Source organism: Halorussus sp. AFM4, assembly GCF_051194995.1.
In the GTDB taxonomy this organism is placed as follows: Archaea; Halobacteriota; Halobacteria; order Halobacteriales; family Haladaptataceae; genus Halorussus.
Map to the genome: position 1 here is coordinate 286,164 of NZ_JBNTJT010000006.1, position 56,411 is coordinate 342,574.

47 protein-coding genes and 2 pseudogenes (1 of these 49 only partly in view) are annotated in these 56,411 nt (G+C 71.3%); 30 read left to right on the top strand and 19 right to left on the bottom strand.

Going from position 1 to position 56,411, the window contains the following annotated elements:
- Positions 1-219 precede the first annotated feature (219 nt).
- Both ACQUQF_RS23920 and ACQUQF_RS23925 read left to right on the top strand, forming a co-directional pair.
- Positions 220-696, top strand: coding sequence for a DUF456 family protein (locus ACQUQF_RS23920; protein WP_435181913.1), 477 nt, complete (start codon positions 220-222; stop codon positions 694-696).
- Positions 697-729: 33 nt separating this feature from the next.
- Positions 730-1,305, top strand: a complete 576-nt coding sequence (locus tag ACQUQF_RS23925; protein WP_435181915.1) for a DUF192 domain-containing protein — start codon at positions 730-732, stop codon at positions 1,303-1,305.
- A 700-nt stretch (positions 1,306-2,005) separates the two neighbouring features.
- Here ACQUQF_RS23925 and ACQUQF_RS23930 read toward each other — a convergent pair.
- Positions 2,006-2,569 carry a HalX domain-containing protein gene (locus tag ACQUQF_RS23930; protein ID WP_435181917.1) on the bottom strand — a complete coding sequence of 188 codons (564 nt, stop codon included), beginning with the start codon at positions 2,567-2,569 and terminating at the stop codon, positions 2,006-2,008.
- Between the two features lie 332 nt (positions 2,570-2,901).
- Here ACQUQF_RS23930 and ACQUQF_RS23935 point away from each other — a divergent pair, with 332 nt between their 5' ends.
- Positions 2,902-3,204, top strand: coding sequence for a hypothetical protein (locus ACQUQF_RS23935; protein WP_435181918.1), 303 nt, complete (start codon positions 2,902-2,904; stop codon positions 3,202-3,204).
- Positions 3,205-3,502: 298 nt separating this feature from the next.
- Here the strand turns inward: ACQUQF_RS23935 and ACQUQF_RS23940 are convergent, their stop codons facing one another.
- On the bottom strand, positions 3,503-4,786 hold the full coding sequence (locus ACQUQF_RS23940) for an ABC transporter substrate-binding protein (RefSeq protein WP_435181919.1): 1,284 nt from the start codon (positions 4,784-4,786) through the stop codon (positions 3,503-3,505).
- A 145-nt stretch (positions 4,787-4,931) separates the two neighbouring features.
- Positions 4,932-5,672: a hypothetical protein gene (locus ACQUQF_RS23945; RefSeq protein WP_435181922.1), complete on the bottom strand. Its 741-nt coding sequence runs from the start codon at positions 5,670-5,672 to the stop codon at positions 4,932-4,934.
- A gap of 171 nt (positions 5,673-5,843) precedes the next feature.
- Here ACQUQF_RS23945 and ACQUQF_RS23950 point away from each other — a divergent pair, with 171 nt between their 5' ends.
- Entirely contained in the window at positions 5,844-6,083 is a 240-nt protein-coding gene (locus tag ACQUQF_RS23950) for a hypothetical protein (protein ID WP_435181923.1), read from the top strand.
- A 24-nt stretch (positions 6,084-6,107) separates the two neighbouring features.
- Here ACQUQF_RS23950 and ACQUQF_RS23955 read toward each other — a convergent pair whose 3' ends face one another.
- Positions 6,108-7,796 carry a protein kinase domain-containing protein gene (locus tag ACQUQF_RS23955; protein WP_435181924.1) on the bottom strand — a complete coding sequence of 563 codons (1,689 nt, stop codon included), beginning with the start codon at positions 7,794-7,796 and terminating at the stop codon, positions 6,108-6,110.
- Between the two features lie 141 nt (positions 7,797-7,937).
- On the opposite strand from ACQUQF_RS23955, the gene ACQUQF_RS23960 reads away from it, so the two are divergent.
- Positions 7,938-8,150: a hypothetical protein gene (locus ACQUQF_RS23960; protein WP_435181925.1), complete on the top strand. Its 213-nt coding sequence runs from the start codon at positions 7,938-7,940 to the stop codon at positions 8,148-8,150.
- A 126-nt stretch (positions 8,151-8,276) separates the two neighbouring features.
- On the opposite strand, the gene ACQUQF_RS23965 is transcribed toward ACQUQF_RS23960, so the two are convergent.
- Complete coding sequence (locus tag ACQUQF_RS23965; RefSeq protein WP_435181927.1) at positions 8,277-10,136, bottom strand: MutS-related protein; 1,860 nt, start codon at positions 10,134-10,136, stop codon at positions 8,277-8,279.
- Between the two features lie 207 nt (positions 10,137-10,343).
- On the opposite strand from ACQUQF_RS23965, the gene ACQUQF_RS23970 reads away from it, so the two are divergent.
- Positions 10,344-14,876 (top strand): GAF domain-containing protein, encoded by a 4,533-nt coding sequence (locus ACQUQF_RS23970; RefSeq protein WP_435181928.1) that lies wholly within the window; start codon positions 10,344-10,346, stop codon positions 14,874-14,876.
- A 226-nt stretch (positions 14,877-15,102) separates the two neighbouring features.
- On the opposite strand, the gene ACQUQF_RS23975 is transcribed toward ACQUQF_RS23970, so the two are convergent.
- From ACQUQF_RS23975 to ACQUQF_RS23990, 4 genes are all read right to left on the bottom strand, one after another.
- Positions 15,103-16,236: a hypothetical protein gene (locus tag ACQUQF_RS23975; protein WP_435181929.1), complete on the bottom strand. Its 1,134-nt coding sequence runs from the start codon at positions 16,234-16,236 to the stop codon at positions 15,103-15,105.
- Between the two features lie 163 nt (positions 16,237-16,399).
- Positions 16,400-16,660, bottom strand: coding sequence for a hypothetical protein (locus ACQUQF_RS23980; RefSeq protein ID WP_435181930.1), 261 nt, complete (start codon positions 16,658-16,660; stop codon positions 16,400-16,402).
- Between the two features lie 5 nt (positions 16,661-16,665).
- Positions 16,666-17,826, bottom strand: a complete 1,161-nt coding sequence (locus ACQUQF_RS23985) for a M24 family metallopeptidase (RefSeq protein WP_435181931.1) — start codon at positions 17,824-17,826, stop codon at positions 16,666-16,668.
- A gap of 45 nt (positions 17,827-17,871) precedes the next feature.
- Positions 17,872-20,757 carry an MEDS domain-containing protein gene (locus ACQUQF_RS23990; protein ID WP_435181932.1) on the bottom strand — a complete coding sequence of 962 codons (2,886 nt, stop codon included), beginning with the start codon at positions 20,755-20,757 and terminating at the stop codon, positions 17,872-17,874.
- Between the two features lie 112 nt (positions 20,758-20,869).
- On the opposite strand from ACQUQF_RS23990, the gene pdhA reads away from it, so the two are divergent.
- Positions 20,870-22,015 (top strand): pyruvate dehydrogenase (acetyl-transferring) E1 component subunit alpha, encoded by a 1,146-nt coding sequence (gene pdhA, locus ACQUQF_RS23995; protein ID WP_435181933.1) that lies wholly within the window; start codon positions 20,870-20,872, stop codon positions 22,013-22,015.
- A complete protein-coding gene (locus ACQUQF_RS24000) occupies positions 22,005-22,979 on the top strand; it encodes an alpha-ketoacid dehydrogenase subunit beta (protein WP_435181935.1) in 975 nt (324 codons plus the stop codon). The genes pdhA and ACQUQF_RS24000 overlap by 11 nt, the downstream gene beginning before the upstream one ends.
- Positions 22,980-23,060: 81 nt before the next feature.
- On the opposite strand, the gene ACQUQF_RS24005 is transcribed toward ACQUQF_RS24000, so the two are convergent.
- The 4 genes from ACQUQF_RS24005 to ACQUQF_RS24020 form a co-directional block, all read right to left on the bottom strand.
- A complete protein-coding gene (locus ACQUQF_RS24005) occupies positions 23,061-23,348 on the bottom strand; it encodes a hypothetical protein (protein ID WP_435181937.1) in 288 nt (95 codons plus the stop codon).
- 84 nt (positions 23,349-23,432) lie between these two features.
- A complete protein-coding gene (locus tag ACQUQF_RS24010; protein ID WP_435181938.1) occupies positions 23,433-24,071 on the bottom strand; it encodes a metal-dependent hydrolase in 639 nt (212 codons plus the stop codon).
- Between the two features lie 274 nt (positions 24,072-24,345).
- Complete coding sequence (locus ACQUQF_RS24015) at positions 24,346-24,573, bottom strand: zinc ribbon domain-containing protein (protein ID WP_435181939.1); 228 nt, start codon at positions 24,571-24,573, stop codon at positions 24,346-24,348.
- Between the two features lie 128 nt (positions 24,574-24,701).
- Positions 24,702-25,547, bottom strand: a complete 846-nt coding sequence (locus ACQUQF_RS24020; RefSeq protein WP_435181940.1) for an ArsR/SmtB family transcription factor — start codon at positions 25,545-25,547, stop codon at positions 24,702-24,704.
- A gap of 147 nt (positions 25,548-25,694) precedes the next feature.
- On the opposite strand from ACQUQF_RS24020, the gene ACQUQF_RS24025 reads away from it, so the two are divergent.
- The 3 genes from ACQUQF_RS24025 (at position 25,695) to ACQUQF_RS24035 (ending at position 27,768) form a co-directional block, all read left to right on the top strand.
- Positions 25,695-26,807 (top strand): FecCD family ABC transporter permease, encoded by a 1,113-nt coding sequence (locus ACQUQF_RS24025; protein ID WP_435181941.1) that lies wholly within the window; start codon positions 25,695-25,697, stop codon positions 26,805-26,807.
- 108 nt (positions 26,808-26,915) lie between these two features.
- Entirely contained in the window at positions 26,916-27,353 is a 438-nt protein-coding gene (locus tag ACQUQF_RS24030) for a dCTP deaminase (RefSeq protein ID WP_435181943.1), read from the top strand.
- Positions 27,354-27,360: 7 nt separating this feature from the next.
- Positions 27,361-27,768: a cupin domain-containing protein gene (locus tag ACQUQF_RS24035; protein WP_435181945.1), complete on the top strand. Its 408-nt coding sequence runs from the start codon at positions 27,361-27,363 to the stop codon at positions 27,766-27,768.
- Positions 27,769-27,956: 188 nt separating this feature from the next.
- Here the strand turns inward: ACQUQF_RS24035 and ACQUQF_RS24040 are convergent, their stop codons facing one another.
- Positions 27,957-29,231 carry a M24 family metallopeptidase gene (locus tag ACQUQF_RS24040; RefSeq protein ID WP_435181946.1) on the bottom strand — a complete coding sequence of 425 codons (1,275 nt, stop codon included), beginning with the start codon at positions 29,229-29,231 and terminating at the stop codon, positions 27,957-27,959.
- A 288-nt stretch (positions 29,232-29,519) separates the two neighbouring features.
- Here ACQUQF_RS24040 and ACQUQF_RS24045 point away from each other — a divergent pair, with 288 nt between their 5' ends.
- The gene (locus ACQUQF_RS24045) at positions 29,520-31,298 is read left to right on the top strand and encodes a PAS domain S-box protein (protein WP_435181947.1); all 1,779 of its coding nucleotides are present in this window, start codon (positions 29,520-29,522) and stop codon (positions 31,296-31,298) included.
- Between the two features lie 111 nt (positions 31,299-31,409).
- Here the strand turns inward: ACQUQF_RS24045 and ACQUQF_RS24050 are convergent, their stop codons facing one another.
- Positions 31,410-31,754 carry a hypothetical protein gene (locus tag ACQUQF_RS24050; protein ID WP_435181948.1) on the bottom strand — a complete coding sequence of 115 codons (345 nt, stop codon included), beginning with the start codon at positions 31,752-31,754 and terminating at the stop codon, positions 31,410-31,412.
- Positions 31,755-31,939: 185 nt separating this feature from the next.
- Between ACQUQF_RS24050 and ACQUQF_RS24055 the strand changes: the two genes are divergently transcribed.
- From ACQUQF_RS24055 to ACQUQF_RS24100, 10 genes are all read left to right on the top strand, one after another.
- Entirely contained in the window at positions 31,940-32,110 is a 171-nt protein-coding gene (locus ACQUQF_RS24055) for a hypothetical protein (RefSeq protein ID WP_435181949.1), read from the top strand.
- Positions 32,111-32,178: 68 nt separating this feature from the next.
- Positions 32,179-32,502, top strand: coding sequence for a quaternary ammonium compound efflux SMR transporter SugE (sugE, locus tag ACQUQF_RS24060; RefSeq protein WP_435181950.1), 324 nt, complete (start codon positions 32,179-32,181; stop codon positions 32,500-32,502).
- Positions 32,503-32,645: 143 nt separating this feature from the next.
- Positions 32,646-33,362: an EthD domain-containing protein gene (locus ACQUQF_RS24065; RefSeq protein WP_435181952.1), complete on the top strand. Its 717-nt coding sequence runs from the start codon at positions 32,646-32,648 to the stop codon at positions 33,360-33,362.
- Between the two features lie 96 nt (positions 33,363-33,458).
- The gene (locus ACQUQF_RS24070) at positions 33,459-35,381 is read left to right on the top strand and encodes a S9 family peptidase (RefSeq protein WP_435181953.1); all 1,923 of its coding nucleotides are present in this window, start codon (positions 33,459-33,461) and stop codon (positions 35,379-35,381) included.
- 80 nt (positions 35,382-35,461) lie between these two features.
- The gene (locus ACQUQF_RS24075) at positions 35,462-36,496 is read left to right on the top strand and encodes an LLM class flavin-dependent oxidoreductase (protein WP_435181954.1); all 1,035 of its coding nucleotides are present in this window, start codon (positions 35,462-35,464) and stop codon (positions 36,494-36,496) included.
- Positions 36,497-36,617: 121 nt separating this feature from the next.
- On the top strand, positions 36,618-37,916 hold the full coding sequence (locus tag ACQUQF_RS24080) for an ABC transporter substrate-binding protein (protein ID WP_435181955.1): 1,299 nt from the start codon (positions 36,618-36,620) through the stop codon (positions 37,914-37,916).
- 1 nt (position 37,917) lies between these two features.
- Positions 37,918-39,906, top strand: a complete 1,989-nt coding sequence (locus tag ACQUQF_RS24085) for an ABC transporter permease (RefSeq protein WP_435181956.1) — start codon at positions 37,918-37,920, stop codon at positions 39,904-39,906.
- Positions 39,906-40,712: an ABC transporter ATP-binding protein gene (locus ACQUQF_RS24090; RefSeq protein WP_435181957.1), complete on the top strand. Its 807-nt coding sequence runs from the start codon at positions 39,906-39,908 to the stop codon at positions 40,710-40,712. Before ACQUQF_RS24085 ends, ACQUQF_RS24090 begins: the two co-directional genes overlap by 1 nt.
- The gene (locus ACQUQF_RS24095) at positions 40,709-41,476 is read left to right on the top strand and encodes an ABC transporter ATP-binding protein (RefSeq protein ID WP_435181958.1); all 768 of its coding nucleotides are present in this window, start codon (positions 40,709-40,711) and stop codon (positions 41,474-41,476) included. The genes ACQUQF_RS24090 and ACQUQF_RS24095 overlap by 4 nt, the downstream gene beginning before the upstream one ends.
- A gap of 134 nt (positions 41,477-41,610) precedes the next feature.
- Positions 41,611-41,856 carry a hypothetical protein gene (locus tag ACQUQF_RS24100; protein WP_435181959.1) on the top strand — a complete coding sequence of 82 codons (246 nt, stop codon included), beginning with the start codon at positions 41,611-41,613 and terminating at the stop codon, positions 41,854-41,856.
- A 26-nt stretch (positions 41,857-41,882) separates the two neighbouring features.
- Here the strand turns inward: ACQUQF_RS24100 and ACQUQF_RS24105 are convergent, their stop codons facing one another.
- Together ACQUQF_RS24105 and ACQUQF_RS24110 are read right to left on the bottom strand one after the other, a co-directional pair.
- Positions 41,883-43,253 (bottom strand): hypothetical protein, encoded by a 1,371-nt coding sequence (locus tag ACQUQF_RS24105; protein ID WP_435181961.1) that lies wholly within the window; start codon positions 43,251-43,253, stop codon positions 41,883-41,885.
- On the bottom strand, positions 43,250-44,008 hold the full coding sequence (locus ACQUQF_RS24110; protein ID WP_435181962.1) for a hypothetical protein: 759 nt from the start codon (positions 44,006-44,008) through the stop codon (positions 43,250-43,252). Before ACQUQF_RS24110 ends, ACQUQF_RS24105 begins: the two co-directional genes overlap by 4 nt.
- Positions 44,009-44,079: 71 nt before the next feature.
- Between ACQUQF_RS24110 and ACQUQF_RS24115 the strand changes: the two genes are divergently transcribed.
- The 3 genes from ACQUQF_RS24115 to ACQUQF_RS24125 all read left to right on the top strand — a co-directional run bounded on the left by ACQUQF_RS24115 (position 44,080) and on the right by ACQUQF_RS24125 (position 51,948).
- A complete protein-coding gene (locus tag ACQUQF_RS24115; RefSeq protein WP_435181963.1) occupies positions 44,080-44,274 on the top strand; it encodes a hypothetical protein in 195 nt (64 codons plus the stop codon).
- 158 nt (positions 44,275-44,432) lie between these two features.
- Entirely contained in the window at positions 44,433-46,040 is a 1,608-nt protein-coding gene (locus ACQUQF_RS24120; RefSeq protein ID WP_435181964.1) for a hypothetical protein, read from the top strand.
- 166 nt (positions 46,041-46,206) lie between these two features.
- Positions 46,207-51,948 (top strand): VWA domain-containing protein, encoded by a 5,742-nt coding sequence (locus tag ACQUQF_RS24125; protein ID WP_435181965.1) that lies wholly within the window; start codon positions 46,207-46,209, stop codon positions 51,946-51,948.
- A 123-nt stretch (positions 51,949-52,071) separates the two neighbouring features.
- Here ACQUQF_RS24125 and ACQUQF_RS24130 read toward each other — a convergent pair whose 3' ends face one another.
- Entirely contained in the window at positions 52,072-52,497 is a 426-nt protein-coding gene (locus tag ACQUQF_RS24130) for a helix-turn-helix domain-containing protein (RefSeq protein ID WP_435181966.1), read from the bottom strand.
- 265 nt (positions 52,498-52,762) lie between these two features.
- Between ACQUQF_RS24130 and ACQUQF_RS24135 the strand changes: the two are divergent.
- The 5 genes and pseudogenes from ACQUQF_RS24135 to ACQUQF_RS24155 all read left to right on the top strand — a co-directional run.
- Positions 52,763-52,954, top strand: a pseudogene (locus ACQUQF_RS24135) (galactonate dehydratase); the annotation flags it as partial.
- A 1-nt stretch (position 52,955) separates the two neighbouring features.
- Positions 52,956-53,291 (top strand): hypothetical protein, encoded by a 336-nt coding sequence (locus tag ACQUQF_RS24140; RefSeq protein WP_435181968.1) that lies wholly within the window; start codon positions 52,956-52,958, stop codon positions 53,289-53,291.
- Between the two features lie 74 nt (positions 53,292-53,365).
- Positions 53,366-54,025, top strand: a pseudogene (locus tag ACQUQF_RS24145) (TIGR00266 family protein); the annotation flags it as partial.
- 664 nt (positions 54,026-54,689) lie between these two features.
- Positions 54,690-55,046, top strand: coding sequence for a HalOD1 output domain-containing protein (locus tag ACQUQF_RS24150; RefSeq protein ID WP_435181969.1), 357 nt, complete (start codon positions 54,690-54,692; stop codon positions 55,044-55,046).
- A 144-nt stretch (positions 55,047-55,190) separates the two neighbouring features.
- Positions 55,191-55,442 (top strand): hypothetical protein, encoded by a 252-nt coding sequence (locus ACQUQF_RS24155; protein WP_435181970.1) that lies wholly within the window; start codon positions 55,191-55,193, stop codon positions 55,440-55,442.
- Positions 55,443-55,471: 29 nt separating this feature from the next.
- On the opposite strand, the gene ACQUQF_RS24160 is transcribed toward ACQUQF_RS24155, so the two are convergent.
- Positions 55,472-56,411: the 3' portion of a prolyl oligopeptidase family serine peptidase gene (locus tag ACQUQF_RS24160; protein WP_435181971.1), read on the bottom strand. The gene runs 1,202 nt beyond the window's last position; only the last 940 of its 2,142 coding nucleotides appear in the window; its start codon lies off the right edge, out of view; it ends in the stop codon at positions 55,472-55,474.

Sequence of the window (56,411 nt, forward strand, 5' to 3'; positions counted from 1 at the left end):
CGTCCCTCCCTTGTCGAGGAAGGTACAGGCCCGGATGGAGCGTGCCATTTTCGTTTGCGCAAACGCAAACGACCCATTTAATCCTTCGTCAGACACGTGTCCCGGAAACAACATTTGCGATTGCGTTTGGGATTACGTTTCCGTTTGCGTAAACGAACCCGGCGATCCGGCCGCGGCCGGGCCGGAACCGCTAACCCGCGGGCGGCCCAAGCGGCGGTCATGGACCCGTTCTTCGCGGTCGCGGTGGCGATCCTGCTCGCGGGCGTGGTCGGGAGCGTCGTGCCCCTGGTCCCCGGGGCGGGACTGTCGCTGGTCGGCATCTACCTCTACTGGTGGTCGACCGGCTACGCCACGCCGGGACTACTCGCACTCGCGGCGTTCACGCTCGTCGGCCTCGCGGCCGTCGTCGCCGACCAGTTCGGCGGCGCGCTCGCGGCGAGCGCCGGCGGGGCCTCGGCGAAGACCGTCGCCGTCGCGTCGGTGGTGAGCGTCCCCCTGCTGTTCGTCGCCGGGCCGGCCGCGCTGGTCCTCGGTGTCGCGGCCGTGGTGTTCGCCGCCGAGCTCTACCGGACCCGGAGCGCCGGGCAGGGCGCCCGGGCGGCCGCCTACGCGGCGGTCGGCGTCCTCGGGTCGGCGGTCGTCCAACTGGTCGTCACGCTCTCGCTGCTCGTGGGGTTCGTCGTCGTCGCGCTCTAACATTTTTACCCGGTCGGGGAGTATCTTCGGTGCATGAAATCCTACGCTACGCTGCTGGTGGGGGCGATGGTGCTGCTCGGCGGTTGCGTCGGGGGGCTCGGCGGCGGGACGACCACCGACGCCGGCGGAGAGGCGACCGCGGCGGGGAACGCCGACGGCGAGACGACCCCAGCGCCGCCCACAACCACCGACGTCGAGCGGGTGGTCAACGCGACGTTCGTCGTTCCGGACGGCGAGAACGTCACGGTGCGCCTCGAAGTGGCCGACGAGCCCCAGGAGCGCCGGTCCGGGCTGATGCACCGCGAGTCGCTGGCCAACAACACCGGGATGGTGTTCGTCTACCCGGACGCCCAGCAGGTGTCGTTCTGGATGAAGAACACCCTGATTCCGCTCGACATGATCTTCGTCGGGCCCGACGGCGAGGTGCTCAACGTCCAGCACGCGAGCCCGCAGCCCAACGCCTCGACCAGCGAACTGAAGACCTACCCGAGCGACGGCAAGGCCAAGTACGTCGTCGAGCTCCCCCGCGGGTTCGCCAACCGGACCGGCGTGGGGCCGGGGACCGAACTGGTGTTCAACGGGACGGCGCCGACCGCGGGTCAGTCCTGAACACAAAGCATTTATAGGATCGGTGTCACCCAAGAAGTACCTCGGGTAGGGGTACACGAGGTATATTCTTTCGAGGCTATCGGACAGCGATCAGCCCGGGAGTACCGAACTCGTGTCCGCGATTAGGGAGCGTCGATTGGGGACCCGTACTGCGTTTTCGGATACGTTTCCGGAAACGTAAACGCACACGCAAACGGAAACGCAGATGCAGGATTGCGGGCCTCATTTCCGAAGGCGAACGTGATGTCGTAAACGGAATCGGAAACGCAGACGAAACCGAAAACGTATACGAGGACGTTAGCGTGGCTCCCGCGGAACGGAGAGGAAGCCGATTCGTCCTTCAGCGCCGGTTCGCGTCCGGTCCCACGCCACTCGGACACTGGCACTGTCCCGTTCAGAATCGAACCGGGCCGCCGGCAGCCCGGAGAGGTATGGATCGACTGGCGGAGTACCTTCGGGCGCAGACCGGAGATCGACGACAGTCATTCTCGGGAACGCGGGCGAGCGGCTGAGGGCGTATCCCTACTCACGAAGACAAAATGACGAGCGCGGGTAGTGTCGATAAACCACATTTTGGTTTACAATTAGGTCGTGATGTGGGCGAGTCCGGCGGACTCGACGGTCCAGTCGCTCGTATCGAATCGCTTTCGGTCGATTTCGTTACCGGCCAGTCCGGTCGGAGAAGACCAGAACCACCGGTTCAGAGGTCCTGAAACGCGCCGACGAAGTCGTCGTGACCGTCGAGCCGATCGCGGGCCGTGTCGACTTCCGCCTCCAGGTCCTCGATCTCGGCCTGGAGGCGGTCGTACTCCTCGTTCGATTCGAGCGACTCGGGGTCCTTCTCGGATTCGAGGACGGCCCGCTTCGAGACCAGCGAGAAGTACTCCTGGAGCTGGGTGCCGTAGTCGACCCGGGTGAGCATGCGTTCGACCGCCTCGTGGAGTTCGTCCTTCGAGACCGGCTTGACGAGGTAGTCGTCGAACCCCATCTCGAGGATGTCGAAGTCGGGTTTGACCGCCGTCACCATGACGACGCGGCAGTCGATGTCGCGCTCGCGGATCCGGGCGAGCACCTCGTCGCCCGACCGGCCGGGCATCCGACGGTCGAGGAGGACCACGTCGACCGCGTCGTCGAGAACGGCGAGTGCCTCCTCGCCCTCGTAGGCACTCCGCACGCGATAGTCGCCCTCGAGCCACATCGCGTAGAGGTCCGCAACGTCTCGCTCGTCGTCGACGACGAGCACTGTCGGTTGATCGGGGGACATGATGGTGGGCGCGACGCGAACAGCCTCTGTTTACCGACTGAATCATGCGACAAGATAGACTTATAGCTTGTGGTTGCGGAAGGAAATCGTGGCCGCGGCCCGACGACGGAAACTCGCAGACGGTAGTACGATGGCGCCGCCACGGACGGGGTCGAGCGCAGTCGTCGGGCGCGACGTTTCGTCCGACGAGTCCGCACCGCCAGACCGGGGAATCGACCCCGGCCAGCGCACGCACCGACGCGGCGTACATCGGCGCGGACTCCGGTCGCCCCGCGGACAAGAACGATTAAACGGGTGGCGTCCGTACTCCCACCCGGCTATGCCGAAGACCAGTGATCGTTTTTGCCACGGGCAGTGATCCCGAGACGTCGCCGCAGCGACGGTTCGAGCGACTCGTCGCGCTCCCGCCGAGCGCGAAACTCGTCTACAGGGTTCTCGACGACGCCGACAAACCGCTGACCCAGGGCCAGATCCGGGAGCGGGCGCTCCTGCCGGCGCGGACCACCCGCGACGCCCTGACCAAGCTCGCGGACGACGATCTCGTCGACGAGCGACTGTACGTCCCCGACGCGCGAAAGCGGCTGTACGAGCCGCGCTCGGTCGAACAACCCGCGGACGCGGAGGTGCCGGGGTGAGCGGAGGCACTTAAAGAACGGCCATGGCATGCAGTATTTCTATGAACGTTCGGTCAGTAGCATAGTACGCCTGCAAGGGGTCTCGCGCCCCGGCGTCGCAGGCAAGGGAGTCGCGAACAGCCACTGTGCCTCTGACCGGGGCGGTCCCCGCCGCCCTGATTCCGACCCGGTAGCGACCGCGCTCCGCTGACGCCGAGAGCGGCTCGGCGACGATTTTCGAAGACGCCGTGCTCGGTCATTTCTGACCGCGTCCGTCGGGACGCTCGCACCGAACGCGGACCCCGTCTCCGAAGAGTCTTTACTGGAACGCCCGCTGGAGTTGGCTGAAGGTCCGCTGGACGTTCCACGTCGAGTTGAACGTCGAGATCGCGCCCTCGACGTTGGTCAGCTGCTCGGGCGCGACCGCCAGCCCGTGGGCGGTCGACGGCGGCTGCGCCCGCGAGTTCTGGAAGTCGTCCATCTGGCTCCGGAGGAACGGCCCGAACGCGTCGCGCGGGACGTCGGTCCGGGGCGGGATCGACCCCTTCTTGGGGTTGAACCGGCGCTGGCCGTCGACGCTGCCGACGTACCGCAGGAACTTGGTCGTCGCGTCGGGCGACGGGTTGTTCTTCGGGAACGGGAACGAGTCGATGACCAGCGAGTACATCCCGTCGGTGCCCGGGTAGGTCACCTGGTTCCAGTGCTGCTCGTACTCGAAGCCGTCCTGGCCGCGGTACATCCCGGCGGCCCAGTCGCCCTGGTGGATGAACGCCGCCCCGCCGTTGATGATCTTGGAGTTGGCCTGGGTCCAGTCGACCGAGCCCGCGTCGTCGTTGAAGTACTGGCGGTAGCCCTTGACCGCCTCCAGCGCGTCCTTGACCTGGCTCTCGACCGCCCCGACGTTGCCGTTCACGAACTGGTCGTACGCCTGCTGCCCGTGCCGGGCCAGCAGTTCGGTCTCCCACAGCTGGAGCGTCGACCACGGCGACTGGGTCTGGTGGGCCATCCCCGCGGCGTCGGTGTTGTTCTCGACCTTCCGCATCGCGTTCAACAGGTCGCTGGGCTTGGAGAACGAGGTCGGGTCCACGCCCGCCCGCTCGACGACCTCGACGTTGTAGAAGAGGTTGTTGAGCCGGTGGATGTTGAGCGGCACCGTCACGTAGTTGCCCGCCGGCTGGGCCACCCGCTTGGGCCCCTCGAGGTAGGCCGACTTCATGTTGCCCTGGTTCCACACCGACTGCTCGATGTCCTTGAGCACGCCCGCGTCCGTGTACGGCGTGAGGTTCTGGCCGGGCCAGTCCTGCCAGGTGCTCGGCGGGTTGTTGTTCAGCACCCGCTTCTTGATGACGGTGTGGAGGTTCTGGCCCGCCCCGCCGGCCACGGGGTTCTCGTTGACCTTGATGTCGGGGTACTTCTGCTTGAACCCCTCGAACAGCACGCTGATGGCCCGACCGCCGTCGCCGCCGGTCCACCAGTGCTGTACTTCGAGCGTGTTGCTCTGGGCGTCGAGGTAGCCGGTCAGCCCCCCGAGTCCGACCGCGGCCGCCGCGCCGGTGGTTTTCAGGTACGTGCGCCTCGAAAGCGTGTCGTCGTGTGCTCCCATCGGTAACCCCCGGCGGGAACACTACGGGGGTATACTAATGATTTCCGACGGTTTCGGCGGCTGCGACCGCGGATGAAAGGTCTCGCGCGGCGGTCGTCCCGGCCGCGGTCGCTCGGGGCGAGCGTCGTCGCGTCGGGCGCCGCGGTCAGGCCGACAGCCCCTCGACGTTCTGCTGGAGCCGGATGGTCGCCGTGATGAGGAAGCCCGCGACCAGGACGACGAAGACGTTCTCGACCGCCCCGACGACCACCGGGCTGACGCCCGCGACGCCGCCGAGGTCCGCGAGGCCGATCCCGCCCAGCGACGCCAGCACCGGCATCAGGTGGCGCCGGAGCGTGTCGAGGCTGGTGCCGCGGGCCATCGACTCCAGCTTCTCGGCGAACACCAGCCCGTAGGCCGCGAACGCGAGGCTGCCGACCCCCTTGACGAGCTCGGCGACGGCGGTCTGGTCGATGAGCAGCACCGCGACCCACTCGACCAGGATGACCGCGACGAAGCCGGCCTCGACCCGGCGCAGCGTCGCCAGCGAGAACCGCTGCTCGTCGGGCGGCGGCGCGAGCGCGGAGTTGTAGTACACCTCCCGCATCGAGAACGCCAGGAACACGATGCACAGCAGCAGCGCCCCGTGGCCGAACGCGGTCAGCGCCCGCGACTCCACGACCACCCCGGCGACGCCGAGCAGCCCGAAGGCCCCGGCGGTCGCGCCCACCAGTCCGAGGTAGCGCCAGAACGGCTGCTGGGACTCCAGCCGGTCGAGCCGGCGGTTCCGGACCGCGTAGTAGCCGAACGTCCCCGCCGCGAACGCGAGCAGCACCGACCCGAGGAAGCGGACGACCGCGGCGCTCGGGTCGCCGGCGACCTGGGCGGGGAGCGACGCGAGCACCATCGTACGGACGTGTCGCGTCCGGGATACTTAAATGCGGGCGGAGCGCGGTCGGACCGCCGCCCCAGCGATCGGTCCGTCGCTATCGTCAGCGCAGCGAACCGGTCGGTAACACGCCGCGGCGGACCGCCAGCGCCCGGGGGATTGAAACCGCTCGCTCCCGTCTGTTGTGACGTGCACTCCCACGACCCCGACGAGACGCCCTGCCCGGTCTGTGGCAAAGCCTACGACCAGCGCGTCGTGGTCGAGCGCGGGGACCGCTGGGCCGACGTCTTCGGCGGGCCGCCGTTCTCCGCGCTGACGAAGTACGCCCGGCGGTGCGCGACCCGGTACGACGCCGAGGACGAGCGCGCCCGGAGCGAGAGCGAGCGCGTGGTCTACTTCCACGACGACGGTCCGGCGGGCGGGCGATAGCGCCGGGACGGACCGGGCCGACGGTCACAGGTCGAACGGCAGCGACAGGTCGCGCGCGACGACCTCCAGCTCCCGCCGGAGGTCCTCGGCCGTCTCGAACCGGGCGCGCTTCTCCTTGGCGAGCGCCCGGTCGACCAGCGGGTCGAACGCCTCGGGCACGCCCGAGGTCAGCGCGCTCGGCGGCGCGGGGTCCTCGGTGCGAACTGCCCGGGCTACCTCCTCGGGGTCGCCGACGAACGGGGGCCGCCCGGCGAGCAGCGCGTAGACGACGGCTCCGACCTGGTAGACGTCGGTCGCGGGGTCGGGCGGGCCGAACGCCGCCGGATCGACGTGCTCGGGCGCGGCATAGGCCGGCGGCACCGGCGGGTCCCGGACCGCCGACAGCGGCTCGCCGAACCCCCAGTCGCCGACCTTCGGCACGGGCCACGACCCGAACGTCCGCGACAGGCCGACCGCGCCGGGCCGGAGCGCGCCGTGGACGACCCCGCGGGCGTGGGCGTGGCAGACCGCCGTGACGACGCAGTGGGCGTACCACACCGCCCGCTCGACCCCCACCGACCCGACGGCGTCCCGGAGGCTGCCCCCGTCCATGAACTCGGTGGCGAACCACGGCCGGGGCGCCGACCCGCGCGCCAGGACCGGCGCGACGTGGTCGTGGTCGGCCACCCCGACCCACGCCCGGACCGCCGCCTCGACCGTCTCGGGGTCGACGCCGGCGTCGGGCCGGAGGGTCCGGAGCACGGTCACGAGGTGCTGGCCGCCCTCGCCGGCGGTCCGGACGCGGGCCTTCGCCGCGGTCGTCAGCGGGCCGCCGCCGAGGGCGGCCAGCCGGTCGAACTCGGGCCGGTCGGCGTCGACCGCGGGCACCTCGGGGATCCGGTCCGGCGGGCCGAGCGACGCGGCGCCGGAATCGTCCTCGGGCCCCCGACTGGCGTCGCTCCCGTCGACGCCCGACTCCTCGTCCGCCGACGCGTCGCGGACCCGCACCACAGGGCCGTCCCGGTCGTCCTCGTCGGTCACCTCGACCACGTCGGGGTCGCCCCGCAGGACCTCGGCCACGTCCGGGGTGACCTCGACCGCGCGCGGGAACCCGTCCTCGTCGAGGCGGACGAGGAGCCGCCGGAGGGTCCCGGCCGCCAGCCGGCGGACCCGGCCGTCGTCGGCGGCCGCGAGGGTCGCGAGGTCCCGCAGCGCGGGTTCGACGCTCCGGGGGTACTCCCGGCCCACGCCGGCGACCGCCAGGACCGCGTTCTCCCGGACCAGCGGGTCGCCGTCGGTCAGCCCCTCGGCGACGGCGTCGAGTCCCGGCCGGGCCCGGGCCGGGTGGTCGGCGGCGACCGCCGCCAGCGCCCACGAGGCGCCCCGGCGGATCCACCGGTCGTCGTCGGTCAGCAGCGGCGCGAGGCCGTCCGCGACCGGGAGCCGGCGGGCGCGGTCGGGGTCGGCGGCGGCGAGCTCCGCGAGGGCCCACGCCGCCTCGGCCCGCTCGTCGGGGTCGTCGCTGTCGAGGCCGGCCGCCGCGGCGTCGACGTCGTCGGCGGGCCGGCCCCACCGATCGCGGGCGGTTTCGCGGAGGCGGTCGAGTCGCTCGCGCCGGGCCGCAGCGGCGTCGGCTCCGGCGCCGCGGTCGCGCTCCGGGTCGGCCCCGACACCGTCGCGCTCGGGGTCGGGTGCCGCGTCGCGCCCGGGTCGGTCGGGCTCGCGTCCGTCCATCGGTTCCCGGGACTCGCGCCGAACTGATAAGTGTTCGCGAGCGCTCGTACGGTCCGGCCGCGAGACGACGGATCGTCGGCGTCGACCCGCCGCGGGACGCAAGACCTAAATCGCATGCGTTCATCGGCTGGGCCAACGTCAATGAGTCTCGGTCCCAAGCGATGGCAGTGCAAGGACTGCGGGCGCAAGCACCGCACCGACCGCAAGCAGTGCGTCGAGTGCGGCTACAGCGTGCTCGCGCCGGTCGACGACCAGCGCCGGCTCGACCGGCTCACCACGATCCTGCTGGGACTCCTGCCCGCGATGCTGGCGGTGCTGACGATGGGGCTCATCGCGTGGGCGCTGTTCTTCTGACACGCAGTTCGTCGGCGACCAGCGGCAGGACCGCGCTGTAGAGCGTCGGGGTCGGCAGCGCGAGCGCCGGCCTCGCCGGGGGAGAATGGGTTGAGGTTCGGTCGGCGGGGAGCGGGCAGCGAGGGGTCAGTCGTCCGCGCTGGCCTCGGGCGACCAGTCGTCGAGGGTGCGCTGGACCGCCTCCTCGCCGACCGCGCGGGCCAGCGTCTCGAAGCCCGCGCGCTCGGTCCGGTCGTCGGCGCCCGCCAGCAGCCGCGAGACGATGAACTCCGGCGTGGACTTGCCGACCGTGCCGAACCGGGGCTGGTAGTCGACCTCGAGTTCGAGGTCCTCGTCGAGGCCCTCGGCGAAGATGCCGTCCTTGCGGGCCTTCTCGGGGAGGGGCTTGAGGTCGTCGGCGAGGTGGGTGACGAACACCCCGAGGGCGCCGCGGTCGACCGTGAGCCGCACGAGGCCGTGGAGCAGGTCGGCCGCACTCCCGGGTTCGGTGATGGCCTCGAACTCGTCGACCAGCATCAGGGTGTTCGACCCGTCGGTCAGCGGCGGGACGATGCTCCGGAGGGTAGACTCGAGCACGCCCGCGTTGAAGCTGGCGTGGCGGCGGTGGAACACGATGTCCTCGGAGAGCGACACCTCGGCGCGGTCGGCGGGCACCGGCAGCCCCATCTGGGCCAGCAGCGCGACCTGACACATCGTCTCCAGCAGCGTCGTCTTCCCGCCGGAGTTGGCGCCGGTCAGCACCGACACCCGGTCGCCGTCCGGCGGTGAGCGAACCGACGGTTCGCGATCCTCGTCGGACGCGTCCGACGGCGGCGCGGGGTCGTCCTCGGGGCCCGCGGAGTCGGCGTCCCCGTCGGACGCTCCCGTCGACCCGTCGCCGAGATCGTGCCCGCCGACCGCGTAGGTCACCGGCTGGACCGACTCGCCGCTCGCCGCCAGCGAGACGTTCCGGGCGTTCCGGACCGCGAAGCCGTCGTCGGTGAACGACGGCCGGGTGAGCTCGAAGTCGCGGGCGAACCGGGCGAGCGAGAGGTGGAAGGCGAGGTCCGAGACCGCCGCCCGGGCGTCGTCGATGGCGTCCCGGTTGTCGGCGATGCGGCCCCGGAGCCGCCGGGCGACCGACCGCTCGCGCTCTCCGACCGCCTCCCGGAGGTCGTCGAGCAGGTTCCGGAGCGTGGCGTTGACGAAGTCGGTGGCGTCGACCGCGTCGTCGGGCGCGGCGTCCCGGACGCGCTGGAACCCGGCGTCGGTCTCGCTCGCGACGTAGTCGATCACGACCTCGCCGAACTCCGCGCCGGCGCGGGCCTCCTCGCGGATCTCCTCCATCGCGTCGAGCGAGTCGGCCGAGAGTTCCTCCGCGCCCGCCAGCGCGTCCCGCAGGCCGTCGAGTTCGTCGTCGACCCCGCGGGCCACGTCGCCGCCGTCGAGGTCCGCGAGTGCGGAGGCGGCGGCCTCCAGGTCGGCGCGGTCGATGTCGGCGACGCGGGCGAAGGCGCCTTCGGAGAGGCCGGCGTCCCGGATCGCCAGCACGGTCCGGACCGCGGCCTCGTCCTCGCCGATGCGGTCGTCCTCGGCGAACTCCGCGAACGCCGACAGCACCTCCTCGCGGGTCGAGTCGTCGAGCGCGGCCCACGACTCGGCGGCGTCCGTCACGGCGTCGAGGCGCTCCTCGGCCGCCTCGCGGTCGAGCAGCGGCGTCAGCACCCGGATGCGGTCGGCCGCGTCCTCGGTCACGGCGTAGTCGCTGGCCACGTCGAGCAGTTCCTTGTAGACGGCCCGGGCGTCGCGGGTCGCCAGCACCGACATCCCCTCGCCGCCGTTGGCCCGCCGGAGGATGCGGGTCGCGCGCCCGCGGGGCAGTCCCGCCGAGACGAGCGCCCGGACCTCGCCGGACTCGATGGCCTCCACCGCGCGCTCGGTGCCGAGTTCGGCCTCGAGGCGCTCGCGCGTCTTGGTCCCGACCCCCCAGTACTCCTCCAGTCGCATATCCGAGACGTGCGGCCCCCGACTCTTAATGGTTGCACAAGCGACCCCGCGGGTCGGCGCGCCGCGGCCGGCCGCATTCGTTCTTTACAGAACCGTAAGGAAATGAAACAGTTCCGGGCGCCTACACCGTCTTCCGTCACGGAGAGCCGATTTCGAACCCGTCGCGAGACGAAACGCTAACAACGGCCCGGTGTCTGTCGTGACACGATGCAACGGCCGAAGGGGGAACGCGGCCGACCGCGGCCCGTCGCGCGGCGGGTGCTGTACGTCGGCGCGGAGTCGCGTGGGGCCGCCGTCGCCGAGGAACTGTCCGACACCGAACTGCGCGTCGAGCGCCGCGGCGCCGCAGCGGTCGACCGCGTCGAGAGCCGGGCGGTCGACTGCGTCGTCGCCGAGGCCGACCTCCCGGACGTCGACGGCGCGGAGCTGCTCGACGCCGTCGGCGAGCTCCGACCCGACGCCGCGCGGGTGCTGGTCGGCGAGTCGGTCGCCGGCGCGCCCGGCGAGGTGGCGTTCGTGCCGACCCGGCCGCCGGGGGACCTGCCGGCCCGGACCGCCCGTCAGGTCGAGCGCGCGACCGAGCTCCGGGCGGTCGCCGCCGAGCGCGACCGGCTGGCCGACCGGTTCGACACGCTGGTCGAGGGGTCGCCCGACCCCGCGCTGACGGTCGACGAGGACTGCCGGATCGCGTTCGCCAACCGCGCGGTCGAGCGGGTGTTCGGCCGCGACCCGGAGTCGCTCGTCGGCGAGCCGGTCCGGACGCTGCTCGCCGACGGGGAGGGCGACCGGGTCGCCGAGGTGGTCGCGTCGCTGGCCGCGGAACCCGGGGCGGTCCAGCGCGACTACCTGGAGCTGACCGGCCGCCACCGCGACGGCGGCGAGGTGCCGCTGGCGGTGTCGCTCCGGGCGACAGAGCGCGACGGCGACCGCTACTTCTCGGCGGTGGTCCGGGACGTGACCGAGCGCGAGCGGCTGGCCGACCGGCTCGCGGCCGAGCAGCGCAAGACCCGCGAGCTCCACGAGGTCGCGGTGATGTTAGAGGAGTGCCGCAGCGTCGAGGCCGCCTGCGAGCTCGCCGTCGAGACGGCCGAGCAGCTGCTGGAGTTCGACCTCTGCGCGGTCGACACCGTCGAGGACGGCGAGCTGGTGCCCCAGGCGGTCTCGAAGGGCGTGCCGACCGACGGCTTCTACACCACGACGCCGGTGTCGGCCGACGACAACCTCGCGGCCCGGGCCTACCGGGCGGGCGAGTCGCTCCGGACCGCCGACCTCCGCGAGGCGGGCGTCGACCCGGCCGCCAGCGGCTACCGGGCGGCGCTGACCGTCCCGGTCGGCGACGTCGGCGTGTTCCAGGCGGTTTCGAAGGACGTCGCGGCGTTCGACGACAGCGACCGCGAGCTGGCCGAGCTGCTGGCCTCCCACCTGGCCCAGTCGGTCCAGCGCATCCGGTCGGAGGCGGCCCTGGCGGCCGAGCGCGACCGGTTCGCCGCGCTGTTCGAGAACACCCGCGACGCGGTCGTCTACCACGACATCGTCGACGGCGAACCGGTGATCCGGTCGGTCAACGAGTCGTTCGAGGCGGTGTTCGGCTACGACGCCGGGTCCGTCGTCGGGGAGTCGGTGATCGACTGCATCGTGCCCGACGAGCACGTCGGGGAGGCCCTGCGCCACGTCGAGCAGATGCGGACGGGCGAGCACGTCGACGCGGAGGTGCGTCGGGAGACGGCCGCGGGCGTCCGGGACTTCCAGGTCCGGACCGCGAAGGTCCCGGGCGACGACCAGGGCGGGTACGTCATCTACACCGACATCACCGACCGCAAGCAGCTCGAGCGCGACCTGACCCGCGAGAAGCGCAAGATCGAGGAGCTCCACCACGTCGCGGTCACCCTGGAGGGGTGTGACACCCCGGGCGAGATCTACCGCCGGACCGTCGACGCCGCCGAGGAGATCCTGAAGTTCGACATCTGCGGGGTCGACGTCGAGGAGGACGGCTACCTGGTGCCGAAAGCCACCTCCTCGGAGCTCGAGGAGGCGGGCTACGACGTGCTCCGGGCCGACGAGGGGCTGGCGGGCCAGACGTACCTGACGGGCGCGTCGTTCGTCGTCGACGACATCCACGAGGTCGACGACGTCGAGGTGGTGAGCGACCGCTACCGGTCGGTGCTCAGCGTCCCGTTCGGCGACGTCGGCGTGTTCCAGGCCGGCGCCCACACCCCCGGCGAGTTCGACGCGGAGGACCGCCGGCTGGCCGAGCTGCTGGTGGCCCACGCCGCCCAGGCGCTGTCGCGGGTCCGGTCCGAGGCGGCGCTGCGGGCCGAGCGCGACCGGTTCGCCGCGCTGTTCGAGAACGTCTCGGAGCCCACCGCGCGGTTCGCGCTCCGGGACGGCGAGCCCGTGGTCGAGTCGGTCAACGCGGCGTTCGAGGAGACGTTCGGCTACGGCCCCGACGAGGCGGTCGGCGAGTCGCTCGACGACCTCATCGTCCCGGACGGGGACCGCGACGGCGCCGAGGCCATCAACGAGCGCATCGACGCGGGCGAGCCGGTCGACGCCGAGGTCCAGCGCGAGGCCGTCGACGGGATGCGGGACTTCCTGCTCCGGAACGCCGAGGTGGCCGGCGGCGGCAACTACGCCATCTACACCGACATCACCGAGCGCAAGCGCAACGAGGAGCGCCACCGGTCGATGACCGAGGACGTGATGGACAACACCGACGTCGGCATCTTCGTGCTCGACGACGAGTTCGAGGTGGCGTGGGCCAACTCGGCGGCGTCGGAGTACTTCGGGTTGGACCGCGAGCGCGTGGTTGGCGCCGACAAGCGCGCGCTCATCGACGCCGAGATCCGCGACGCGGTCGCCGACGACGAGTCGTTCGTCGAGACGGTGACCGCGACCTACGAGGACAACAGCTACGTCGAGGAGTTCACCTGCCACGTCACGCCGGGCGAGGACCGCGCGGAGCGCCACCTCCACCACCGGAGCCGGCCCATCGAGTCGGGGCTGTACGCCGGCGGTCGGGTCGAGCTCTACTACGACGTGACCGAGCGGGTCCGGCGCGAGGAGATGCTCGACGCGCTCCACGGCGCGACCCGCGACCTGATGGCCGCGGAGTCCCAGCGGGAGATCTGCGAGACGGCGGTCGAGACGGCCCGCAACGTGCTCGACATCCCGCACGCGTGGGTACTGCGGTGGAACGAGGAGACCGAGCTGCTGGAGCCGTACATCCTGCCGGACGACACGGTCGAGGACATCGGGGACACGCCGAGTATCGAACCCGGCGAGGGCATCGTCGGGGACCTCTTCGAGCGGGGCGAGAGCGAGTACTTCGACAACGGGTGGGAGGACCCGAGGGCCCACGAGGACGGGTCGGAGGGCATCCGGGCGTTCGGTGCCTTCCCCCTCGGCGAGTGGGGGATGATGACCGTCGCCTCCCCGGTAGTCGGTGCGTTCGACGACTACGAGATGGACCTGGTGCGGGTGCTGGCGGCCAACGTCGAGGTCGCGCTCAACCGGGCGGCCCGCGAGGCCGAGCTCGCCGACCAGCGGTGTCGGCTCGCCCAGCTCGACCGCATCAACGAGGTTATCCGGGACGTCGACCAGCTGCTGGTCCGGGCGTCGACCCGCGAGGAGATCCTCGAGGGGGTCTGCGACCGGCTCGCGGAGTCCGAGCAGTACCAGTTCGCGTGGACCGGCGAGGCGATGGCCGGCTCGGACTGGGCCGAGCCGACCGCGTGGGCCGGCGTCGAGGAGGGGTACCTCGACGAGATCTGGGCGATGCACGAGGAGACGCCGCGCGGACCGGGCGAGACCGCCCTCGAGACCGGGGAGGTCCAGGTCGTCCAGAACATCTCCGAGGACGACGACTTCGAGCCGTGGCGCGAGGCGGCGCTGGAGCGGGGCTACCAGTCGGCGGCTGCGATCCCGCTGCGCTACCGCGAGACGGTGTACGGCGTGCTCTGCGTGTACGCCGACCGCGCCAACGCCTTCGACGCCCGCGAGCGGGCGGTGCTGGCCGAGCTGGGCGAGACCGTCGGCCACGCGATCAACGCCGCCGAGAACAAGCGGGCGCTCATCTCGGACGCCGTCGTGGAGGTCGAGTTCGAGATCGACCGCGGCGAGGGGTTCCTCGCGCGGGTGCCCCGCGAGGAGGGCGGCCGGTTCGCGCTGGAGGGCGTGACCATGACCGCCGAGGGGTCGTTCGTCTACTTCGTGACGGCGAACGGCCTCGACACCGAGACGGTGCTCTCGCGGGCCGACGACGCCGACGACGTCGAGCAGGCCCGGCTTGTCAACGAGCACGACGACGGCGCGCTGTTCGAGCTGGTGTACACCGGCCCGTCGCCGCTCTCCGGGCTGGCGGACCACGGCGGGACGCTCCTGGACGCGGAGTTCACCGCCGACGGCGGCCGGAGCGTAATCGAGCTCCCGCAGAACGCCGACGTCCGGACGGTCGTGGAGTCGATCCAGGACGGGCTGCCCGGCACGTCGGTCGCGGCTCAGCGCGAGCGCGAGCGGCCGGCACGGACGGTCGAGGAGTTCCGGACCGCGCTGGGCGAGGACCTGACCGAGCGCCAGCGGTCGGCGCTGGAGGCGGCGTTCTACGCCGGCTTCTTCGAGTGGCCGCGCGAGTCCACCGGCGAGGAGGTCAGCGAGTCGCTGGGCGTCTCGGCGCCGACGTTCCACCAGCACCTCCGGGTCGGCGAGCGGAAGCTGCTGTCGGCGTTCCTGGACGAGGAGTGAGTTGCGGGTTTGAGGGTATTTCCCTGATGAATCGGCGGGGTCGGAAACGATGACTGCGGGCAGCTAGCTACTGCCGTCACAAATGTACCGCACCGCCCCGCACCGCAACGGTCTCACGCCTCCCCGGCCTCCGCTCCGGCCTCCGATGCTCGTCCCCTGCGCGGCGTGGCGGCCCACGAGGGGCCGCCAGCGCACGCCGGATCAGGAGGAGCGGTAGCCCGCCCGTTCAGAACGTCAGCCCGTGGTTCTCGGTGATGTGGTGGGCCGCGGTCCCCCAGATGTAGTTCTCGCCGGGCCACCACGTCCGGGCGTTGTTGAACCCGCCGACCAGCACGCCGGCGTCGGGGTCGTCGGGGTCCGGGTGGTAGTTGACCGACCCGCTGTCGCCGTCGCTGAACCCCGACTCGCTGCCCCACTTGAGCTGGCCCTGCTTGCAGATGGCGCCGTAGGCGCAGGTCAGCCCGTCGACCGCCTGGATCTGCCCCTTGGTGTGGCCCGTCTTGACGCCGATCTTCTCCAGGGGCTCGCCCGCGGCCTTCAGGTCCGCGAGCCCGACCTTGGTGAACTGGCCGAGGACCCGGCCGGGCGACCCGTCCCGGATGCGGTGGAGCGGCCGGTAGTCGCCGATCGGGCTGGCGCAGACCAGGTCGGCCTTCGGGTAGCCCGAGCGCACCTCGCCGATCTTCGTGCGGCCGCCGTCGAGCAGGTACATCGGCTCGCCCTCGTTGCCGGTGCCGCCGAAGACGTGGTTTGCGGTGGCGAAGTACAGCGACCCGTCGGCCGGGTCGCGCATCGCGGGCGCCAGGGTCCCGTAGAGGTCGTCGCTGGCGACCGCGACGCTCCCCGGGACGCCGCCGCCCTCCAGCGCCACCGATTCGGTCGGCTCGGCCTGCAGCCCCCGCTTCCCGCCGGTCGCCCGCTCGACCTTGCGGACCTCGACCGGCGTGTCCTCGACCCGCTCCGGGACGTCGCCCCGGACGTCCTCGGACGTAATCTCGACGCGTATCGAGGCGTTCGCGCCGCCGTACTCCCCGGGCGCCACCGCCGAGTTGGCCACCGCGTCGCGGTGGATCACCTCCAGGTTCCGGTGGGCCGCCAGCGCCGACCGGAAGTCCTCGTACCAGTCGGCCGGCACCGTCTTTCGTCGGGGGGTCAGCCCCCCGTCGTCGCTCCGCGTCAGCCCGTACACGACCGGCACCTCGTCGCGGCTCGCCGCCCGCACGTCGTCGGCGGTGAGCAGCCCCGCCGAGAGCGCCCCGAAGCCGAGGCTGGCGAGCGTGTCCACGAACCGGCGCCGGCCCATCGTCGCCACCGGTTCGTCGTGGACCGCACCGGGCCGGTGTTCAGTGTCGTCCCCCATTTCCCCGCGGGCAGTACACCAGTCACTCACTTGAAACTGCTTGCCCGATAGGGTCCGCGCTCGGTTAGTACAACCGGAATACGGGCTCGTGAAAACGTCTGCGGGTGATTTCGTGGTCCCAGTTGCGACCCGAGACGACCGAGTCAGGGAAGGCCGGGTCGACTCAGGTCTGGTGGAGCACCGCGTCGGTCTCGACCGACTCGACCTCCGCCAGCGAGCAGACCGCGTCGACGTCGGTCTGGTCGACCGCGACCAGCACGCGGTCGAACGGGAGGTCGCGGACGACCTCGCCGCCGAGCGACTCGACCGACGCCGCGACCGCCGACGGGTCGGCGTCGTCCGCGACTGTCAGGACGAGCCGGACCGGCTCGCCCTCGATCGGATCGTTCCGGATCGACCGGACGGCGTGGCTGATGTACGTCATGGCGCTCAGAGCGGTTCCCACGTCCGGGGCGAGTCGTTCAGTCGCTCGCAGCCGTCGTCGGTGACGGCGACCAGGTCCTCGATCCGCACGCCGAACTCGCCGGGCAGGTAGACGCCGGGCTCGACGCTGAACACCATCCCGGGTTCGAGTTCCAGGTCGTTGCCCGCGACGATGTAGGGGCCCTCGTGGACGTCGAGGCCGACGCCGTGACCCGTCCGGTGGACGAACTGGTCGCCGTAGCCCGCGTCTTCGATGACCTCGCGTGCGGCCCGGTCGACTTCCTCTGCGGCGACGCCCGGTTCCACGGCCTCGACCGCGGCCTCCTGGGCCCGTCGGACGACCTCGTGGACCGTCTCGAACTCCTCGGGCGGGTCGCCGCCGAACACGACCGTCCGGGTCTGGTCGCCGGGGTAGCCGTCGACGTACGCGCCGAAGTCCAGCACCACGGGGTCGCCGCGCCGGATCTCGCGGTCGCCGTGGCGGTGGTGGGGCTTGGCGCCGTTGGGGCCCGACCCCGCTACGGTGGCGAACGCGACCTCCTCGCCGCCCGCCTCGGCGAGCCGGCGGTCGATCTCGGCGGCGAGTTCGGACTCGGTCATGCCGACCGCGTCCTCGCCGAGTCGGCGTATCTCGACGCTGACCGCGTCGGCGACCTCGCCCGCCCGCCGGAGCGCCGCGAGTTCGGCCTCGTCCTTGCGCATCCGGAGGTCGTCGAACACCTCGCTGGCCAGCCCGAACGTGGCCTCGGGCAGGGTCTCGCGGAGGTCCTGGGTGAACCGCGCCCACATCGTGTCGTCGACCAGCAGACGGCCGGCCCGGAGGTCGAACTCGTCGGCGAGGTCGGCCACGAGGTCGGCGGGGTCCTCGCCGTCGGCCCACAGCCGGACGTCCTCGACCCACGAGGCGTCGCGGATCTGCTCGCCGTACAGCTCGGGCGCGACGAACGCCGGGTCGTCCTCAGTGGCTCGCGGGCCGTGCCCGCTCGCGTCTTCCGCGGAGCCACGCTCCGCGCTCGGGACGACCAGGAACAGGTGGCGCTCCATCGGCTCCTCGCGGAACCCCGAGACGTAGAACAGGTTGGTGCTGGGGAACAGGACGGCCGCGTCGGCGCCCGCCTCGGCGAGGCGGCGCTGGCACCGCCGGGTTCGGTCCTCGAACGCGCTCATGTCGGAGGGTTACGCCGGGACGGGTTTAAAAGTAGGCGTCGGCGGTCAGTCGTGGTCGATGCCCCGGAACTCGAAGCGGGCGCCGCCCGCCTCGCTCTCGGTCAGCGAGACGTCCCAGCCGTACACGTCCGCGAGCTCCTCGACGAACGCCAGCCCGAGCCCGGTCCCCCCGTTGTCGGAGGCGGTTGTGTACCCGGCCTCGAACACGGCGGCGCGCTCGCCATCGGGGATGCCGACGCCGTCGTCCGCGACGTAGAAGCCTGAGGGGAGTTCGCCGACCGTCACGGCGACGTCGCTCCCGCCGTGCTCGACAGCGTCCTCGCGAGCCTGCGAGCGAGGGCTCGTGGAACCATGTTCTACGGCGTTTTCGAGGAGATTCCGGAGCAGGTGGCTGACGTACGTCTCGTCGGCCTGGATCGTGCGGTCGACGGCGACGTCGAGCGTGGCGTCGCCGGTGGCGTCCACCTCGTCCCAGGCGTCGCGCGCGACCGCCGCGAGACTCACCGGGGCGCGCTCGTCGACCGCCTCCCGACCGCGAGTGAGCACCAGCATGACGTCGATCATGTCCTCGATGCGGTCGAAGGCGTCGGTGACGTACTCGACCGCCTCGGCGTCGACGTCCTCGGGGAGTTGCTCGCTGTAGATCTGGCCGATCTGGACGGGGTTGCGGAGCTCGTGGGCCAGCATGCTGGCGAACGACTCGAGCCGGTCGTTCTTGCTCTGGAGCCGAGACTCGTGGCGCCGGCGTTCGAGTTCGTACTGTATCCACTGGCCCATGAGGCGGTGGAAGGCGCGTTCGGCCTCCGAGAACGCCTCCCGCGGCTCCGAGGAGACGAAGAAGAACGTCCGGTCGGGCGCGCCGTCGACCTCGACGTACGTGCCGATGTACGACTCCAGCCCGAACTCCCGGTGGACGGTGGCGTCCTCGTACCCCGCGTCGAGGGGGTCGGCGACGCTCGCCGGCCCCTCCGCCTCGGCGGCCGCCGAGCAGTAGGTCTCTGACAGCGGGAGCTCGGTGCCCGGTTCGAGGTGGGCGTGATCGCCGCTCACGTGTTCGATCTCGAAGCGGTCGGTGTCGGAGTCGATCCGGGCCATCGCCCCGAGTTCGAGGTCGAACCGCTCGCAGCCGAGGTCGAACAGCGCCTGGAGCTTCTCCTCGAAGGAGCGGTCGGCGTCGGCCGTGATCTCGTTCTGCTCGCGGAGGTAGCGCTCGCGCTCCTCGCGTTCGAGCTCGTAGCTCAGCCACTGGCCGATGAGGTCGAGGAAGGTGTACTCGGCGTCGGTGAACTCGACGTCCCGCGAGCCGGTGTCGGCGAAGCAGACGGACCCGTAGACGCCCGTGCTGTCGGTCACCTTCGTCCCGAGGTAGCAGCCGAGGTCGTACTGCCGGTAGAGGGGGTCGTCGTCCCACCCCTCCGCGGCGGTGTCCTCGACGCCGACCGGGACGTCGACCTGGATCGTCTGCTTGCAGTACTGGTCGGGGTTCGCACAGAGCGTCGCGGCGCCCTCCTCGAGGTCGGTCCCCCGCGTCTTGACCACCCGGAAGCGGTCGCCCTCCTTCCGCAGCAGGAACCCCGCGTCGAGCCCGAACCGGTCGCGGCCGAGCTCCAGCAGCTCGTCGACCTTCTCGTCGAACGAGAGGTCGCTGTTCGCGGTGATCTCGTACAGCTCGCGCTGGGCCCGGTTGCGCTCGGTGCGTTCGAGCTCGTTGCTCACCCACTGGCCCATCATCTGCAGGAAGGTGCGCTCGTCCTCGGTGAACGGCTCGTCGCGCGGCGACGTGTCGTAGAACCAGAGCGTGCCGTACGGTTCGCTCCCCGCGGTCACCCGGATCCCGAAGTAGGTCCGGAGCCCGAACTCCTCGTAGACGACGTCGTCGTCCCACCCGTGCTCGACGACGTCGGCGACGGCGGTCGCCTCCTCGCGCTGGATGGCCTGCCGACAGAAGCAGCTCTCGCCCGGCTGGACGGGCAGCACGCCGGGCTCCTCGGGCATCTCGGGACCGACGGTCACCTCCGCGACGAAGTCGCCGTCCCACGACGGGAGGTGGGCCAGCGCCCCGCCCCGGAGGCCGAACCGCTCGCGGCCGAGCTCCAGCAGCTGCTCGACCATCTCCCTGAAGGAGAGGTCGGTGTCCGCGGTGGTCTCGTGGAGCTCCCGGAGGTACTGCTTGTGGCTCCGCAGCTCCTCCTTCGCCCGGGTCCGCTCGCTGAGCACCCCCAGCATCCGGTCGATCTCCCGGCTCGGCTGCTCGGGGCCGAAGAACTCCTCGGGCGGCGTGTAGTAGAAGTTCTGCGAGACGGTGTTGTCGTAGACGAGGTGCGGGTGGGTCCTGACGATGTCGCGCAGCACCTCGGCCGGGAACCGATTTCGGTTGTACTGGCAGAGCGCGATGCCGTCCTCGCTGGGCAGGAGGTCGTTGAGCTTCCCCTCGTACTCTACGAGGTCGTCGATGTCCGGGTCGGGACCGAACACCCACGTCATCTCGCCGGTGACCCGCAGCGCCTCGTACTCCTCGCGCGCCTCGTCGATGGCGTCCTCGAGGAAGGCGATCATGTCGTCGGGGTCGAACGAGCCGCCCCGACAGTAGGTGTCGCGCTTGGTGTGGACCGACAGCGCGCCCGACTCGAGGGCGGCGTCGACGTCGATGCCGCGGTCCCGCATCTCGTCGAGCACCTCCGTCCGCGAGTTCTCGTCGGCGATGTACATGCACCGCTCGCCGCGCTCGAGCCCCTGGCGCACGAACGGGATCACCGCCGCGAACTGCTCCTCGCGGTCCTCGTAGACGAGCGCGAAGTGGTCGTTGCCGTGCTCGTGGTCGTCGAGCGGTTCTACCGGTCCGCTGAGGTCGGGACTCCGACGCAGCGCGTCGAGCCCGCTATCGAGGTCGAGAACGTCGTGAGAGTCCCCGCGTCCGACCTGCCGACTCATTACCGTCCGATAGTCCGCTGGCGACCAATAAACTTCGGCATTACTCACAACGCCGGCCCCGGCGGTCGGCGGCGCCACCGCCAGCTAAGTGCGATGCCGTGGTAGCCGACCCGTGACCCGCGAGCGAGTGGCCGAGTTCTCGGTCGAGTACGTGCAAGCACTGGACGAGGAGGCGACCCTCGACGAGGCGGTCGCGCCGGCGCTGGACGACGAGCGGCTGGTGGAGTTCTACCGGCTGATGCGGCTCTCCCGCCGGACCGACGAGCGGGCGGTCGCGCTCCAGCGGCGTGGCGAGCTCGGGACCTACGCGCCCGGCGTCGGCCAGGAGGCCGCCCAGGTGGGGTCGGCGACCGCGCTCGACCCCGAGGAGTGGCTGGTGCCGTCGTTCCGGGAGGGCGCGGCGCTGCTCGCGCGGGGCGCGCCGATCCACCGCCTGCTGTGGTACGCGATGGGGATGGAGGAGGGCGCCGAGGTGTCGGGGCCGAACTTCCCGCCGTCGATCCCGGTCGGCTCCCAGCCGCTCCACGCCGCCGGCATCGGGTGGGGCAAGGAGATCGCCGGCGAGGAGGAGGCCGCGATGGTCTACTTCGGCGACGGCGCGACCAGCGAGGGCGACGTCTACGAGGCGATGAACGTCGCCGGCGCGCTCGACGCCCACGTCGTCTTCTTCTGTCAGAACAACCAGTGGGCCATCTCGACGCCGCGGGCGAGCCAGACCCGCGCCGAGACCATCGCCCAGAAGGCCGTCGCGGCCGGCATCGAGGGCGTCCAGGTCGACGGCAACGACCCGCTGGGCGTCCACGCCGTGACCCGCGACGCCCTCGAGAGCGCCCGTCAGGGCGACCCCGTGCTGGTCGAGGCGCTGACCTACCGGCGGTCGATGCACACCACCAGCGACGACCCGCGGGTGTACCGGACCGAGGAGGAGGAGGCCGAGTGGGAGGCCCGCGACCCCATCGCCCGGTTCGAGCAGTACCTCAGGGACGAGGGGCTGCTCGACGACGACCGGATCGCCGAGATCACCGAGGAGATCGAGGGGGTGATCGCCGACGAGATCGACCGGGCGAAGGAGGGCCGGAAGCGGGTCGTGCCCGCCGAGATGTTCGACTACGTCTTCGCCGAGCCCACGCCGGAGCTCGGCCGGCAGAAGTCCGAGTTCGAGCGCGAGACCGGCGGCGGCGAGACGACCACCCCCGAGGAGGGGATGAGCGGCGAGGAGCGGGCCGGCGGCGGGGAGGTGTCGGGCCGTGGCGAATGAGATCCGGCTGGTGGAGGCGATCCAGCAGGCGCTCGACGAGGAGATGGCCCGCGACGAGTCGGTGCTGGTCTACGGCGAGGACGTGGGGGTCAGCGGCGGGGTGTTCCGCGCGACGAAGGAGCTGCGGGAGGCGTACCCCGACCGGGTGTACGACACGCCGCTGGCGGAGTCGGCCATCCTGGGGCTGGGCGTCGGCCTGGGCGCGACGGGGTACACCCCGGTCGCCGAGATCCAGTTCGCCAGCTTCGTCTACCAGGGGTTCCACCAGCTCGTCCAGCACGCGACCCGGCTCCGGAGCCGGACCCGGGGAACGCTGGGCGTGCCGATGACCGTCCGGATGCCGTACGGCGGCGGCATCCGCGCGCTGGAGCTCCACTCCGAGAGCTTCGAGGCGGGGTTCGCCCACGTGCCGGGGCTCAAGACGGTGGTCCCCGCGAACCCCGCCGACGCCAAGGGGCTGCTGACCTCGGCCGTCCGGGACCCCGACCCGGTGATGTTCCTCGAACCGACGAGCCGGTACCGGGCCGCCCGCGAACCCGTCCCCGAGGGCGAGCACACCGTCCCGCTCGGGGAGGCCGAGGTCGTCCGCGAAGGTGGGGACGTGACGGTCGTCGCCTGGGGCGCGATGCTCGCGGAGGCGCTGAGCGCCGTAGAGGGCGGGGACGCCGACGTCGACGCGGAGGTGATCGACCTCCGGACGGTCTCGCCGATGGACTCGGCGACGATCCTGGAGTCGGTCCGGAAGACCGGCCGGTGCGTGGTGGTCCACGAGGCCCCGCGGACCGCGGGCCTGGCGGCCGAGATCATCGCCCGCATCAACGACGACGCGCTCTACTACCTGGAGGCGCCGGTCGAGCGCGTCACGGGCTACGACGTCCCGTTCCCGCTGTTCGCCCGCGAGGACGCCTACCGGCCGGACGCCGAGCGGATCCGGCGCGGCATCGAGCGCGCGCTGTCGGCGTGAGTGCGGGAGCGACGTCGGGGAACCGTCGCGTCGCCGCACCGGAACACGCACCCCGGACGTGCCGAGGCGCCGACGCCCGCCTCAGTACTGCTCGGCCTCCAGGTCCTCGAGGTGCTGCTGGAGTTCGGGGTACTCCTCCAGGCGGACGAATCCGTAGTCGCCGCCGCCGTAGAAGCTCTCGGGGAGCTCGCGCTCGACCAGCATCGTCTCGGGGTCGGCGTCGACGTGGTTGACCTTGTTCAGCGGGACCACCCGGACCTCGTCGGTGGCGTCGAGGCAGACGATGCTCTGCTCGCGGAACAGGACCGCGTCGAACTCCAGCGCGTCGTACTCGTCGACCGTGTACACCGTCGGACGGGAAGGTGCCATACGTCGAGAAGCACCGTCAGTGCCTTAAAATCCGGTGACGGGGACGGGTCGGCGCCGGGAGAACCGCGGTGATGGGGTGCGGTTTCAGTCGCCGGGCTCGCTCCGGGGCGCGGGGTCGCTGGCGTCGCGGAAGCGCTCGGGGATGTGGGAGTCGAGCGCGGCCGGCGCGTGCGGGACGAGGCGCTCGGCCAGCGCGGCGAGGCGCTTGCGGGCCAGCGCGTACCCCGCCGAGACCGCCAGGACCGCGGCGACGAACGTCTGGACGGCGCCGTCGTAGATCAGCAGCGCCGGCGCGCCGAACGCCACCGCGACCACGAGGTCCTCCGGCGCGCCGTCGTAGCGGACCCAGCGCCGGGGCGGGACCCACCGGCCCCGGTAGTGGTCGTACACCGCGCGCTCGGACTCGGCCCGCCACGGCTTGAGTTCGAGGCCGCCGCCGAACACGTCCATCAGCGAGTGGGCCGCGGCGCCGGCGAGGAACACCGCGAGCGCGACCGTCGCGGCCGCCGGGAGCGCGACCGCCAGCGCGACCGCGGGCAGCGCGGCGGCGGCGTAGTACACCGGGAAGTGGAGCGTCCGGCGGTGGCCGGCGTAGAGGTCGAGGTCGGGGAAGACGCTCCCGACCACGCCGGCGACGAGCGCGACGGGCGCGAACTCGGGCGCGACGGCCGCCGCCGCGCTGGCCAGGACGATCCCGAACAGCGCGTGAGTGGTCGCCATCATGTGAACGAGGGGTAAGCCGCCGGACGTATATAGGCGTATCGCGCGGGGCGGTGGCGCAGCCGCACCGTCGGGGACGCGCCGCGGCGTGAACTCGCACGGAGTAACTCGATAGAATCGACCACCCCGTCGGCGGAGTCGCGAGACGTCGGAACTCGCCGAGGCGTCGGCGGCGGAATCGCCGACGCAGTCGCTTCCTGTCGTGCCAGCGGTCCGCCCGAGGCGGAGATCCGCCCGGGCGACGCGCGCCGCGGTTCGGTGGGGCGACGAGTTCGGTTCAGTGCGTCGACGGGAGTACGTCCTTCACCGGATAGAGGTCCTCGTGGATCCCCTCCGCGTCGCAGTCGTCGTTCGGACACCGATAGTACCACCCGTCGTCGGTGGCCTCCGAGGCCTGGAATCGCTCGCCGCATCGGCCGCAGAACAGCAGCGAGTCGAAGTCCTCGGCGCTGCGGGAGAGGTCTACGTCGGTTCCGGTCTCGCGACTCTCGAGCAGTTGTTCCATACTCCTAATAACCGCGGCATCATATAAAAGACCCACCGTTTTCCCCCACGTCCCGGAGATGATTCCGTAAGATTAGCCGCGTCGTTTCGGAATCGAAAGACGAGACCGGACCGAACTGGGCGTTCCCGTCAGCGCGCGCGCAGGTGCCACGCGACGCCGAGCGCGACCAGCACCACCAGCCCGCCCGCGAAGAAGACCAGACCCGGCGGGAGGCCACTCGCGGCGGTATCGCCCGCCGTCGCGACGGTGGTCGTCGAATCGAGGGTCGTCTCGGCCGCGGTCCGGGTCGCCTCCGCGATCGTCCGGGACGCCTCGGTCGTCGTCGCCTCCGCGCCGGTCCGACCCGACTCGGTGACGGTCGCGCTGCCGGCGTCGGCGGTGGTCTCCGCGCCGGTGAGGTACTCCTCCGACTCGGCGGTGGTCCCGGCGGCGTTCGGGCCGGGCGCCGTCGCGTTCTCCGCCGTCGTGGTCGCCGCGGCGTCGCCGGAACTCCCCAGCGACACGTCGACGTCGACCGGCTCCCCGGAGCGGGCCGGGCCGCCGAAGAGCCGCTGGACGAGGACGCTCGACAGGCCCAGGACGCCGAGCGCGCCCAGCAGTTTCGACAGGGCGGACTCGACGCCAGGCGCGTCGTCGTCGCCCCCGGCGAACACGACCAGGGGCTCGGCGGCGGGGGCGTACACCTTCATCTCGCGGCCCTTCTCGGAGTAGACGGTGTCGGCGACCTCGACGAGGTCGGCGTCGGTCAGCTTCTCGAGGTGGTACCGGACGTTCTGGATGGAGGTGTCGACCTCCTCGGCGAGCGCGGAGGGGCTGGCGGGGTCGTCGTAGAGCGCCCCGAGGATGTCCCGGGCGGTCTCCGACTGGAGGGCGGCCAGCAGCTCCTCGGCGTCGTCGGAGTCGACGCCGACGACGCGGGGTTCGGCCCCGTCGCCGGCGGAGGGGTCGGGGCTGGAGGGCAGCAGGTCGGCCATACAGTCGCGTTGCGGCCAGCCGGGATATAATTTTGTCCCTGTCGAGTCGGCAGGATTCCACGTTCGGGGCGGGTCGCGGGACGGCGTCCGGGGCCGCGCCCGTATCGAAATGGCTTTGTGTCAGTTTAGGGTAGCCTAAACCAGAGAATGGCGAGTGACACCCGCGGACACAGCGACAACCGGGCCGAGTCGGGCCTGTTGGGCTGGATCGACGGCTCGCTCGCCACGGTCGTCCTCGGCAGCGTCGCCGTGGTGGTCGTGGCGGGCCTGGTACAGGTGAGCTTCGGAACGTACTCGATGACGCTGGCCCAGGCGTGGCGCGCGGTGCTCGACCCGTCCATCGTCTTCGACCTCGACGCGTGGCGGGCGTTCCTGTTCGGCGCCGACCTGCCCGAGATGGGCCGACGCCGGCTGGTGGTGTGGAACATCCGGCTCCCGCGGGTGATCGTGGCCGCGCTCGTCGGCACGAACCTGGCGATCTCGGGCGCCATCTTCCAGGCGGTGACCCGCAACGAGCTGGCCAGCCCGTACGTCCTCGGGGTGAGCTCCGGCGCCGGGCTCGCGGTGCTGCTCACCCTGGTCGTGTTCTCGGGGCTCGCGCCGTTCCTGCCGCTGTTCGCCGCGCTGGGCGGCGCGCTCGCCTTCGTGCTGGTCTACCTCATCGCCTGGAAGGGCGGCACCAGTCCGGTCCGGCTCGTCTTGGCGGGCGTCATCGTCAGCACCGTCTTCTGGTCGCTCCAGCGCGGGCTGTTCTACCTGGCCGAGGACCTCGGCGTCGTCCAGTCGGCCATCGCGTGGACCACGGGGTCGCTCACGGGGGTCGACTGGGAGCAGGTCCGGATCATCCTCCCGTGGACCGCCGTCTCGCTGGTGCTGGCGCTGGCGGGGTCGCGGCAGCTGAACGTGCTCCTGCTGGGCGAGCGGACCGCGAAGTCGCTGGGCATGTCGGTCGAGAAGGTCCGGTTCGCGCTGGCGGGCGTGGCGGTGCTCGCGGCCAGCGCCGCCATCTCGGTCGCGGGCATCGTGAGCTTCGTGGGGCTGGTCGTGCCCCACATGGTCCGGACCATCGTCGGCAGCGAGTACAAGCGCTTGATGGTCGGGTGCGTGTTCGCCGGCCCGGCGCTCATGGTCGCGGCCGACGTGGGCGCCCGGCTGGCGCTCGCCCCGACCCAGATCCCGGTCGGCGTCGTGACCGGGCTCGTCGGCGGTCCGTACTTCCTCTACCTGATGCGCCGCCAGCAGGAGATGGGCGAGCTCTGAGGCGGTCGCCCGTCGCGGCGGCTCCGACTCGACTCGCTCGGCACGGCGACCGCACCCGCGAACGACGTCGGACACTTTTCCCGGTCGCGCCCGTCTGTCCCACCAGCCATGCGACCCAGCCAGCTGACCACGCTCGTCGACGGCCTGCTCCACGAGGAGACCCAGGTGACCGACCGCGGCCTCGACCTGACCGCGAACGAGGTGCTGCGGGTCGAGACGCCCGGCCGCGTCGACTTCGGCGGCGACGAACTCGACGACCCCAACGTCTCGGCCCACGAGAAGGTGTGGCGGAACGAGGACGACGACTACCAGTGGTGGCATCTGAGCGCGGGCCAGTACCTCGTCGAGTACAACGAGTCCATCGCGGCCGACCGCCCGCTCCGGGTCCAGACCCGCGAGGCGGTGCGCCGGATGGGCGCGTTCCACCCCACACTGGAGGTGACCGACCTCGGCCGGATACCCCTCTCGGTCGCGCCCGGCGGCATCCGCATCAAGGAGAACGCCCGCGTCTCGACGGTGCTGCCGCCCGAGGAGGGCACGGAGTAGCTCGGCGATGTACGCGAAGACCTGCCTCGCGGACCTCGAGACCCGCGACGTGGAGGGGGTCGAGCCCGGCCTGAAGGCGGTGGGGTACGAGCTCCGACCGAAGCAGATGCGCCCGAGCGTCTGGGAGTTCGCGGCGGGCGAGTCGAACAACCGCCACCGCCAGCGCGAGCAGGAGGAGCTGTACTACGTGCTCGACGGGACGTTCCGCGTGACCGTCGAGGACGGGGACGGCAACCGCGAGCGCTTCGAGCTCGGGGCCGACGAGGTGGTCGTGATCCCGCCCGAGACGTGGCGGCAGTTCGAGGCCCGGACGGACGGTCGCCTGCTGGTCGTCGGCGCGCCGAACGCGAAGGATGACGCGATCACCGGTGACGACGTCGAAGGCGAAGCTAGCGACGGGGGTGACGCGGCCTGACGCGACCCTGCCAAATCTCCAGTCGAACCACCTGAAACGCCGGAAGCCGACGAAGCACGCGAAGCGGTCGGCGGACGCGAAGCTCACGAACCGCGCGAAGCGTCCGAACCGACCGAAGCGGGCGAAGCGTCAGACGCGCGTCGGCTCGACAGCGGACTTCGGAGCGCAGGAAGGGGGAGCGCGCCGACTCAGTGCTCGATGGTCGTGATCTCCTCGACCGGCCACTGGCTCAGGATCTCGACGCCGTTCTCGCGGACGACCACCATCTCCTCGACCCGGACGCCCTGGCGGTCGGCGGGCCGCATCGTCTCGACCGCCATCGTCATCCCCTCCTCGATCTCGAGGGGGTGGTCGGGCGAGAGTCCCCGCCAGATCAGCGGCACCTCGTAGAGCTGGAGGCCCAGGCCGTGGGCCCAGTGGTTGGTGGTCATCTCCCAGAACTCGTCGGCGCCGTACCAGTCCATGTGCTCGCCCTCCTCGTCGGGGAACCCCTCGCAGATCTCGTCGGTGGTCGCGCCGGGCTCGATGCGTTCGAGCACGTCGTAGAGGTCGTCGCGGGCCGTCTCGTAGGCGTCTTGCTGGGCCTGGGTGGGCTCGCCCACGCTGAAGGTGCGGTAGTAACAGGACCGGTAGCCCATGAACCCGATGTTGTAGAAGTCGGCGTAGACCAGGTCGCCCGGGCGGATCACGCGGTCGGTGGTGTTGGCCTGGTGCTTGGGCCAGGTGTTCGGCCCCGAGGTGAGGTAGCCGCCCTGGACCATCGCGCCGAGCCGCCAGAGCTCCTGGGTGGCCTCGCCCCACACCTCCGACTCGCGCATCCCGGGCTTGGCGGTCTCCTTGATGCGCTGGAAGCCGGCCTCGCAGAGCGCCGCGACCATCCGGAGGCACTCGATCTCGTCGCGGGTCTTGACCTTCCGGGCGTCCTCCATCACCTGCGCGCACTCGCCGGGCCGGACGTCGACGCCCCGCTCCTCGAACTTGCCAATCAGCGCTTGGTTGCCCACGTCGATGCCCATCGGCTCCTTCTTCACGCCGTACTCGTCCATCGCCTCGACGACCAGGTCGGCCATCTTGCCCTTGAGCCAGTCGCGCGCGGAGTCCCGCCCGGACGCGCGCGGGACGTTGCCCAGTCCGGGCGCGGCGTACCGGATGTCGTCGAGCCACGGGCAGTTGAACCGCTGGTTGCTGGCGTGGTCGGCGGTGTCCCAGTGGACCACGTCGCCGTCCTCGGTGAGGAGGGTGTAGTGGTCGGCGCCGCTCCCGCCGGTCATCGCCAGGCCGGTGACGTACCGGACGTTCGGGTCGTCGATGAGCAGCATGCTCCCGAGGCCGGCCTCGCGCATCCGTTCGAGGGCCCGGTCCTTGCGCTCCTCGCGCATGCGCCGGAAGTCGATGCGCTCCTCCCAGTCGACGCCCATGGTGCCGCGGGTGCCCTCCATGAAATCGCGCTGATAGAATCCCATGGCCGGATTACGTCGAGGACGGTAATGAAAGTAGGTGGAGGATGTCGGCGGTCGTCGGTTCGGAGCGCCGTCGGCGCGGGAGACCGGCGTTGCGGGAGACCGGCGGTGGCTCGTCGTACGCGGGACGTGATGCGAGTAACAATGACGAGATAGCGAACTAGGTCGTGAAACCGTAACCACGCTTGATGAGAACGGAACTAGCACTGATTGTTGAATGGCCTACGTTTCGGAGCCGAAGTGGGGTTCGGGGGATAGGTTTTTTAGACGGTAGTTTCATGCAAGCACGCAATGGATGAGCCGATTCAGTTGCTTCACGTGGATGACGAACCCGACTTCGTGGAGTTGACCGCGACGTATCTGGAACGGGCCGACGAGCAGTTCTCCGTCGAGACGGCGACGAGCGTCGGCGAGGGGTTGACTCGGCTCACCGAGGCGGACTTCGACTGTATCGTGTCCGACTACGACATGGCCGAACGGGACGGGATCGAGTTCCTCGACGCCGTGCGCGAGAACTACCCCGACCTCCCGTTCGTGCTGTTCACCGGCAAGGGAAGCGAGGAGATCGCCAGCGAGGCGATCTCGGCCGGCGTGACGGACTACCTCCAGAAGACGCCCGGCACGGAGCAGTACACGCTACTCGCGAACCGCATCGAGAACGCCGTCGCTCAGTACCGGGCGCAGCGGGAGGTGAAGAAGACGGAAGCACGATACCGACACCTGATCGAGGAATCGACCGACGTCATCACCGTCGTCGATCCGAACGGCACGTTCCAGTATCTAAGCCCGGCCGCCGAACGGGTGCTCGGGTACGCCGCCGAGGAGATGGTCGGCGATAACGCGTTCGACTACGTCCATCCCGACGACCGGGAACGGGTGATAGCGGAGTTCGCCGATCAGGTCCGGAGTCCGGAGGAACGCGTCACGACCGAGTTCCGCTTCGCGCACGCCGACGACTTCTGGCAGTGGATCGGTGTGAGAGGGCGGAACCTGCTGGACGACCCGATCATCGAAGGGATCGTCGTGTACGCCCGCGACGTGACTGAGCGCAAGAGGCGCGAACAGGACCTCGAACAGTACGAGACCATCGTGGAGAACACCGAGGACGGCATCTACGTGGTCGACTCCGACCATCGGTTCGAGTTCGTGAATCAGCGGGTTGCCGAGGCCTCGGGGATTCCGCAGGACCTCTGGGAGGGCCAGCACGTCTCGACCCTCGCAGACCTCGGCATCCTCACCGAGGACGAAGTGGCCGCTCTCGAGGACGGGTTTGACGCGATCATCGGCGGTGAGGAGAGCCAGGTGAGCGTCGAGGTGAGCCCGCAGGTGCCCGAGGAGGAGTTCGTACTCGATCTCCGGTTGACGTCGCTGCAGACCGAGAAGCTGACCGACTGCGTGGTCGGATTCTCCAGGAACGTCACCGAACGCAAGCGACGGGAGCGGGAGTTAGAGCGGAAGAACGAGCGCCTGGAGGAGTTCGCCGGCGTGGTCTCTCACGACCTCCGCAATCCCCTGACCGTCGCCGAGGGGCGCCTCGACCTGGCCCGCGAGGAGTGCGACAGCACCCACCTCGAGGAGATCGCGGACGCCCACCACCGAATGCGAACGCTGATCGACGACTTGCTGTCGCTCGCTCGTGACGGCGACGCGGCTACCGAGGCCGAACGGATCCACCTCGCGGAGACCGTCGAACGCTGCTGGGGCAACGTCGAAACCGAGCGGGCCACGCTCGACGTCGACACCGCGCGAACGGTCCGGGGCGACCGGAGCCGCGTACAGCAGTTGCTCGAGAACCTCATTCGGAACGCCATCGAACACGGTGGGCCGGACGTGACGGTGACCGTCGGCGACTTCGAGGACGGGTTCTACGTCGCCGACGACGGGCCGGGGATACCCGACGAACGAGCGGTGTTCGACGCGGGCTACTCGACGGCCGAGGAGGGGACCGGTCTGGGACTCACGATCGTTCGGCGGATCGCCGACGCACACGGCTGGGAGCTGAACGCGACCGAGAGCGAGTCGGGAGGGAGTCGGTTCGAGTTCACCGGACTCGACACCGAACCGCGATGAGGATCCGCCGATGCGAAGGCATTCGAACGAGGCACTGCTCGCCGGACGTCGTCTCGATCGGTCGCTGCACCTGCTCGGTCTGCGTCACGGAGTCTGAAGGGCCGCCAGTAGTCACCGGAAGTGGTGACCCTTGCTCATGAGGTAGATGACGACGGCGACGTTGATGACGAGCGATATCGGATCGACCGTCAGCAGGGCGAGCACGCCGGCGAAGCCGTAGAAGATCAGCGCCCACGTGTGACCCCACCGCTGGAGGTTCCAGAGACCGACCAGCACGACCAGCTTCGCCAGCGTGAGCATCAGCCCGAGGAGTCCGAGCACCGGCCCGGGACCGGGCACGCCCAGCATCCCGACGCTGTCGATGAGGCTGAACAGCGCGCCGACGAACCCGAGGAGACACAGGACGGTCACCCCGAGGGGTCGGTTCCGCGAGCGACTGCCGTAAGTGGAGGGCATCACCTTAGATTTCCGATGGAACCGGGATAAGCTTTGGGTCGACGGTCGGCGGAGGGGACGCCGGTCACCGGTTCGAGAAGGACGACGTACACCCTTCCGGACGAGGAAACCGCTCGGCCGGTCCCTGTCCGAGCAGCGAGGGAGGACACCCAGTTTTATGTAAGAGAGGACACACACCACCGCACATGAGCGAGCTCCCGGTCGACCGCGTCCCGTGGCGGAACGTCGGGCTGGTCGTCGCCGGCCTGATCGCCGGCGGAATCGTCGCGGCCCTCGACGGTGGCGTCGTCCCGCCGATCCTCGTCATCGGCGGGACGGTCGTCGCGATGCTGCTGGTCGAACGGTACGAGCGGTAGACGGTGCGCGATCGCACCGGTCCGGGGAGAACGGAAGCTAAAGGTCCGCCGATCGACTACCGGCGCCCATGTCGTGGTACGTCCTCGTCGTCGCCGGGTTGTTCGAGATCGCGTGGGCCGTGGGCCTGGAGTACTCCGACGGCCTGACGAAGCCGATGCCGACCGCCGCGACCGCCGTCGCGCTCGTGATCAGCATGGTCCTGCTGGCGCGGGCGGTCGAGAATCTGCCCGTCGGGACCGCCTACGCGGTCTGGACCGGCATCGGGGCGGTCGGCACCGCGACGCTGGGCATCGCGCTGTTCGACGAGTCGGCCGACCTGGCGCGCATCGCGTTCATTGGCGTCATCGTCGTCGGCATCGTCGGCCTCCGCCTCGTCTCCGGCGGCCACTGATCGCCGGTGTGTCCAGGGACCACCGTCGCGCGACCGCCGGTCGACGGTGCGTCGGACCGCCGGCCGTCGGAACGCCGGGGGCGGACCGCTCGCGGGCCGGTCGCTCGCGTGGTTTTATGACCGTCCGAACTGTGCCATCAATTATGTACAAGCACGTCGCCCTGCTCGTCCGCAAGGAGGGGATGAGCCACGGCGAGTTCGTCGACTACTGGCAGACCGAGCACACTCCCATCGCCCGCGAGATCGACGGCGTCGTCCGGTACCAGACCGTCCTCCCGACCGACCCCGAGCACGCGGAGTTCGACGGCATCGCCGAACTCTACTTCGAGGACCTCGAGAAGCTCCACGACGCGCTCGGCAGCGAGGGCTCCCGCGACTACGATCCCGACAAGGGCAAAGCCAAGGAGGCCCGCGAAGACGTCGACAACTTCCTCGACGTGGACCGCCGGCCGCGGTTCATCGGCGAGGAGACCGTCCAGAAGGACGACGTCGACGGCGACACCGACGGGCTCTACAAGCACTCGGCGTTCCTCGTCCGCAAGGAGGGGATGTCCCACGAGGAGTTCGTCGACTACTGGCAGACCGAGCACACTCCCATCGCCCGCGAGATCGACGGCGTCGTGAAGTACAACACGGTCCTGCCCACGGACCCCGAGCACGCGGAGTTCGACGGCGTCGCCGAGCTCTACTTCGAGGACCTCGAGAAGCTCTACGACGCGCTCGGCAGCGAGGGCTCCCGCGACTACGATCCCGACAAGGGCAAGGCCAAGGAGGCCCGCGAAGACGTCGACAACTTCCTCGCCATCGACGAACGACCCCGGTTCATCGGCCGCGAGACGGTCCAGAAGGACGAGGCGTAGCCCACCGTCGACCGCGGCGGTAGCCGGGAGGGCGAAATCGTCGGCGGTCCGGGAACAGGTAACTTTTTGTACCAATCGCCGGTTTCGGACCGTTGCATGTCAGACGAAAACGTCTTGGCGGAGCTCGCGCGCCTGCCCGAGCTGGCCCACCCCACCGTCTCCCCGGACGGCGACCGGGTGGCGTTCTACTACAACGGCACCGGGCGCAACGAGCTCCACGTCCTGAACCTCGAGACCGGCGAGCGCGAGCGCTGGAGCGACGGCGAGGTCCCCCGCAACAACCGGTGGCCGATCAGGTGGGGCGCCGACGGCGACCGCGTGTTCTTCCACCGCGACGAGGGCGGCGACGAGCAGAACGACGTCTGGGCCGTCGACCGGGACGGCGACACCGAACCGATCGTCGAGAGCGACGGCCAGAACACGGTCCAGGCCGTCGGCGAGAGCGGCGAGACGCTGCTGGTCGGCTCGAACCGCGACGGCCAGATGAACCTCTACCGCCACGACCTCGCGGCGGGCGAGACGACCAAGCTGACCGAGTACGACCGGTCGGTCAGGGGAGCCGGCCTCTCGCCCGACGGCGAGCGCATCGCCTACGCCACCAACGAGGCCGAGGATACGAGCAACACGGACGTCTACGTCGCCGACGCCGACGGGTCGGACCCGCGGAACCTCGGCGTCGGCGACGCCGGCGCGGAGGCGTTCCCCGTCGACTGGGGGCCGGACGGCGAGCGACTCCTCGTCGGCGACAACGCCGACGACCTCGACAGGAGCGGGATCTACGACCTCGAGGCCGACGAGGTCCGGTGGTACGACGACACCGAGTACTCCGAAACGCCGGTGTTCTTCACGCCCGGCGGCGACCGGTTCCTCGCGACGCGGTACCGCGAGGCCACCACCGTGCCGGTCGTCTACGACGTCGAGACCGGCGAGGGCCGCGAGCTCGACCTGCCCGACGGCGTGGCCTCGTTCGGGTGGCAGAGCGACCGCGTCGTCGACGACGACCGCGTGCTCGTCGGTCACACCACGCCGACCACGCGAGAGGAGCTGCTGGTCTACGACCTCTCGACCGACGAGTACGAGACGGTGTTCGACCGGGAGTACGGCCCGTTCTCCCCGGACGACTTCGCCGACGCCGAGTACTTCACCTTCGAGTCCGACGGCGTGCCCGAGACCCCCGCGGAGGCTGTCGACCACGACCCCTACGAGACGCTGGAGATCGGGGCGCTCCTCTACGACTCGGGCGAGCGCCCGTCGCCGCTCGTCGTCAACCCCCACGGCGGCCCGCGCTCGATGGACCAGAAGGCGTTCAGCTACCGGACGCAGTTCCTCGTCCAGCGCGGGTACTCCGTGCTCCAGGTCAACTACCGCGGGTCGTCCGGCCGCGGTCGGGAGTTCGTGCAGCAGCTCTACGACGACTGGGGCGGCGCCGAGCAGGGCGACATCGCGACCGCGGTCGAGCACGTCCTGAACACCCGCGACTGGATCGACGAGGACCGGGTGGTCGTGTTCGGCGGCTCGTACGGCGGCTACTCGACCTACTGGCAGCTGGTCCAGTACCCCGACCTGTACGACGCCGGAATCGCCTGGGTCGGCGTGACCGACCTCGAGGACATGTACGAGAACACGATGCCCCACTTCAGGACCGGCCTGATGGAGAAGAACCTCGGGACGCCCGAGGAGAACCCCGGCCTCTACCGGGAGCGGAGCCCGGTCGAGCACGTCGAGAACCTCGACGCGCCCCTGCTGATGCCCCACGGCGTCAACGACCACCGCGTACCGGTCTCCCAGGCCCGCATCTTCCGCGACGCGCTACTCGACGCGGGGTACGAGGAGAGGGAGACGCCTGCGGCGTCTCCGAACGACGGCGAAGCCGTCGCAAACGGCGACTTCGAGTACGCGGAACTCGGTGAGGAGGGCCACGGCTCCTCGGACGTCGACCAGAAGATCCGGTCGCTCGAACTGCTCGACGAGTTCCTCGACCGGCGGCTCGACGCGCCGGCGGCGACGGCCGACGACTGAGGCGGTGAGGCGCCCGGCGGTGTGGCCCCGACCCGTCACCACGCTAAAACGTTAAGGCGTCCCCGACCGTCCGCGGACGCATGGACATCGGGACGGGACTGTTCACCGGCCAGCGCCGGCCGGACGACGACCGGTCGATGGCCGAGCTCTACGACGAGATACTGACCCTCGGGCGGGCCATCGACGACGCGGGGCTGGCCAGCGCGTGGGTCTCCGAGCACCACTTCACCGAGGACGGCTACCTCTCGGCGACGATGCCGACGCTCGGCGCGCTCGCCGCCGAGACCGACGCAATCGAGCTCGGCACCTGCATCGCCCTCGCACCGCTGTACGACGGGGTCCGGCTGGCCGAGGACGCCGCGACGGTCGACCTGCTCGCGGACGGCCGGCTCACCCTCGGGCTGGCCATCGGGTCGAACCCCACCGAGTTCGAGGAGTTCGGCGTCCCCCGCGAGGAGCGGGTCGAGCGCCTCTCGGACACCACCGACCTGCTCCGGGCGGCGTGGTCCGACGGGCCGCTCGACTACGACCCCGAGTTCCACGACGTCTCGCCCGACGTGAGCGTCACGCCCAAGCCCGACTCGGACGTCCAGATCATGTACGGCGGGTCCGCGAAACCCGCCGTCCGGCGGGCGGCCCGGGTGGCCGACGCGTGGTGTGCCCCCTCTGCGCTCTCGGTCGAGGGCGTCCGCAAGCGCGTCGCGGACATCCGCAGCGTCCGGGCCGAGGAGGGGCTGCGGGAGGACGCGAGCGAGGCCGGCGACGCGGCCGACGACTTCGACGTCTACGTCCTCCAGCACGGCTTCGTCGACGACTCCGAGGAGGCGGCGTGGGAGGCGATGAGGGACGGCTACTTCTACATCCAGCGGCGCTACGCCGAGATCTTCTCGGGCGAGGAGGTGGCGGAACTCGACGACGAGCGCGAGCGGGAGTTGAAGGACCAGGCGATCTACGGCACGCCCGAGCAGGTCGTCGACCAGCTGGAGGCGTACCGCGAGGCGCTGGGCGACGACGTCCACGTCATCCTCCGGACGTACCACCCCGGCATCGGCACCGACCGGATGGTCGAGTGCGTCGAGCGACTCGGCGACGAGGTCGTCCCGCACTTCGCGTGAACCCGCCGCGCGGTCGGTCCTCGCGGGCTGACGCGATCCCGACACGTTCGCGGGTTATTTCGCCGGCGTCCCGCCCACATCCTACACAATAGTTTATTACTGAAGCTGCCGCGTAGCTGGTATGGGGTACGAAAACGGTTCCCATGGTGGGGAGACGAGCGACGGGGCCGGCGACGGCGAGTCGTCGCGGCCCGGCGGAGCGTCCCGGCGGAGCGTCCTGCGACTCGCGGGACTGGCCGGAGCGGGCGGCCTCGCCGGCTGCGTCGGCGGCGCCGGACTCGGCAGCCGGACCCAGAGCATCGACGCCGTGACCTACGGTGTCCTGAGCCCGATGACCGGCCCGTACGGCGGCCTGGCGGAGGGCCAGCGCAACGGGGCGAAGCTGGCGGTCCAGCACGTCAACGAGAGCGACCGGTTCAGCTTCGAGCTGAACGCGGTGTACGAGGACACCGAGGCCGACACCGCGACCGGCCGGCAGGCCGCCCAGAAGGTGGTCCAGCAGGACGGCGCGGGGTTCCTGATGGGCGCCATCTCCAGCTCGACCGCGCTGGCGCTCAACTCGTTCGCCGAGAGCGAGGAGGTGATCTACAACCCGGGCGCGGCCGCCATGAACATCACCGGCGCCAAGTGCAACGAGTGGGTGTTCCGGGCCGAGACCCACACCGCCCAGATCGCCGAGGCGGTCGCGCCCTGGACCGCGAACAACGTCGGCGCCAAGGTGTGGTTCCACATCGCCGACTACGCCTACGGCCAGTCGGTCCGCCGGGAGTGGAAGTCCCGGATGGCCGCGGCCAGCGACCGGTTCACCGAGGTCGGGGTCTCGCGGTCCCAGCTCGGCGCGAGCAACTTCGGGTCGTACGTCAGCCAGATTAGCAACTCCGACGCCGACGTGGCGGTGCTGGGCATGACCGGCGGCGACCTCATCAACTTCACCAAGCAGGCCGCCAACTCCGGCCTCAAACGGGACGTCGAGATCGTGAGTCCGACGATGACGTTCCAGGTCGTCCGGAACGCGCTCGGGCCGGCGGCCTACGGCACCTACGGCGGGGTCCGGTACAACGCCCAGATCACCACGGGCGACAACCAGGAGTTCGTGTCGGCGTACCGCGACGCCTACGGCTCGACGCCCGACAGCTTCGCCCGGGTCGCCTACGACTCCATCCGGATGACCGCCCACGGCATCGAGGAGGCCGGAAGCAGCGACCCAGAGGAGGTCAAGGACACGCTCCCGGGCCTCCAGGTGCCGAGCCTGTTCGGCCCCAACAGGTTCCGGAAGTGCGACCACCAGGCCACCAACCCGGTGTGGGCCGGCGAGAACGTGCAGCCCGACTCCGGGCAGGCCGCGCGGGTGGCGCTCCGCAAGAAGGTCGCGGGGCCCGACGCCATCCCGCCCTGTTCGGAGACCGACTGCGACCTCTAACATGGTCGGGGTCGCGGGGTTCGCCGAGCAGTTGCTCAACGGGCTGACCATCGGGATGGTGTACGTCCTGATCGCCGCGGGGCTGTCGGTCATCTTCGGCGTGATGGACGTCATCAACTTCGCGCACGGCGAGCTGTTCGCGCTGGGCGCGTACTTCGCGTTCGCGGTGGTCGCGCCGTTCGGCGGGACCGGGTTCTGGCTCGCGCTGGTCGTGGCGCCCCCGCTGGTGGGCGCGCTGGGCGCCGCCATCGAGCGGTTCACGCTCCGGCCGCTGTACGACCGGAGCCCGCTGTACCACATCCTGCTGACGTTCGGGCTGGTGCTGATGCTCAACGACGTCATCACCTTCCTGTGGGGCAAGCAGGCCAAGGCGCTGAGCGCGCCGCCGCTGCTCGACGGCCCGGTCACGGTGCTGGGCGTCACCAACTCGCTGTACAGCTACTTCATCATCGGGTTCGGCGCGGCGCTGTCGCTGGCGACCTGGTGGGCGCTCAACGGGACCCGGTTCGGGCTGGTGGTGCGGGCCGGCTCGATGGACCGCGAGATGGTCCGGAACCTCGGCGTCGACATCGACCGCTACTACACCCTGGTGTTCGGCGCGGGCGCCGCGCTCGCCGGAGTGGCGGGGGTCGTGCTCGGCGCCTACCAGAACGTCAACCCCGGGATGGGCAACGCGGTCATCATCCCGGCGTTCGTCATCGTGGTGCTGGGCGGGCTCGGCAGCTTCCGGGGCGCGGTCGCGGGCGGGCTGGCGGTCGGCGTCATCCAGACGCTGACCCGCACCTACCTCCCGGTCATGGAGGGGTTGATCGTGTTCGTGCTGATGATCAGCGTCCTGCTCGCGAAGCCCGAGGGGCTGTTCGGCACCAGCGCCGGCGACGGCGGCGAGTCCGACGGCGAGCTCCTGGCGGGCCGGACCGGCGGCGTGCTCTCGGACCGCCAGCGGTTCCGGCTGGGCGCGCTCGCGGTCGGGCTGCTGGCGGTCGTCCCGTTCGGCGTCGAGGTGCTGTACTCCGAGTACGTCCTGACGCTGCTGTCGGACGCGCTCGTCTGGGCGCTGTTCGCGCTCAGCCTCGACTTCGTGATGGGGTACGCAGGGCTGGTGTCGCTGGGCCACGCGCTGTTCTACGGCACCGGCGCGTACGCGGCGATACTCGTCCTCATGCACGTCTCGCCCTCGGCGTTCGTCGCGCTGGCGGTCGCGGTGGTGGTCTGCGCGGCAATCGCGTGGGCCATCGGCCACCTCTCCATCCGGGTGTCGGGCGTCTACTTCGCGATGATCACGCTGGCGTTCGCCCAGCTGTTCTACCGCGCCGTCTTCAAGTTCGAGTGGACCGGCGGCAGCGACGGCCTGTTCGGCGCCGACGTGGTGTACGGCCTCGGCGGCGCGGCGATGGAGCTCGACGAGATCGCCGAGACGGTCCCCGCGGTGAGCGAGGAGGGGCTGTTCTACTACTTCCTGCTGGCGACCGTGGTCGGCGCCTACCTGGTCGCCCGCCGGATGATGCGGGCGCCGTTCGGCAGCGTGCTCCAGTCCATCCGGGAGAGCGAGCGCCGGACCGAGTTCGTCGGCTACGACGTCACCGCCTACAAGCGCCGGGCGTTCGTGGTGTCGGGCGCGATGGCGGGGCTTGCCGGCGGGCTGTTCGCGGTCCAGGACGGGTTCGTCGCGCCGTCGCTGCTCCACTGGCTCAACTCGGGGGAGGTGGTGGTGATGACCGTGCTCGGCGGGATGGGCACCCTCTACGGGCCGATGGTCGGCGCGGGCGTCTACGTCGGGTTCGAGGACCTGCTGTCGTCGTACACCGACCAGTGGCAGTTCTTCCTCGGGCTGGTCTTCGTCGTCTTCGTCATCGCGCTCCCGCGGGGGCTCGTCTCGCTGCCCGAGCGGCTGCTGGAGACCGCCGGCCGGCGCCGGGGCACGCCCGAGGGCCGCGGGGAGGCCCGCGGCGACGACGCCGACCCGCTGGTCGAGGAGGTGAACGAGTGATGGCCGTCTCGGACGGCGCGGACGGATTCGACCCCGAGACCGACCCCGTTCTGCGGGCCGACGGACTGACCAAGCGGTTCGGCGACTTCACCGCGCTCGACGGCGTGGACCTCGACGTCCGGGCCGGTGAGTTCCGGAGCGTCATCGGGCCGAACGGCGCGGGCAAGACCACGCTGTTCAACTGCCTCACCGGCGCGCTCCGGCCGACCGCCGGGTCGGTCCGGTTCCGCGGCGAGGACGTGACCCGGCTGGCGCCCCACGAGCGGGTCCGGCGCGGGATGGGCCGGTCGTTCCAGATCTCCACGGTGTTCGGCGGGCTGTCGGTCCGGGAGAACGTCCGGCTGGCGGCCCAGTCGGTCGCCGAGGGCGCCGGCGAGATCTCGCTGCGCCAGGAGCTGTTCAGCCCGACCGACCGGTTCGCGGGCGTCGCGGACCGGACCGACGCGGTGCTTTCCGACATCGGGCTGGCCGACCGGGCCGGCGAGCACGCCCGCAACCTGGCCCACGGCGACCGCCGCCGGCTCGAACTCGGGCTGGTGCTCGCGACCGACCCCGACCTCGTGCTGCTCGACGAGCCCACCGCGGGGATGGGCAGCGAGGAGACCCGCCGCACCATCGCGCTGGTCGAGGAGGTGCTCTCCGACCGGACGCTGCTGCTCATCGAGCACGACATCGACCTGGTGATGAACGTCTCGGACGCCGTGACGGTGCTCCACCGCGGGCAGGTGCTGGCGACCGGGCCGCCCGAGCGCATCGCGGCCGACGACGAGGTCCAGAAGGCGTACCTCGGGGGTGTCCGGGAGTGACCCCCGGAGAATCGGACCGGAGCGACCGGCTCGACGCCGGGTGGTGCGACGACCCGCTGCTCGACGTCGCGGACCTCGTGGCGGGCTACGGCGCGACCGAGGTGCTCCGCGGCGTCTCGCTCTGCGTCGGCGAGGGCGAGGTGGTCTCGCTGGTCGGCCGGAACGGCGCGGGCAAGACGACCACCCTGCGCGCCATCGTCGGCAACGTCGCGCCCGACGCCGGCCGGGTCGCCTTCCGGGGCGAGGACGTGACCCGGCTCTCGACCGAGGAGACCGTCCGGCGGAACGTCGCGTTCGTCCCCGAGGAGCGGCGCATCTTCCCCGGCCTCACGGTCGCGGAGAACCTCCGGATCGGACGGCTCGGCGGGAGCGACACCGCCCGGTCGCGCGACCCCCAGGACGTGCTGGCCGAGTTCGAGAACCTCCGCGAGCACCCCGACCGACTGGGGTCGGCGCTGTCGGGCGGCGAGCAGCAGATGCTCGCCATCGCCCGGGCGCTGGTCGCGGGCGCCGACCTGCTGCTGCTCGACGAGCCGACGGAGGGGCTGGCGCCGTTCGTCGTCCGGCGGGTCGAGGACCTCGTCCGGAACCTCAACGACGAGGGCATCTCGGTCCTGCTGGTCGAGCAGAACGTCCAGGTGGCGCTCGAACTCGCCGACCGCCACTACGTGCTCGACCGCGGGGAGATCGTCTACCACGGCACGAGCGACGAGCTCCGGGAGAACGACGAGGTGATGGACCGCCACCTGGGCGTGACGACGTGACAGCCGGTCCGTCCGGCTCCGACGTCCAGCTTCGGCGGCCTCGGACCGCCGGGAATCCCGGTTTCCCCGATCCCACCCGAATTGTGGGACCGCCAACCAAACACTGATGTCGCCGGACACCTAACGCAGTCAATATGAACAGGCTCCTCCGACTCGGCGGCTGGGCGCTGCTCGCGCTCGTCATGCTCTGGGTCGTCGCCGAGATCGTCAGCATCGTCCTCGGCATCGTCTCGTGGGTCGTGAGCACCCTCGTGTCGCTGCTGGTCGTCGCGGTCCTGCTGTACCTCGTCTACCTCGCCGCGTCGCGGCTGTTCGGCGGGGGCGGCGGCAGCTCCCGGTCGCGGTCCCGGTCGCGCGAGCGCGAGAAGATCTACGAGTAACCCGGTTTTCGGCGCGCCGACCGCCGTCAGGCGGACTGCCGGACCGACCGCCGGACGACGTGCCCGACCCGCGCGCTGACCGACGGCGTCGCCCGCGCCAGCGCGGCCGCCACCACGTACTCCGCGAGTTCGTCTGCAACCGAATCGACCGACACGGAGCCGTCGCCCTCGTACCTCACCAGTTCCCGGTCGACGAACGCGACGCTGCCGGCCGCTTCCGCGAGCACATTCCGGTTCAGGTGAGGATAGGCGTCGCCGGCCAGGCCGTCTTCGAGCGCCGCGACCGCCGCTTTGCGAAGCGCTCGCGCGTCGGCCGCGGACTCGACGGTGACGTGCTCGTCGGCCGCGACCCGGTCGAGGAGCGCGCGCAGCGCCTCGATCCTGGTCAGGGTCCCGTGGGCGGCCACGACCGCGCTCGCGTACTCGTGGGCCGCCCGCGCCCGGTCGACCGACCCGTCGTGTTCGAGGCCGCGCGCGAGTTCCCGGATCGCCGCTCCCACGGGGGTCCCGGCGACGTCGCCGGAGACGAACGACGAGGGGTCGTCCGGGTCGCCGTCGGGGAGCCGGCCCCGGCGACGGGCGGCCAGCGATTCGAGCGTCTCGGACGCCGCGACGAACGCGGGGCGCAGGTCGCGTCCGTCCGCTGCGGTCGCCACCAGTCGGTCGTAGAGGTGGCCCGCGTCGCCGAGCGAGACCAGCGCGCGTTCGAGGTCGCCGGCGAGTTCGCCGACTGCGACGGCGTTGTCGCGGTCCGAGCGACCCCCGGCGACGACGCGCTCGGTGCGGTTCACCGCCGCGTCGAGTCGCCGCTCGATTCCGGCGTGGACCAGCACCGCCCGGACCGGGTCGGCGCCGGTGTACGACCACCGGGAGCGGAACCGGTCGGCGGCGTCGAACACCGACGTCGCCGACCGCCGGACCTCCGCACGCGTGAGGCCGGCGTCGATGGCCCGCCAGCCGGCCGCGACGGTGCGGGCCTCGCCGCGGGCGTCCCGGACCGCCCCCATCGCTTCGAGCGGGGTCGCCGCCTCCGCGACCGAGGCGACGGTCTCGCGGGCCCGCTGGTGCAGTCCGGCGAGCTCCTCGCGGATCGCGCCGTTCGGAATCTCCGCGGCGTCGAACGGGACCGGCACCGACGCGAGCAGTTCCCTCGCGCGGGCGACCCCGTCGTCGAGGTACGACTGCCGGATCTCGACCGGCACCGTCCGTGGGACCGACGGCGCGTCGGTCGCCGGGACCTCGGCGAGCGCCGCCGCGTCGAGCTCCGGGGGCTCGCCGTGCAGAACTTTTTGCGGGTCGGGGAGACGGCCACAGCCCGCGAGGGAGGCGGCGCCGGCGAGCGCGAGGAACCCCCGCCGGGTCGCACGCGCCGGACGGCGCGTCGACCGGTCGGTCATCGCTGTGCCTCCGTCGTGGAGGTCTCCGTGGTGTTCCCGGAGACCGCGCCCGTCGTCTGGGCGGCTCCCGTCGTCGGCGTTCCGGTCGACGAGGTCGGTCGGCCGGTCGCCTCCAGGTACGGCGGATAGCGACAGCCCCCGCCGCCGGTCCCGGAGCCGTAGCTCCTCACCTCGTCGGGGTCGAGCGCGTCCGGGACCCGGACCAGCCAGGCCGCCGCGTCGCGGGCGTCGACCTCGCACGGGACGTCGGCGTCGCGGTAGTGGCGGCCGTACTGCGTGTCGATCTCGGTCGCCGACCAGGTGACGTAGCAGAGCTCCAGAGAGTAGCACTCCCGGACGTCGCGTTGCTCGACGTACAGCGTCTCCGCCTCGAAGTCCGTCTCCGCGACGAGCCGCCGCGCGTCGTCGGCCCCGGCGACGTCGGCGAACCGGATGCGGTCGGCCTCGGTCCGCGAGCCGACGAGGCGGCGACGGAGGGCGTCTCTCCCGGACGAGTCGGCCGCGTCCGGGTCGTCCGACTCGGTCGCGTCGGACGCGAGCCACGCGAGCGGGTCGTCGGTCGACGGCCCCCTAAGCGATACGGCGTCGGGGTCGACGGCGACGTTCTCGGGCCGGCGCTCGCCGGGGACCGAGTGGGTATCGGTCGTCGACCGGCTGCAGCCGGCGAGGCCCGCGAGGAGGCCGGCCGCGCCGGCGAGGAGGCGTCTGCGGTGGAGGGCGGGCATGACGTTCCGAACCCCTCTGCGCGCTGGCATCAACGTTCCGACTCGCGCGGCACGCGGCGGTGGTGAGCCACACTTATCTCCGCCGGGGCCCGAGTTCCCGCATGACCTCGAAGTGGCGGCAGTTGCTGCCCCAGATGCTGATCATGCTGGTCCTGTACTTCGTCGGCATCAACGCGCTGCGCCTGGCCGGCGTGGAGGGGTTCGTCCCGAGCGTGCTGGTCGCGCTCGTCGTCGCCTTCGGCTACCCCCGGGCGGTGCGGTCGCTCGGGCGAGAGCCCGAAGTGTGGAAGCGGTGAGGCCGACTCGGAGGCGCGACGACCGCGTTCCGGCCCGACACTCGCAGCGCTGCCACCGCCTTTGACGGCCGGGGAGTCACTACAGCGGGCCGACAGGTTCCGCCTACGCCGACGACAGACGGACCATAACAAAGCGCGTCCGCCGCCGAGTCCCGCCCATGCGGAACCTCGCAGCGGCACTGGTGGCGCTGCTCGTCGGCGCGAGCGTCGCGGCGGCCCTCCCCGCGGCGGCGACCGGCGACGCGCCGCGCCGAGAGACACCCGAGACGCGAGACGTACCGACGAGTGAACTGACGGGCTCGCCGGCGCCCGAAGCGCACGACTCGTCCGGCCTCCAGACGCGCGACTCACCCGGCCTCCGGGCGCAGGCCGCCCTCGCGTCCCGGGTCCAGGAGACGGGCGACTCCCGGGCGCGCACCCCGCCCGGCGTCCCCGCGGTGACCCCGCCCGACCTGCCCCAGCAGTGGCGCCGCACCTACGGCGGGAGCGGCGACGACATCTTCGCCGACGTCGTCCGGACCGACGACGGCGGCTACCTCCTCGCGGGCTGGACCGGCGAGGAGCGCGACGGCTGGGTGCTCAAGGTCGACGGCGAGGGCCAGAAGGAGTGGTCGAAGACGCTCGGCGGCCCGGGCACCGACCGGCTCTGGGGCCTCGCGAGGACCGACGACGGCTACCTGCTCGCCGGCCGGACCGACGACGGCGGGGCGAAGGGCTGGGCCGTCGAGGTGGGGCCGAACGGCGAGGTGCGGTCGAACCGCACCCTCGGCCCCGGCGCCTTCTACGCGGTCGAGCGCCGGACCGCCGGGAACGACACCGGCTACCTGCTCGCGGGCTGGACCCGCGGCGACGGCGCGAAGGCCGGCTGGACCGTCCAGCTCTCGGCGGACCTCTCGACCGAGTGGGAGGCCACCCACGCGACCCCCGGGAGCCACGGCGACGGCTACCTCCGGGCGATCGTCCCCACCGACGCGGGCTACTACCTCGCCGGCAAGGCGGTCGGCGACACCGACGACGGGTGGGCGCTCCGGATCGGCGCCGACGGGAGCCGCGAGTGGCAGACCGCGGTCGGCGGCGCGAGCCGCGACGACGTCTGGGCCGCCGCGCCGGCCGCGCGCAACGGGAGCGCCGCGGCCGGGTTCGTCCTCGCGGGCGAGACCGAGAGCGACAGCACTGGTCCCCGTGACGGCTGGGTCGTGAAGTTCGGCCCCGACGGCGAGGTCGCGTGGGAGCGCCGGCCCGGCGGCGAGGGCACCCAGTGGCTCGACTCGGCGATGCGGACCGAGTCGGGCTACCTCTTCACCGGCGGGTCCGACGCCGGCCCGAAGGCCAGCGCCGACGGCTACCTGGTGGCGACCGACGCCGCGGGCGAGACCCGGTGGGAGACCCACTACGGCACCGACGGCTGGGACAAGCCGTGGCCCGCCGTCCGGGCCCACGACGGGGGCTACCTGCTCGCGGGCCAGACAAGCGGCGCCGGCGCCGACGGGAAGGACGGCTGGCTGCTCCGGATCGGCGGGTCGTCGGGCGACGCCAACGACACGCCGACCCCGCCGGACCGGGACGACACCACGTCGCCGGCCGGCCCGACGGCCGACGGCGAGACGCCGGGCGGTGACACGACGAACGAGGCGATGCGGGCCGACACCGCCACGGCCACCGCGACCTCGGACGGACCCGTCCCCGGGTTCGGCGTCGGGACGGCGCTGGTCGGCCTGCTGGCGGCCGCGCTGCTCGCCGGCGCCCTGCTGGCCGCCCGGCGATAGGTCGGTACCCGAGCCGACAGCGGCCGGGCCCGTCGGCCGCCGTCCCCCTCACTTCTCGCGATAAGCTCCGCCTACCGGCCGGACAGGCTCCGGCAACGCGGCGTTACGCGGCGCTTGCTTCCCCATAACAAAGGGCGGATGCAGGTTACTCACCGGGAGAGACACAATGACACGGGGGGAGGACGACGACACGAGGCGGCGAGCAGACGCGCTCGTTATCGCGTTGCTGCTGGTCGCCAGCACCATCGTCGGCGCGAGCGGAGTCACGCTCGCGGCCGGCGGCGCCGCGACCGTGGTCGGTGCGGGAGCCGGCGGGCAGGCGGGCAGCGCCGGCGCGGCGACGAGCGCGGGCGGGGCCGCGTCGGCTTCGGATCTCGCGCGGGCCGGCGCAGCCGGCGGGAGCGCAGACGGAGTGCGATCGAACGCGGCGGGACCGAGCGCGAACCGGGGCGGCGCGAGCGCCGCGGAGGACGATGACACCAGGTGCGGTCCGGGCGAGATCCCGCGCGGGCCGGCCGGGTCCGCGAACCTCTCGGACGCCGACGCCGAGCTCACGGGCGCGGCGAGCAACGACCGCACCGGGTGGGCGACCGCCGCGGGCGACGTCAACGGCGACGGGGTCGCCGACCTGCTCGTGGGAGCGCCCGCGAACGACTCGGCCGGCGAGGACTCCGGGGCGGCCTACCTCTTCTACGGGCCGGTCAACCGGAGCGACGTCGACGTCAGCGAGGCCGACGTCACCTTCCGCGGACGGGCGGCCGGCGAGCGCGCGGGCTTCGACGTCGAACTCGGCGACCTGAACGACGACGGGCTCGCCGACGTCGTGGTCGGCGCCCCGCTCGCCGACGCCAACGGCCGGAACTCGGGCGCCTCCTACGTGGTGTACGGCAGCGAGAGCCTGCCGGCCGTGGTCTGGCTGGAGTTCGCCACCGCGACGTTCTACGGCGAGTCGGCGGGCGACCGCGCCGGCTGGTCGCTCGCGACGATGCCCAACGCGAGCAACGAGACCGCCGGCCTGCTCGTCGGCGCGCCCCAGCACGACGGGGTCGCGACGGACTCGGGCGCGGCCTACCTGATGTACATGCCCCGGGTCGGGACCTACAGCCTCGCGCTGGCGAACGCGACCTACTACGGGGTTGCGCGGGGCGACTACGCCGGGTCGTCGGTCGCCGCGCTCGACGCGAACAACGACAGCGCGAGCGACGTGCTGGTCGGCGCCCGGGGCAACGACTCGACCGCCCCCGACGCCGGCGCGGCCTACCTCCAGTACGGGCCGCAGCTCGAGGGCGCGTCGCTGCTCGTCAACGCGCCGGTGACCTTCCGGGGCGCGGCCGAGGGCGACCAGGCCGGCTTCGAGGTGGCCGACGCGGGCGACCTGAACGGCGACGGGCGCGACGACGTCGCCGTCGGCGCGCCGTTCCACGACGAGCCGGTCGAGGACGCCGGCGCGGCCTACGTGGAGTACGGCGGCGACATCTCGCGGATCGTGAACCTCTCCTCGGAGGCAGACGCCGCGCTGCCCGGCGAGGGCGAGAGCGACTACGCCGGGTGGTCGCTCTCCAGCGCGGGCGACGCCAACGACGACGGCTACGGCGACCTGCTGGTGGGCGCGCCGTTCAATAACAGCACCGCGAAGAACGCCGGGGCGGCCTACCTGCTCTACGGGTCGCGCATCGCCGACCGGCACCCGCTGTCGGGCGCCCACGCCAAGTTCCGCGGCGAGTCCGAGAGCGACCTCGCGGGCTACGCGCTGGCCAGCGGCGACGAGAACAACGACTCGGTGACCGACCTGCTGGTGGGCGCGCCGTTCGCCGACGCGGGCGAGGAAGCAGACGGGGCCGACAACACCGGGATGGCCTACGTCGTCGACGGGGACTGCCCCCAGAAGCCGCCGAAGAACGAGACGGAGACCACGACCCTGCCGCCGACGCCCGAGTGCAAGCCCGGCAAGCCCCTCGACGTGATGCTGGTGACCGACCGCTCGGGGTCGATGGAGGGCGAGCCCCTGGAGGCGGCCAAGCGGGCCGGAATCCGGCTGGTGAACGCCGTCGACCGGCCGCGGGACCGGTTCGGGCTCGTGTCGTTCGCGGAGTCGGCGCGGGTCGACCAGGAGCTGACGGGCGACCGCGGGGAGGTGGTCGACGAGATCGAGGACCTCGAAGCCGACGGCTACACCGACATCGCGGAGGCGCTCAGTACCGCGAACGAGGAGCTCGAGGACGAGCAGCGCCCGAACGCCCAGCAGGTCATCGTCCTGCTGTCGGACGGCGAGCACAACCAGCCGGGCGACCCGGTGGAGGTCGCGCGCGACATCAAGCAGGACGGGACGCGCATCATCACCATCGCGCTCGGCGACGAGGCCGACGAGGGGCTGCTGCGCCGGGTGGCGTCCTCGCGCGAGGACTTCTACGACGCGCCGTCGCCCGACGACCTGGTGGGCATCTACGACTCCATCACCCAGGAGATCTGCGAGGACCCCGAGCCGGAGACCGACACGACGACCGAGACCACCACCACGACAACGACGACCGAGACGACGACGCGCGAGCCCCTCACCGTCCGGGTCGCCTTCGACTGCCGGCGGGTGACGGTCGCGACCGAGCAGTACACCCGGGTCGTGCTCACCTTCGCCGACGGCGACACCCAGACGTTCGCCAGCGTCTACAGCGGGCCCAACACCTTCTCGGGAACGGGCGCGAACGACGGGGAGGTGATCACGCAGGTCAAGGTGTACAACGGGCCGGACAGCTTCGTCGTCCGGCGCAACGACACCGGCGGCTGCGAACCGCAGGAAGAGCCGGACCAGCCCTTCTCGCCGAAGATATTCTTCACGAGCTGCGAGAAGGCCGTGGTCCAGGCCGACGAGTTCCGGTCGGTGACGCTGACGTTCGCGGACGGCGACCGCCAGACGTTCCGCGGGGACTTCCGGGATCGCGCGCAGTTCCAGGGCACCGGTGACAACCAGGGCGAGGTGATCGAGTCGGTGGTCGTGCGCGGACCCGACGGCGAGTCGGTGACCAGGCGCAACCCGAGCTTCGAGGCCTGCGTCGGTCCGGACACGACGACCACGACCACGACGACTCCGACCACCACGACGACCGAGACGCCCGGACCCCTCGAACCGACCTACGACTTCGCCTGCACGAAGGTCGCGGTCAGCGCCGACCGGTACGACGCGGTGACCCTCACGTTCGAGGACGGCGACCGCCAGACCTTCCGGGGGACGTTCCGCGGCCGGAACGTCTTCTTCGGCACGGGCGAGAACCGCGGCGAGGTCGTCGAGCGCGTGATCGTCAAGCGCGACGGCGAGTCGGCCTCCCAGCGCAACCCCGACTTCGAGGAGTGCGTCGAGCGTGAGACGACGACCACCACGACCACGACGCCGGAGCTGCCGACGACCACGACGACTCCGACGACCACCACGACCACGACGACGGAGGCGCCGGGCCCGCCGCCGAACGCCCGGGCGTCGAGTCCGGCCTGCGAGCGCCTGCGGCTGGAGAACCCCACGACCGAGCGCATCACCTTCTCGGTGACCGCCGAGTCGGGGCTCACGAAGGTCGTCATCCTCAACCCCGGGCAGGTCGAGACGTTCGACGTCCCGCCGGGCACCTACCGGGTCCAGGCGAAGGCCGGCGGCCTGGTCGAGCCGACCCGGCCCGCCACGGTCAACGGCGACCAGATCGCCACCGTCGAGGTCGAGGCGTGCCCGACGCCGACCACGACGGAGACGACGACCACGGAAACCACGACCGAGACCACGACAACGACGGAAACGGCGACTACGACGACCGAAACCACGACCGAGACCACTACGGAGACGACGACCACGACAGAGGAACCCGAGACTACGACGACTACGACCGAAACCACCACGACGACCGAAACCACGACCGAGACCGCGCAGGAGACCACGACAACGACGACGGAGCCGACGCCCACGGGGACCCCGACGACCGAGACGACGACGGGGGAGGCCGAGGTCACGACCACAGAGACGACCGCGGAGGAGGGACCGACGCCCGAGACCACCACGGAGACGACGTCCACGACCACCACCGAGGCGCCCGCGCCGCCGGACGTCGAGGCCCGCTCGGAGACGTGCGAGGCGCTGACCCTCGCCAACCCGACCGACCGGAACGCGACGTTCTCGGTCGCCGGGCCGGAGGGCTACGACGAGACGGTGACGGTCGAGCCCGGTGAGAACCGGACGCTCGCGAACCTGACGCCGGGCGACTACACCGTCTCCGCCACCCTGGCGACTCCGGACGCGGACGACGACGGTACTGCGCCGCAGAACGCCACCGTCAACGGCGAGGCGTCGGCGACCGTGAGCGTGGCCGACTGTCCCAACGTCGAGGTCGCCTCGACCGCGCCCGAGTCGCTGACCGTCGAGAACCCGACCGACGTGAACGTGACCGTCACCGTCAGCGGACCGGGCGACTTCGCCGAGACGCTGGCGCTCGAACCCGGTGAGGAGACCACCCTGGACGACCTGCCGGCCGGCAACTACACGGTGAGCGCCCGGACCGGCCTCGGCGGCGAGCCGCCGGGCAAGGCGACCGTCAACGAGCGGGCGAACGTCACGGTCGCCGTCGCGGCGGCGCCCGCGACGACCACCACCGAGACGACGGGGGACACCGAGACGACCACCACGACCGCCGGGCTCCCGCCGCTGACGACGGAGGCGGAGACGACGACCGAGACCACCACCGAGGAACCGACCACGACGACGGAAGAGCCGACCACCACCGAAACGACGACCGAGACCACCACCGAAACGACGACCACGACGACGGAGCCGGAACCGGTGAACGTCGTCGCCGCCAGCACCGACTGCGAGTCGCTGCGGCTGACGAACGAGGGCGACGAGCCAGTCGACGTCGAGGTCACGGGACCTGACGACTTCGCCGAGGAAGTGACGGTGCAGCCCGAGGAACCCGTCAACCTGACCGACCTCGAACCCGGCGAGTACGTCGTCCAGCCCGCCGGGGAGGGCGTGACGGTGAACGGCACCGGAGAGACGTCGGTCGACGTCGCGGACTGTCCGGCCGCAGCGGAGGAGACGACGACCACGACGACCGAGGAGCCCACTACGACGACCACCACGGAGGAGCCAACGACTACGACGACAACCGAGACGCCGACGACCACGACGACTACGACGACTGAAGAGCCCACCACGACGACCACCACTGAAACCACCACGACAACTACAGAGACGACGACCACTGAAACCACCACGACGACAGAAACGACAACGACCACCACAACGACAACCGAGACGACGACCACAACCGAAACCACCACGACCACCACGACTACGACCACAACGACCACGACGACAACGACCACGACAACAACCACGACCGCGATACCCGAACCGTCGATCACGCCGCGGCCGGTCGCCGGCTACCCCACGTGCTCGGAGGACGCCGACCTGGCGCACGCCCTGACGCTCACGTACGAGAACGGCGAGTTCGGGAGCGAGAACGCCACCGAGGTCGCGCCGAACACCTTCGAGTTCGAGGTCGACGGCGAGACCTACCGGGTGGAGCTGACGAACGTCGAGCGCGACGGCGGCGACCCGGTCTCGGTGACGTTCGACTCGACGCTCCGGATCGACGCCGTCGTCGTCCGGAGCGAGACCGGCGGGAACGTCTACGCGTTCACGGAGGGCGTCTCCGAGCGGGCGTCGCTCCAGGCGCCGACCAGCCAGGACTCCGGCGAGCCGTTCGCCATCCAGGAGATATCGTTCTGCTACGACCCCGGTACCTCGAACGCGGCGGACATGATCGGCGGACCGCGGAGTCCGTCGGACCCCCTCGCCGCGCGGAGTGCGCCCGCGGCGGTCGGCGCTGTCGCCGCCGGGGCGCTGGTCGCGCGACGTCGACGCGGGCGGTCGTAACGACCCCCGTCCCATGGCGGTCGCTAACGCTGCGACCCATAACGTCGCTTCGTAACGGTGCGACTCACACCGTCGCTACGACCGCTCGACCCCGACGCGCGGGGTCCCCGCTTCCCGCCCGGCTCAGGCGGTCGTGTCGGCCTGTCGCATCAGCCGGCGGACGTGACCCAGCGAGTAGGAGACGTCGAACTCCCGCTCGATGAACTCGCGGGCGAGCCGGGGCGTCCAGGACTCGGCGTCGAAGCCGTGGGCCGCGGGCGACTCGGCGAGGGCCGCGAACAGCGCCTCGCGGTCGGCGTCGTCGAGCGCCGACGGCCGGCCCGGGCGGTCGTCGTCCTCGACCGCCTCGGCGACGGGGTCGTCCGCGATGCGGTCGAGCCAGTAGTACAGCGTCGACTCGGGCACGTCGTACCGCTCGGAGAGCACCGAGACCGGCACCCCGTCCTTGTACGCGATGGCGATCATCAGGCGCTTTGCGGCCTTCGGGGTCTCGGCCGCGTCGAGCTGCTCCCAGAGCGTCGAGAGCGAAACGCCGTCGAGCTTGTCCATCGTCGTGAATTTTCACTTTTCTGGTTATTAGTTTTATCTGTTCTCGTCCGCACAGCGAGTGCGGTACGGCGCCGTTCGGGACTGCTGTGAGCGTGCGACCGGAGGGGGGCGCCACCCGCTCCGGAGCACGGTCGGGGTCAGGAAAGCGATTACGGGCATCACCGCTTCCGCGAGATTTAGGCGGTGGGTCGCGTAGCCGGCCGACATGGAAGTAATCGACTACGAGCTGTTCGAGGTGCCTCCGCGATGGCTGTTCCTGCGCCTCGAGACCAGCGACGTGCTCGACTACCTCGCGGACCCCAGCGTCTTCGAGTACGAGGGCGGCTACGTCGACCTCCCCGAGGGGCCGGGGCTGGGCATCGAGATCGACGAGGCGGTCGTCCGCGAGCGGGCGGGCGAGGTGAACTGGCACAACCCCGTCTGGCGCCACGCCGACGGGAGCGTCGCGGAGTGGTGAGATGGCGGCACCGCTGGACCCCTTCGGCGACGTCGACGACGAGGCCGCGCGCGACCTGGTGGCCCGCCACCAGGCGTTCGTCCGGGACCTGCCGGACGTCGGCGTCGACGGCCTGGTCTACGAGTACCGGACGCAGTTCCACCAGGACCCCCTCGTCACCCAGGACGCGACGGCCTACTACCTCTCGGTCCGAGGTCACGTCTGGGACGAGTTCGCCGACAGGATGGGCCTGAGCGACGAGGAACTGGCCGAGTTGCGGGAGGCCCACGCCGAGCAGTTCGCGGCGCACGTCGGCGAGCCCGCGGGCGACGAGGCGATGATCCTGACCAAGGAGTGAGCCGGCGAGCCCCGGCGATTCCGCTGTAGCGCGGTGCCACCAAGGTAACGGCGGTGGCCGGCATACCCCGTCCGATGCGACACGAGATCTCGTACCGACCGACGTTCGCGCAGTTGCACGTGTCGCTCGACCGGGGCGAGGCCGTCCGGGCGGAGGCCGGGGCGATGCTGAGCCACACGGCGGGCATCGACATCGAGACGGGGACGAGCGGCGGCCTGCTGGGGTCGCTCAAGCGGTCGGTGCTGGGCGGCGAGTCGTTCTTCCTCAACACCTTCGCGGCCAGGGACCCGGGCTCGGTGACGTTCGCGCCCAGGCTCCCCGGCGACGTGATCGAGCGCGACCTGGGGTACGAGCCGCTGTTCGTCCAGTCGAGCTCGTTTCTAGCGGGCACGCCGTCGGTCGACCTCGACACCAAGTTCGGCGGGTTCCGGACCTTCTTCGCGGGCGAGGGGCTGTTCCTGCTGCGGCTCACCGGGCCAGGCAGCGCGTTCCTCTCCAGCTTCGGGGCCATCGACGAGGTGCCGCTGGCCGCGGGCGAGCGCGTCGTCGTCGACACCGGCCACGTCGTGGCGTTCGAGTCGTCGGTCGACTACTCGGTGCGTCAGGTGGGCGGGCTGAAGTCGACGCTGCTGAGCGGCGAGGGCCTGGTCGTGGAGTTCGAGGGGCCGGGCACCGTCTGGACCCAGTCGCGCAGCCCCGACGCGTTCCTCGACTGGATCGTCTCGAACGTCCCGCAGGGCGGCGCGGTCGTCCCGGTCGGCGGTGCGGGGCCCGGTTCGTCGCCCGCGGGCGCCGGCGGAGGCGACGGTGGCGGGGCCGGTGGTGGCGGTGGCGGCGCACCCCCGGCGCAGGGTGCTGACCAGAACCCGGGCCCGAGGGCGGGCGGCCGAGGGAGACGCGGGAACGCCCCCAGATCGTCGCGCGGGCCGACGAAGCGCCGCGGCTCGACGTTCGACGTCACGCGAGGCGGCGGCCGCGGCGGGTCGGGCGGTCGCCGCGGGCGGAACGCGACCGACGGAGGTTCGGAGCGCGCTGACCCGGTCGACCGTCGGAGGACCGACCGCCGCCGGGCCGGAAGCGGCGCCGGCAGGCAGACCGGCGGGAGGCAGAGCGCCGGCGGTTCCGGCGGTCGCGACCGACCCGCCCGCGGCGGCGGCGGTAACAGCGGTGGCGCCCGGGGCCGTTCCAGCTCATCCGGACGCTCCGGCGGGAAGCGGTCCTGACCCGGGCGACGACCGACATGAGGAGACGACGCCCGGGCAGAACGACCGGACGGCGTCCTCCCGGCGGGTGAAGTCGGGAACTCCGGACGTTCGTGACTGCGAATCGAGGATTTTTTGTAATAGACGTCAGTTGACCGTGGTATCGAGACTGCGGACTGAACTCGACCCAGCACGCATGAACCGAGACACCCCGAACATCACGGAACGCGCCCCGTCGCTCGACCGCGACGGTCGCCCGGCCTACCGGGTCGCCCCGAGCGAGTGGAGCGTGAGCACGACCGTCGTCACCGCAGTCACCGAAGTGCTCGACGCCGACCCGCTCGCCGACGAGGGCCTGCTGTACGACGCGCTCGACCCGGAGGCGCTGGACTGCCTGTTCGCCGACCGGGCCGACGGCGCGTCCCGGAGCTCGGGACGGGTGGTGTTCTCGCTCCGGGAGTGCGAGGTCGAGGTCCACGCGACCGGCGCGGTCGTCGTCTTCGGGCCCGAGGAGCACGACGGGGCGGGCTCGTCGACGCCGCAGTCGGCGTGACGCCGGCGATCAGCGAGCGGCGAAACGAGGCGACAACCGGCGGGACGGAACCGTTTCGGAGATGACCGGGCGGAACGGTCGAAACGAAAACACGAAAAGGTAATCAGGGAGTGGGCGGACGCCTTGGTAAGGAGCGATTACCCGATGGCCGTCTCGAACAAGGTTTCGTTTTGGGAGATGTACCGCGAACTGCCGGTCAAGACGACGCTGGCCAGCGTCGGGCCCGTCGTCCTCGGGCTGGCCCAGCTGCTGAACGGCTACGTCCACGACGTCCCCGTGACCCACACCGGCGCCTTCGCGGCGGTCATGGTCGCCGCCGCCGTGCTCGTGACCCAGTATCACCTCGTGGAGTTCCGCCGGATGCGGCTCCAGCGCGACGTCTTCGGCGAGGACTGATTCTCGACCCCCGAACCGCGGACGCCGGATCAGGCGCCGGGGTCGTGGCGCTCGAACCAGTCGGTGAGCTCTTCGAGCCGGTGGATCGCACGGTCCGGATCGCCGATGGCGTGGTGCTCGTCGGGGTAGACCACCAGCCGCGCCGGGACGCCTCGCTTCTTGACGCTGACGTACAGCTGCTCGCTCTGGGAGGGCGGACACCGCCAGTCCTCACCGCCCGCGGTCACCAGCAGCGGGGTGTCGATCTCGCCGACGTCGGTGATGCTCGACGCCGCGTCGTAGTTCTCCGGGTTCTCCCACGGCAGCCCGAAGTCGTTCTCCCACCACAGGTGGCTGTCGTCGGTGCCGAACGCCGACCGGAAGTCGTAGACGCCGTGCTCGGCCGCGGCCGCCGCGAACCGGTCGCTCGCGGCGACGAGGTAGCCGGTGGTGATGCCGCCGTACGAGAACCCGGTGGCGAAGCAGCGGTCGGGGTCGGCCCAGCCGCGCTCCACCGCGGCGTCGACCGCCGCCAGCACGTCGGCGGTCTCGCGGGGGCCCCACTCGCCGCGGATCTGCTCGCTGAACTCGCGGCCGTACGAGGAGCTCCCCCGGTAGTTCGTCCGGACGACGACGTAGCCCCGGCCGGTCCAGTACGAGAAGTCGAACGAGAACGTCGGCGCGTCGTAGGAGATGGGGCCGCCGTGGACGGAGGCGACGAGCGGGGGCGCCTCGGCCGGCGGGTCGTCGGGGTCGAAGTCGGCCGGGAAGTAGGCGATGCCCTCGATTTCGTCGCCGCCGGACTCGAAGGCGAATCGCCGGGCCTCGGGCGTGTGGTGGGCCGCGACCAGGTCGTCGTTGAGCGCGGTGAGCCGCGTTAGCCCGGCGTCTGCGGTGTCGAGGTCGTCGACGGCGGCGGCGAACAGGTCCGCGCCGGCCTCGGGGTCCGAGAGGAGCGTCACCGCGGTGCCGCCGCGGGCGTCGAACCCC

Excerpts from the sequence above, each read along its gene's own strand:
- ACQUQF_RS23940 (WP_435181919.1), bottom strand. The coding sequence starts at position 4,786 with ATGGGAGCACACGACGACACGCTTTCGAGGCGCACGTACCTGAAAACC.
- ACQUQF_RS24045 (WP_435181947.1), top strand. The coding sequence starts at position 29,520 with ATGGATGAGCCGATTCAGTTGCTTCACGTGGATGACGAACCCGACTTC.
- ACQUQF_RS23980 (WP_435181930.1), bottom strand. The coding sequence starts at position 16,660 with ATGACGTACATCAGCCACGCCGTCCGGTCGATCCGGAACGATCCGATC.
- ACQUQF_RS24140 (WP_435181968.1), top strand. The coding sequence starts at position 52,956 with ATGGCGGCACCGCTGGACCCCTTCGGCGACGTCGACGACGAGGCCGCG.
- ACQUQF_RS23960 (WP_435181925.1), top strand. The coding sequence starts at position 7,938 with ATGAGTCTCGGTCCCAAGCGATGGCAGTGCAAGGACTGCGGGCGCAAG.
- ACQUQF_RS24115 (WP_435181963.1), top strand. The coding sequence starts at position 44,080 with ATGACCTCGAAGTGGCGGCAGTTGCTGCCCCAGATGCTGATCATGCTG.
- ACQUQF_RS24050 (WP_435181948.1), bottom strand. The coding sequence starts at position 31,754 with ATGCCCTCCACTTACGGCAGTCGCTCGCGGAACCGACCCCTCGGGGTG.
- ACQUQF_RS24065 (WP_435181952.1), top strand. The coding sequence starts at position 32,646 with ATGTACAAGCACGTCGCCCTGCTCGTCCGCAAGGAGGGGATGAGCCAC.
- ACQUQF_RS24130 (WP_435181966.1), bottom strand. The coding sequence starts at position 52,497 with ATGGACAAGCTCGACGGCGTTTCGCTCTCGACGCTCTGGGAGCAGCTC.
- ACQUQF_RS24150 (WP_435181969.1), top strand. The coding sequence starts at position 54,690 with ATGAACCGAGACACCCCGAACATCACGGAACGCGCCCCGTCGCTCGAC.
- ACQUQF_RS24055 (WP_435181949.1), top strand. The coding sequence starts at position 31,940 with ATGAGCGAGCTCCCGGTCGACCGCGTCCCGTGGCGGAACGTCGGGCTG.
- ACQUQF_RS24070 (WP_435181953.1), top strand. The coding sequence starts at position 33,459 with ATGTCAGACGAAAACGTCTTGGCGGAGCTCGCGCGCCTGCCCGAGCTG.
- ACQUQF_RS24090 (WP_435181957.1), top strand. The coding sequence starts at position 39,906 with ATGGCCGTCTCGGACGGCGCGGACGGATTCGACCCCGAGACCGACCCC.
- ACQUQF_RS23965 (WP_435181927.1), bottom strand. The coding sequence starts at position 10,136 with ATGCGACTGGAGGAGTACTGGGGGGTCGGGACCAAGACGCGCGAGCGC.
- ACQUQF_RS24015 (WP_435181939.1), bottom strand. The coding sequence starts at position 24,573 with ATGGAACAACTGCTCGAGAGTCGCGAGACCGGAACCGACGTAGACCTC.
- ACQUQF_RS23920 (WP_435181913.1), top strand. The coding sequence starts at position 220 with ATGGACCCGTTCTTCGCGGTCGCGGTGGCGATCCTGCTCGCGGGCGTG.
- sugE (WP_435181950.1), top strand. The coding sequence starts at position 32,179 with ATGTCGTGGTACGTCCTCGTCGTCGCCGGGTTGTTCGAGATCGCGTGG.
- ACQUQF_RS23925 (WP_435181915.1), top strand. The coding sequence starts at position 730 with ATGAAATCCTACGCTACGCTGCTGGTGGGGGCGATGGTGCTGCTCGGC.
- ACQUQF_RS23975 (WP_435181929.1), bottom strand. The coding sequence starts at position 16,236 with ATGGGGGACGACACTGAACACCGGCCCGGTGCGGTCCACGACGAACCG.
- ACQUQF_RS24005 (WP_435181937.1), bottom strand. The coding sequence starts at position 23,348 with ATGGCACCTTCCCGTCCGACGGTGTACACGGTCGACGAGTACGACGCG.
- ACQUQF_RS24010 (WP_435181938.1), bottom strand. The coding sequence starts at position 24,071 with ATGATGGCGACCACTCACGCGCTGTTCGGGATCGTCCTGGCCAGCGCG.
- ACQUQF_RS24085 (WP_435181956.1), top strand. The coding sequence starts at position 37,918 with ATGGTCGGGGTCGCGGGGTTCGCCGAGCAGTTGCTCAACGGGCTGACC.
- ACQUQF_RS24125 (WP_435181965.1), top strand. The coding sequence starts at position 46,207 with ATGACACGGGGGGAGGACGACGACACGAGGCGGCGAGCAGACGCGCTC.
- ACQUQF_RS24105 (WP_435181961.1), bottom strand. The coding sequence starts at position 43,253 with ATGACCGACCGGTCGACGCGCCGTCCGGCGCGTGCGACCCGGCGGGGG.
- ACQUQF_RS24020 (WP_435181940.1), bottom strand. The coding sequence starts at position 25,547 with ATGGCCGACCTGCTGCCCTCCAGCCCCGACCCCTCCGCCGGCGACGGG.
- ACQUQF_RS24030 (WP_435181943.1), top strand. The coding sequence starts at position 26,916 with ATGCGACCCAGCCAGCTGACCACGCTCGTCGACGGCCTGCTCCACGAG.
- ACQUQF_RS24120 (WP_435181964.1), top strand. The coding sequence starts at position 44,433 with ATGCGGAACCTCGCAGCGGCACTGGTGGCGCTGCTCGTCGGCGCGAGC.
- ACQUQF_RS23985 (WP_435181931.1), bottom strand. The coding sequence starts at position 17,826 with ATGAGCGCGTTCGAGGACCGAACCCGGCGGTGCCAGCGCCGCCTCGCC.
- ACQUQF_RS23930 (WP_435181917.1), bottom strand. The coding sequence starts at position 2,569 with ATGTCCCCCGATCAACCGACAGTGCTCGTCGTCGACGACGAGCGAGAC.
- ACQUQF_RS24100 (WP_435181959.1), top strand. The coding sequence starts at position 41,611 with ATGAACAGGCTCCTCCGACTCGGCGGCTGGGCGCTGCTCGCGCTCGTC.
- ACQUQF_RS24080 (WP_435181955.1), top strand. The coding sequence starts at position 36,618 with ATGGGGTACGAAAACGGTTCCCATGGTGGGGAGACGAGCGACGGGGCC.
- ACQUQF_RS24110 (WP_435181962.1), bottom strand. The coding sequence starts at position 44,008 with ATGCCAGCGCGCAGAGGGGTTCGGAACGTCATGCCCGCCCTCCACCGC.
- ACQUQF_RS24025 (WP_435181941.1), top strand. The coding sequence starts at position 25,695 with ATGGCGAGTGACACCCGCGGACACAGCGACAACCGGGCCGAGTCGGGC.
- ACQUQF_RS24075 (WP_435181954.1), top strand. The coding sequence starts at position 35,462 with ATGGACATCGGGACGGGACTGTTCACCGGCCAGCGCCGGCCGGACGAC.
- ACQUQF_RS24155 (WP_435181970.1), top strand. The coding sequence starts at position 55,191 with ATGGCCGTCTCGAACAAGGTTTCGTTTTGGGAGATGTACCGCGAACTG.
- ACQUQF_RS24035 (WP_435181945.1), top strand. The coding sequence starts at position 27,361 with ATGTACGCGAAGACCTGCCTCGCGGACCTCGAGACCCGCGACGTGGAG.
- ACQUQF_RS24040 (WP_435181946.1), bottom strand. The coding sequence starts at position 29,231 with ATGGGATTCTATCAGCGCGATTTCATGGAGGGCACCCGCGGCACCATG.
- ACQUQF_RS23945 (WP_435181922.1), bottom strand. The coding sequence starts at position 5,672 with ATGGTGCTCGCGTCGCTCCCCGCCCAGGTCGCCGGCGACCCGAGCGCC.
- ACQUQF_RS23970 (WP_435181928.1), top strand. The coding sequence starts at position 10,344 with ATGCAACGGCCGAAGGGGGAACGCGGCCGACCGCGGCCCGTCGCGCGG.
- ACQUQF_RS23955 (WP_435181924.1), bottom strand. The coding sequence starts at position 7,796 with ATGGACGGACGCGAGCCCGACCGACCCGGGCGCGACGCGGCACCCGAC.
- ACQUQF_RS23990 (WP_435181932.1), bottom strand. The coding sequence starts at position 20,757 with ATGAGTCGGCAGGTCGGACGCGGGGACTCTCACGACGTTCTCGACCTC.